Raw genomic sequence first — 56,216 nt, 5'->3', positions numbered from 1 at the left:
CAGTACGCCTGGATCTTGTCGTCGCCGCTGCCCTGCGGGGCGAGCGGAGTGGCGGAGATGCCCGGCAGCAGCCCGCTGGTGGGCGAACCGGCAGTCACGTACGGGTCGACGGGGTAGGCGAACTGGTGGGTGTTGCGCGACTGCACCCCGTTGATCGTTTCGCCGTAGGTGTCGTTGGACTCCCGCCCGACGGTGAAGCCGACCCCGGCCATGGCCAGCAGATCGCCCTCGTAGGTGGCGTCGACGAACACCCCGCCCCGGTAGATCGACCCGTCCTCGGTGCGCAGCTCGGTGATCCGGTTGCCGCTGCGGCCGAGGCTGCCCAGCCGGGCGTTGACGACCACCGGGACGCCCGTCTCGGCCAGCATCTCGGCGAAGACGGCGGTGGCGACGCGCGGTTCGAAGGTCATCCGCAGCGGCGACGTCGGCGTGAGGGTTCCGCCGTGGTACTTCACGTACACCCGGCGGTAGAACTCGGCGGCCAGCCCGCCGATGGACGCCTGGACGCCGGTGTCGGTGGCGCCCAGCCCGGCGGTGCTCAACCCACCGACGTGGCCGGTGGGCTCCACCACCACGGCGGTGCGGCCGAGGCGGCGCATGGTGATCGCGGCGGCCAGCCCGCCGGAGGTGGCGCCGTAGACGACCAGGTCGGCGGTGGTGACGGCGGCTCGGGCGGGGTCGGCCCGGAACGGGTCGCTGAGACCGGCCAGGACGAGGCCGGCACCGCCGGCGACCAGCAGCCGACGACGGGACAGGGGCAGGGGCAGGGGCAGGGGCACGGACACGGCGGGCTCCCGAGGGGTAACCGGTGAAGGGGACGGTTACAGAAGCACGCCGCTGCCGCTGCGAAAGAAATTCTTCAATCTCTGCCGGCGGGTGTCAATGGTTCACGGCCGGTAGCGGTAACCCATCCCCGGCTCGGTGATGAGGTGACGCGGGCGGGCCGGGTCGTCCTCCAGCTTGCGCCGCAGCTGGGCCAGGTACTGCCGCAGGTAGTTGGTCTCGTTCTGGTATTCCGGCCCCCACACGTCCTGGAGGAGCTGACGTTGGCTGACCAGCTTGCCGGGGTGACGCAGCAGCTTCTCCAGCACGCTCCACTGGGTGGGGGTCAGCTTGACCTCGGTGCCGTCGTCCCGCAGCACGCTGTGGTCGGCCAGGTCGACGGTGTGCTGGCCGATCCGCAGGGCCGGCACCGCTTCGCTGGGCGCGCCGAGGCGGCGGGTCACCGCGCGAATGCGGGCCAGCAACTCCTCCACCCCGAACGGCTTGGTGACGTAGTCGTCCGCGCCCGCGTCCAGCGCCGCGACCTTGTCCTCGCTGCCGGCCCGGCCGGAGAGCACGATGATCGGCACTGTGGTCCACCCGCGTAGGCCCCGGATCACCTCCACGCCGTCGATGTCGGGCAGGCCGAGGTCCAGCACCACCAGGTCGGGCGGGTGAGTGGCGGCGGCCTTCAACGCGGCGGCGCCGGTGCCGGCGACGTCCACGTCGTACCGACGGGCACGCAGGTTGATGCGCAGGGCACGCAGGATCTGCGGTTCGTCGTCGACGACCAGGATGCGCGTCATTCCTGCGGCCCCTCCGAGGCGGTCTGCGCGGCCGGCAACCGCAGCACCATGGTGAGCCCACCGCCGGGGGTGGTCTCCGGGGTGATGCTGCCACCCATCGCCTCGGCCAACCCCCGGGACAGGGCAAGACCGAGACCGACGCCGGTCTGGTTGTCCCGGTCACCGAGGCGTTGGAACGGCAGGAAGACGTGCTCCCACTGGTCCTCCGGGATGCCCGGCCCCCGGTCGATCACCCGCAGCTCCACCTGGCCGGCGTGGGCGCTGGCGGTGATCGTTGGCGGTTGGTCCGGCGGGCTGTAGCGCAGCGCGTTGGCGACGATGTTGACCAGCACCCGTTCCAGCAGGCCCGGGTCGGCGGTGGCGGCCGGCAGGTCGGCCGGGATGTCAGTGCCGACCGTCGCGGCCACCGGGCCAAGTTCGTCAAGCGCCAGGGGTACGGCGTCCTCCAGGCCGATCGCTGTCGCCGAGATGCCCAGCACGCCCGCCTGGAGCCGGCTCATGTCCAGCAGGTTGCCGACCAGCCGGGCGAGGCGGTCCAACGACTCCTCGGCGGTCTCCAAAAGCTCCTCGCGGTCGGACTCGTCGAACTCGATGTCGTGGCTGCGCAGGCTGGTCACTGCCGCCTTCGCGGACGCCAGTGGCGTACGCAGGTCGTGGCTGACCGCCGCGAGCAGCGCGGTGCGCATCCGGTCGGCGGCGGCGAGGGGCCGGGCGGTGGCGGCCTCCTCGGCGAGCCGTTCCTGACGCAGCGCGACGGCGGCCTGGGCGGCGAACGCCTCGACGATCCGCCGGTCGGCGGCCTCCAGCCGCCGGCCGCTGAGCACGACGGTGATCCGGTCGTCGACCGGCACCGCCGTCTCGCCGCCGTCGGGCGTGCAGGCCGGCTGCTCGCCGACACTGGCCACCACACACCAGGCGTGCTCCTCGCGGGCCCGCTCCGGTCGCCCGCTGGCCTCCTCGGCCAACTCCAGCACGCTCACCGCGCGCAGCCCGAAGGTCTCCCGGAGCTGATCCAGCAGGGCGGGCAGCGGACGTTCGCCGCGCAGCACCCCACCGGCCACGGCGGCGAGGGTCTGCGCGTCGGCGGCGGCCCGCGCGGCTTCCCGGGTACGCCGGGCGGCCACGTCCACGATCCAGCTCACCGCCAGAGCCACCCCGACGAAGACGGCCAGGGCGAGCAGATTGTCCGCCTCGGCGATGGTCAGCGTGCGGAAGGGCGGGGTGAAGAACCAGTTGAGCAGCAGCGAGCCGCCGAGCGCGGCGACCAGGGCCGGCCACACCCCGCCGACCAGCGCGACCCCGACCACCCCGGCGAGGAACAGCAGGATGTCGTTTGTCAACGTCAGGTCGGGCAGGGTTTTCAGCAGCACTGTGAGCAGCGGCATGCCCAGCACCGCCAGCCCGAAGCCGAGCAGCCGGCGCCGGCGGGACAGCGCCGCCGGCACGGCCGCCGCCCGGCGACCCTTGCCAGCCTGCTTGTGGGTGACCAGGTGCACGTCGATCGAGCCGGACAGCGCTGTGGTGGTCACCCCGACACCCCGGGCGAAGATCTGCGCCAGGCGACCCCGCCGGCTGGCCCCGAGCACCAACTGGGTGGCGTTCACGCCCTGGGCGAAGTCCAGCAGCGCTGCCGGCACGTCGGTGCCGAGCACCTGGTGGTACGTGCCGCCGAGGCTCTCCACCAGCACTCGTTGCCGGGCCAGCTGGGCCGGGTCGGCGCCGGCCAGGCCGTCGCTGCGGGCCACGTGCACGGCGAGCAGGTCGGCGCCCTTGCTGCGGGCGGCGACCCGGGCCGCCCGACGGATCAGCGTCTCGCCCTCCGGGCCACCGGTCAGCGCGACCACCACCCGTTCCCGGGCCTCCCAGGTGGCCGCGATCCCCTGCTGGCTGCGGTAGCGGTCGAGCTGCTCGTCGACCTTGTCGGCCAACCAGAGCAGCGCCAGCTCTCGCAGCGCGGTGAGGTTGCCGACCCGGAAGTAGTTGCCCAGCGCGGCGTCGATCTTGTCGGGTCGGTAGATGTTGCCGTGCGCCATCCGCCGGCGCAGCGCCTCGGGGGTCATGTCGACCAGCTCGACCTGCTCGGCGGCGCGGACGATCTCGTCCGGCACCGTCTCCCGCTGGGTGGTGCCGGTGATCTGCGCGACCACGTCGTTGACCGACTCCAGGTGCTGCACGTTGACAGTGGACAGCACGTCGATCCCCGCGTCGAGCAGCTCCTGGATGTCCTGCCAACGCTTGTCGTGCCGGGAGCCGGGCACGTTGCTGTGCGCCAACTCGTCGACCACCGCGATCTGTGGTCGGCGGGCCAGCACCGCGTCGAGGTCCATCTCGGTGAACGCCGCGCCCCGGTAGTCCATGCTCCGGCGGGGCACCTGCTCCAGGTCACCGAGCATCGCCGCGGTGTGTTGGCGGCCGTGGGTCTCCACGAAACCGATCACCACGTCGGTGCCGCGCGCGGCCCGCCGCTGGGCCTCCTCCAACATGGCGTACGTCTTGCCGACGCCGGGGGCGGCCCCCAGATAGATGCGCAGTTCTCCGCGTGGCACGGGGACCATCCTCCCTGGTCAGATCGGCGGGCGGGGCCGCGCCCGGTCGGCACGGCCCCGCCCACGAAGGTGCTCAGCGTGCGGCGAACTGCTTGTCGAGCGCGAGGTTGAGCTCCAGCACGTTCACGCCGGGCTCACCCATGAAGCCCAGCCCACGCCGGCCGGTGTGTTCCTCGACCAGCTTGCGGACCGCCGCCGGGTCCGCGCCGCGCTCTCGCGCGACCCGGTTCACCTGCAACTCGGCGTACGCCGGGCTGATCTGCGGGTCGAGACCGCTGGCGCTGGCGGTGACCGCGTCGGCGGGCACCGCCGGGTCGGCGGGCGCGTCGCCCCGGATCGGGGTGACCACCCCGCCGGCCGCCACGTAGTCCTCGCCGGGCTGGGCCGGCTCCACCGCGACACCCTGGTACTCGGTGACGAACGGCGTGGCCGGGGCGGCCTGGTTGACGCTGACCACCCGGGTGACCGGGCCGGTCAGACCGTCGGCGCGGAAGACCGCGAGCACGGCACCCACCCCGTCGTCGGTGCAGTACGGGCGCCGGCCGTCGACGCCGTCGAGCTCGCCGACAGACTTGCTGCGCCCGCACACCTGGGTGAGCAGGCTCTCGCTGGATTCCTCCGGGTCGGTGGCGATGGTGTCGACAACGCTCTCCGGGCCCAGGTTGCTGGCCGAGGTGGAGGTCGGGTCGTAGCCGTCGCCGGCGGCGGAGGGGCGGGACTGGAAGTAGCGGGCGACGGGGTTGCCGTCCGCGTCGGTGAAGGACTGGCCGATCAGCGCGCTGCCGACAGTGGTCCCGCCCGAGGAGATCAGCGAGCCGTCGGTCTTGTGGTTGAGGCCGGGCAGCTGACCGAGCGCTACCAGGGCCAGCGGGTAGACCAGGCCGAGCAGCACCGTGAAGACGAGCACGGCGCGCAGCGCGGCGAGGTGTTGGGCGATCCAGGTGGGTAGACGCATCACGAAATCCCCGGGATGAACTGGATGAGCAGGTCGATGAGCTTGATCCCGATGAACGGCACGATGATGCCGCCCAGCCCGTACACCAGGAGGTTGCGGCTGAGCAGCTTCGACGCGGCGGCCGGCCGGTACCGCACGCCCCGCAGGGCGAGCGGGATCAGCGCGATGATCACCAGGGCGTTGAAGATGACAGCGGACAGGATCGCCGACTCCGGGCTGGACAACCGCATGATGTTCAGCGCGTCCAGGCTCGGGTAGAGGCCGGCGAACATGGCCGGGATGATCGCGAAGTACTTCGCGATGTCGTTGGCGATGCTGAAGGTGGTCAGCGCGCCACGGGTGATCAGCAACTGTTTGCCGATCTCCACGATCTCGATCAGCTTGGTCGGGTCGGAGTCGAGGTCGACCATGTTGCCGGCCTCCTTGGCGGCCGACGTGCCGGTGTTCATGGCCACCCCAACGTCGGCCTGCGCGAGCGCCGGCGCGTCGTTGGTGCCGTCACCGGTCATGGCGACCAGCCGGCCACCCTCCTGCTCCCGCTTGATCAGCGCGAGCTTGTCCTCCGGCGTCGCCTCGGCCAGGAAGTCGTCCACCCCGGCCTCGTCGGCGATCGCCTTCGCGGTCCGCGGGTTGTCACCGGTGATCATCACGGTCCGGATGCCCATCCGGCGCATCTCGTCGAACCGCTCCCGCATGCCGGACTTGACCACGTCCTTGAGGTGGATGACGCCCAGCGCGCGGGCGGGCTCACCGTCGACGTGCTCGGCGACGACCAGCGGGGTGCCGCCGGTGCCGCTGATCGCGTCCACGATCTCGCCGACCTGCTCGGTCGGGTGGCCGCCGTTCTCCCGTACCCACTTCATCACCGCGGCGGCGGCGCCCTTGCGGACCCGGCGAGCCGTGCCCACCGCGCCGGCGTCCACGCTGGCGTCCGGGCTGAGGTCGACGCCGCTCATCCGGGTCTGTGCGGTGAACGGTACGAAGGTGGCGTGCGGCATCACGCCGGGCTCGCGCTCGCGCAGCCCGAACTCGTTCTTCGCGAGGACGACCACCGAGCGCCCCTCCGGGGTCTCGTCGGCCAGGCTGGACAGCTGCGCGGCGTCGGCCAGCGCCGCCGGGTCGACCCCCTCGACCGGCACGAACTCGGCGGCCTGCCGGTTGCCCAGCGTGATGGTGCCGGTCTTGTCCAGCAGCAGGGTGTTGACGTCGCCGGCCGCCTCGACTGCCCGGCCGCTCATGGCCAGGACGTTGCGCTGGACCAGCCGGTCCATGCCGGCGATGCCGATGGCGGAGAGCAGCGCGCCGATGGTGGTCGGGATCAGGCAGACCAGCAGCGAGATCAGCACCACGCCGGTGACACCGGAGTCGGTGATCGCACCGCTGTCCGGTGCCGCCGCCTGGTACGCCTTGGAGAAGATGGCCAGCGGTTGGAGGGTGACAACGGCCAGCAGGAAGATGACGGTGAGCGCGGAGAGCAGGATGTTCAGCGCGATCTCGTTCGGCGTCTTCTGCCGGTTGGCCCCCTCGACCAGGGCGATCATCCGGTCGATGAAGCTCTCCCCCGGCTTCTGGGTGATCTTCACGACGATCCGGTCGGAGAGCACCTTGGTGCCGCCGGTGACAGCGCTGCGGTCGCCGCCGGACTCCCGGATGACCGGGGCCGACTCGCCGGTGATGGCCGACTCGTCGACGCTGGCGATGCCCTCGACGATGTCGCCGTCGCCGGGGATGATGCCGCCCGCCTCGACGAGCACGACGTCGCCCTGACGCAGGTCCGGCGCCGGCACCGCTTCATCGCGGTAGGTGTTGGCCCGCGCACCCGGCTTCCAGTCGATCAGCCGGGTGGCGATGGTGTCCTTCTTCGCCTGCCGCAGGGTCGCCGCCTGGGCCTTGCCCCGACCCTCGGCGACCGCCTCGGCCAGGTTGGCGAAGACCACTGTCAGCCAGAGCCAGATGGTGATCGCCCAGGCGAACACCGACGGGTCGATCACCGCCAGGACCGTGGTGAAGGCCGCGCCGACCTCCACGATGAGCATCACCGGGTTGCGCCACAGCGTGCGGGGGTCGAGCTTGCGCACCGCGTCCGGCAGGGACCGGATCAACTGCTTGGGGTCGAGCAGGCCCCCGCCGATCCGGTTGCCCTGGGTGGCGGGTGTGCCGGGGAGTTGCTCTGTCGGGGCGGACGTGACGGACATGTCCTCGTTCCTCATGATGGTCAGAGCCCCTCTGCCAGCGGACCGAGCGCGAGCGCGGGCAGGAAGGTCAGTGCGACGAGGACCACTGTGACGCCGACGACCATGCCGATGAACAGCGGTCGGTGGGTCGGCAGGGTGCCCTCGGACGCGGGGGTGGGTGCCTGGCGGGCCAGCGAGCCGGCCAACGCGAGCACGAAGATGAGCGGCAGGAACCGGCCCAGCAGCATGCACAGCCCGAGCGCGGTGTCCCACCAGGTGGTGTTGACGGTGATGCCGCCGAACGCCGAGCCGTTGTTGTTGCTGGCCGAGGTGAACGCGTACAGCACCTCGGAGAGGCCGTGCGGGCCGACGTTGAGCGCCGTGGAGTTGTTGCCGGTGCCGAACGCCGCCGCCGTACCGACGAGCACCAGGATCGGCGTGATCAGGAAGTAGAGCGAGGCGAATTTGATCTCGCGCGACCCGATCTTCTTGCCCAGGTACTCGGGAGTGCGGCCCACCATCAGCCCGGCCACGAAGACCGTGATCACCGCGAGGATGAGCAGGCCGTACAGCCCCGAACCGGTGCCGCCCGGCGCGACCTCGCCGAGCATCATGTTGACCATCGTCATCATGCCGCCGAGCGAGGTGAACGAATCGTGGAACGAGTTCACCGCGCCGGTCGAGGTGAGCGTGGTGGCGGCGGCGAAGGTGGCCGAGTTCGACACGTCGAACCGCACCTCCTTGCCCTCCATCGCCGCGCCGACCGCCTGCGGCACAGTGCCGTGGCCGGCCAGCTCGAAGATGTTGGTGATGGCGACGCTGAGGAACGCGAGGATGCCCATCACCGCGGCGATGGCGTAGCCCTGCCGGTTCTGCCCGACCATCCGACCGAAGACCCGGGGCAGGCTGAACGGGATCAGGAAGATCAGGAAGATCTCCAGCCAGTTCGTCCAGGTGGTGGGGTTCTCGAACGGGTGTGCGCTGTTGACGTTGTAGAAGCCGCCACCGTTGGTGCCCAGCTCCTTGATCACTTCCTGGCTGGCGACCGGACCACCGGTGATGGTCTGGGTGCCGCCGGTCAGCGTGCTCACGTCGGTGCCGGCGGACAGGTTCTGCACCGCACCGCCGATCATCAACGCGATGGCGCCGAGCACCGCGATCGGCAGCAGGATCCGCAACGTGATCCGGGTCAGGTCGACCCAGAAGTTGCCGAGCTGCCCGGTGCGGCTGCGGGCGAAGCCGCGTACCAACGCGACAGCCACCGCGATGCCGACCGCCGCCGAGACGAAGTTCTGCACGGCCAGGCCGGCCATCTGCACCAGGTGGCCCATCGTCGACTCACCCGAGTACGACTGCCAGTTCGTATTGGTCACGAACGACACGGCCGTGTTCCACGCGCCGTGCGGCACCACCGGGTCGAAGCCCAGCGACAGCCACAGATGGTTCTGCACCCGCTGGAACAGGTACAGGAACAGGAGCGAGACCGCGGAGAACGCCAGCACGCTGCGGGCGTACACGCCCCAGGTCTGCTCGGCCGCCGGGTTGACCCCGACCAGTCGGAAGATGCCCCGCTCGACCCGCGACTGCTTCGTGCCGGAGACCGCCCGGAACATGTAGTCGCCGAACGGCTTGTAGACGGCGACCAGGGCCGCCACCAGCGTCAACACGAAGATGACGCCCGCTGTTGTCATGGTCATCAGAAGCGCTCCGGAAACAACAGGGCGAACACCAGGAACGCGCCCAGGACGACCGCGAGCACCAGACCGACGGCGTTGACAGCGTTCACAGCTTCTCCACCGCCCGGACCACCAGGGCGAGCACTGCGAACAGCGCCACCGTCAGGACCACGAACACCACGTCAGACACGCTGACTCCTCAGCCGGAAAGGTTCGTCACGACCGCCTTCCGGTCGCGCCGGGCAATCAAAGCCCCCCCACCCGCCGAACGGCAGGGGTCATAACGCGACCATGACGGAGGCGAACCTTTTCTTGACGTGGTTTTCACACCTGCCCACTGAACAGGTGAAATGCGGCACAGAGCGGGGTCGGTACGAGGTGAGGGTGTGGCGGTGTGGCGGGCCGTTCAGGCCGGGCGGCGGGCCACCAGCACGTCCCGCATGATCGACTGGTCCACCCGGTGCCGCAGCGCGCGGTAGGGCTCGGAGTCGACCACGGTCAGGCCGGCGTCGGCCAACGCCGCCGCCGCGTCGTCGCGGCTGGCGACGTGGGTGTTCCAGGAGATCCCGAGCGCACCGCCGGGGCGCAACAACCGGGCCCAGACCGGCGCGGCGTCCGCGAGCAGCGCCAGCGGGTCGCGGGTCAACCCCTGCCCAGCGGTACGACTGCCGTGCTGCACGCCGTACGGCGCGTCGGCGACGACCAGGTCCACGGTCTCCGGGCGGAAGAACTCCGCCGAGCGGGCGGTGTCGGCGTTGACCACGTCCAGCAGCTGCGTCTGGCCGGCCTTGTGCTCCTCGCGGGTCGGTGCCAGCTCGATCCGCACCCGTCGGCCGACCACCTTGCGCTCCCGCCGCACCGGCCCCGACTCCAGCACCCGGTGCTTCACCCGCTTCTGCTTCAGCCAGGTGGTGATGAACGCCCGGTACGCCTCGACGTCCTTCTGGTCACGCTCGATGCCGGCGGCGTCGAAGCCGTACATCAGCGCCTGGTTGAGGGTGGTGCCCCGACCACAGAGCGGGTCGAGCACCCGAAACCGGCGGCTGGTCATCTCGGCGGCCCAGTCCGAGGCGAGCACTGTGACGTTGAGCAGCAGCTTGGTGAACTGCTCGTTGGTCTTGCCCGGGTACTTCTGGATGGTGAGCAGATCGTCGTCGTAGCGGTCCAGACGGCTCCACTCGACCGGCCGCAACAGCTCGCCGACGATCTCGAACAACGCGTACCCGGCGGAGAGGTTGCCGAGGACGGCCAGGTCACGCTCGGTCAGCCCGTCGCCGGTGAACGTGATGTAGGACGCCCCCCCGACAACCTCGGTGTCCAGCTCGCCGATCCGGCCGTCCAGCGCCGAGCGGCCGAAGATCTCCAGCTCGGCTCGGGTGAGGTCGACGGCGGCTCGGGCGTACACCCGGTTGGTGGCGGGCAGGATCAGCAGGCCGTAACGCGTCATGATCCGGCGAGTATTCCACAACCAGTCACTGTCGCCGGGAACCGGAGCGGCTGCCGGAGCGACTACCGATACATGGGGTGTGAGCAGTGGCGGGAGATCCTGTCCGCGCAGCTGGACGGGGAGGAGACCGCCGCCGAACTGACGGCGGTGCAGGGGCACCTGGACGGGTGTGCCGAGTGCCGGACCTGGTTCACGGCGGCGGCCGCGGTGACCCGTCGGGTTCGTACCCGACTGGTGGTTGAGGTGCCCGACCGGACGGCGGCGATCCTTGCCGCCACCAGCGCGGTCCCGGCCCGCCGGTCGCGGTGGCGGCGTTCGGACGGGCGTGGCCCGCTGGTCGCCGGCCTGCGGAAAGTGCCCGGACGGAGCCAACTCGCGGCCGGACTACGCGGGGCGTTCGGACGTGGCTCGCTCGTCGCCGGCCTGCGGTCGGCGCTCGGGCTGCTCGGCGCGGTGCAACTGGTGCTCGGCCTGGCCCAGGTGGGCCGGGGCGCGGCCGCCGACCACCTGCACCCCACCGGCCAGCACCTGTGGCACGAGTCGGCGGCGTGGAACGTGGCAGTCGGCGCGGGCTTCCTCTTCGTGGCGCTACGCCGCAGCCCACCCGCCGGGCTGCTGCCGATGCTCAGCGCGTTCGTCGGCACGTTGCTGCTGCTGTCGGTCAACGACCTGGCCACCGGTTCGGTGGGCGGGGAACGGCTGGTCAGCCACGGCTTCCTGGTGGTCGGCTACCTGATCACCGTGCTGCTGTCCCGGCCCGGGCTGCGCCCGGGTGGCCCCGCACCACAGCGGCAGCCGACACCGTCCCGCTGGCGGTTCGGGGCCGACGAGGTGGATCGGCCGCTGCGGGTGGTAGGCCCCGAGTCCTATCCGGCCCAGGCCGCCGACCGGTACGCCGCTCCGGCGGCTCGTACCGGCCACGCCGCTCCGGCGGCTCGTACCGGGCAGGCCGCTCCGGCGGCTCGTACCGGCCAGGCCGGCGACCGGCGCGCCGCCTGAGCGGCCCCGGCGTTCAGCGCTCTGGTCGCGTCGGTTCGCGGTCGGCGAGGACCTGCGGGATGACCTGTTCGACGATGGTCAGCAGGGTCGTGGTGAGCAGCAGGTGCACCTGGTCGCGGGTCAGCGCGCCACGCTGGAGCCATTCGCGGGCAGTCGAGGTGGCCAGCCCGCCGTACGCGCGGACCATCCCGCGCAACTCCTCGCGGTGCTCCGCCTCGCCGGCCAGCCCAACGGCGACCAGCATGCGGTCCGCGGCGACCTCCTCGGCCTCGGCGAGCACCCGTTCCACGTCGGCGTCGCCGCCCATCCCCCGGGCGGTGACCGCCGCCAGCCACGAGGTGCTGTGCCGGGACACCACGTCGAGGAACCAGGTGACGCTGGCGTCGACCCGGGTCCGGAGATCACCCTTGGGCAGTCGCTCCAGGGCTACCTCGGGGATGGTCACCATGACCCGGACGACTTCCAGGTAGAGGTCCTTCTTCGCCCCGAAGTAGTGGTTGACCAGGCCGCGAGCGACACCTGCCTCACGGGCGACGTCGGTGGTCGACACGTCCGCGTACGGGCGCTCGCCGAACAACCGGACCGCGCAGGCCAGGATCTGCCCACGCCGGGCGTCCGGCTCCAGACGGCGGCGGCGCGGAGCCGTCTCGACACTCATCTGCCCGACCCTATCGGCAGCTCACAGCGCCAGGCCTAGCGTCAACCACCGTCCCACCTTGATCAAGTGATGAGAAGCAGGCGCCGCAGCCGTTTCCGACCTACTTCTCATCACTTGATCACCGCAGGCTCCGACGGCGCCGGACCAGGTGCCGCAGGTTGGACGCCTCGGAGTAGAGCGCCGCATTGATTGCGCCAAGGGCGACACCGGGCGCTCGCTGCACCCGGTCGACGTCCTGAACCACCCGGCCGATCAACGTCAACCGGCAACGGAGATCAAACAACTCCTCCGTGCGCAGTGCAGCGCTGTCTCCAGGCCCCCGACCCGCTCCCGCAGCCACGCCAACTCCGTCGCCTGATCCATGCGCACCCCTCCCATCGCTCGCGATCGCCGCCCAGGCAGCCCGGCCCCTGGCTGGACCGTCGTTATCACCCTCACCCATTCGAGAGGACCGGGCAAGTAGGTAGACGCAATTAGGCATGCCCGATCGCCCTACCGTCAGGTGATGGGTGAAGTCCCGGGTCCGTTGGTCGGTCCGCACGAACTGCAAGATCTGCTCGGCGTGAGCCGGACCCGCATGCGCCAACTGATCCGCTACCCAACCTTCCCCGCACCGTTCCAGCGACTGCACGGCACGACGGTGTGGCTGCGGGCGGATGTGGAGGCGTGGATCACCGAGCACCGCCCACCGCGTCCGACCGATGACGACGAGGCCGAGTAGTTCACACCCCGCGCCCAGCACGCCGCACGACGGAGCCAGTTCTCGCAATCTTGGACACTTCCCGTTAGCTCGTAACGGGAACTGTCCAAGATCTCCGCGGGTCCGGTCGCGGCGGCAGCGCAGTTCCATGATCGACGACTTCTTGCTGCCCAGGGCCGCACGGTCTCGGGCTGGCGCATCCGGCCCAGGCCCGACGGTCCAGGGCTGCGGTTCCGGAACACCCCGACGACCCCCGTGCTGGCTGCCGATCACGACTTATTGACATGCCGCCAACAGCGCGCGAGGGTGGTGCACATGCCGACCCCCCCGCCCGACGGCTCCCCCTCACCCTGGCGCGAGCCGGAGCATGACGACCTGGCCGAGCTGGCCCGCACCTTCTTCACCAAGGAGGTGTTGCCGCACGCCGAGCGCCTGCTGACGCAGGGTCATCCGGACCGCGAGCACTACCGCCGCGCCGGCGAGCTGGGGCTGCTCGGCCTGTCGGTCCCGGAGGAGTACGGCGGTGGGGGCGGCGGGTTCACCCACGAGGCGGTGCTGCTGCACGAGCAGGCGTACACCGGGGAGAGCAGCCTCGGCCTGGCCGTGCACAGTGGCATCGTCACCGGTTACCTGGTGGCGTACGGCAGCGAGGAGCAGAAGCGGCGCTGGCTGCCCGGCCTGTGCAGCGGTGAGCTGGTCGGCGCCATCGCGATGACCGAGCCGGACGGCGGCTCCGATCTTCAGGCGATGCGGACCCGGGCGGTCCGTGACGGCGACGACTACCTGGTCACCGGTGCGAAGACGTTCATCACCAACGGCGGACTGGCCGACCTCGTCATCGTGGCCGTGAAGACCGACCCCGAGCAGCGGGCGTCCGGCGTCTCGCTGCTGGTCTGCGAGGTGGGTGGCGACCCGGCGGGGTTCCGGCGAGGCCGACTGCTGTCCAAGATCGGCCTGCACGCCAACGACACCGCCGAGCTGTTCTTCGACGAGTTCCGGGTGCCGGCGGCCAACCTGCTCGGCGGCGCCGAAGGGCTGGGCTTCATCCAGCTCATGCAGCAACTCCCGCAGGAACGGCTGGTGATCGGCGTCGGCGCGGTCGCCGCCATGGAACGGGCGGTCGCGCTGACCGTCGCGTACGCCAAGGAGCGCACCGCCTTCGGCAAGACCCTGATGGGTCACCAGAACACCCGGATGGTGCTCGCCGAGTGCGCCACCCGCGCGCGGGTCAGCCGGGTCTTCCTGGACGACTGCATCGTCCGACACACACGTGGCGACCTGGACGTGGCCACGGCGGCGATGGCGAAGTCATGGCTCACCGACGGGCAGTGCGAGATCGTCGACCGGTGCCTTCAGCTCTTCGGCGGCTACGGCTACACGACGGAGTACCCGATCGCCCGGATGTACGCCGACGCCCGCGTCCAGAAGATCTACGGCGGCACCAACGAGATCATGAAGGAGTTGATCGCCCGTGCCCTCTGAGGCGTACGTCTATGACGCGGTCCGCACCCCGCGCGGACGCGGCCGGGACACCGGGGCGCTGCACGGGGTCAAGCCGATCTCCCTGGTGGTCGGCCTGATCGACGCGTTGCGGGAGCGCAACCCCGGCCTGGACGTGGGTCGGCTGGAGGATCTGCTGCTCGGCATCGTGACTCCGGTCGGCGAGCAGGGCGGCGACCTGGCCCGGGCGGCCGCGCTGTTGGCCGGGCTGCCCGACCAGGTGGGCGGGGTGCAGCTCAACCGGTTCTGCGCCTCCGGGTTGGAGGCGGTCAACTCCGCCGCGGCGCGGATCCGCTCCGGCTGGGAGCATCTGCTGCTCGCCGGCGGGGTGGAGTCGATGTCCCGGGTGCCGATGGGCTCCGACGGCGCGGCCTGGGCCACCGATCCGCAGACCGCGCTGGCCACGTCGTTCGTGCCGCAGGGCGTCAGCGCCGACCTGATCGCCACCCTGGAGGGCTTCACCCGCGACGATGTGGACGGCTACGCGCTGCGGTCGCAGGAGCGGGCCGCCAAGGCGTGGGCCGGCGGGTACTTCGCTCGCTCCGTGGTGCCGGTCCGTGACGGCAACGGGCTGGACATCCTCACCGTCGACGAACACCCGCGCCCCGAGACCACCCGGGAGGCGCTGGCGAAGCTCACCCCGTCCTTCGCCACCATGGGCGAGGCGGCCGGCTTCGACGCGGTCGCGTTGCAGAAGTTCCACTGGTTGGAGGCGATCGAGCACGTCCACCACGCGGGCAACTCGTCCGGCATCGTGGACGGCGCCGCGCTGGTGCTGATCGGCTCGGGCGACGTCGGTCGCGACCTCGGCCTCACCCCGCGCGCCCGGATCGTCGGAGCGGCGGTCACCGGCGCGGATCCGACGCTGATGTTGACCGGCCCGATCCCGGCCACCCACAAGGCGCTCGCCGTCGCCGGGCTGACAGTCGACGACATCGACCTGTTCGAGATCAACGAGGCGTTCGCCGCGGTGGTGCTCAAGTACGTCCGTGACCTGGGCCTCGACCCCGACCGGGTGAACGTCAACGGCGGCGCAATCGCGCTCGGCCACCCGCTCGGCGCGACCGGAGCGATGCTGCTCGGTACGGCGTTGGACGAGTTGGAGCGCCGCGACCTGCGCCGCGCCGTGGTGACCCTCTGCATCGGCGGCGGCATGGGCGTCGCCACAGTTCTCGAGCGCTGCTGACCCGGAGGACGACAATGACCAACACCATCCGGTACGACCGCGGCGCCGACGGCATCGTCACGCTCACCCTTGACGACCCCACCCAGTCCGCCAACACCATGAACCGGGCGTACGCCGCCTCGATGAGCGCCACGCTGGACCGGCTGGAGGCCGAGCAGGATCTCGTCGGCGTCATCGTGACCAGCGCGAAGTCGACCTTCTTCGCCGGCGGCGACCTGCCCGAGATGATCCGGGCCACCCGCGCCGACGCCCCCGACCTGGCCGACCTGCTCGGCACCATCAAGCGGGACCTGCGCCGGCTGGAGACGCTGGGCCGGCCGGTGGTCGCCGCGGTCAACGGCTCGGCGCTCGGCGGTGGCCTGGAGATCGCGCTCGCCTGCCACCACCGGATCGCGCTGGACGCACCGGGCAGTCGGCTCGGGCTGCCCGAGGTGACCCTGGGCCTGCTGCCCGGGGCGGGCGGCGTCACCCGGACCGTACGGATGCTCGGCCTGGCCGGCGCGCTGACCACAGTGCTGCTCACCGGCCGGCGGATGCGCCCGGCCGACGCCCTTTCCGTCGGGCTGGTCGACGAGGTGGTCGCCACGACCACCGAACTGCTGGACCGGGCGCGGGCCTGGATCGCGGCGAACCCGCACCCGGCGCAGCCGTGGGACCGGCCGGACTATCGGATGCCCGGCGGCACCCCGGCCAGCCGCTCGCTGGCCGCCCAACTGCCCGCCTTCCCGGCGACACTGCGCAAGCAACTCAAGGGCGCCCGGCTACCCGCGCCCGAGGCGATCCTGGCCGCCGCCGTCGAGGGCGCACAGGTCGACCTGGAGACCGCCCTGACCGTGGAGACCCGGCACCTGATCGGCCTGCTCACCGGGCAGGTTGCCAAGAACATGATCGGTGCGTTCTTCTTCGACCTGAAGGCCGTCAACGGTGGCGCGGCCCGACCGGCCGAGGTGGACGCCGCACCGGTACGCCGGGTGGCGGTGCTCGGGGCCGGCATGATGGGCGCGGGCATCGCGTACGCCTGCGCGAGCGCCGGGCTGGACGTCGTGGTCAAGGACGTCACACCGGAGGCCGCCGGCCGGGCACGGGAGCACGCCGAGCGGTTACTGGCCCGCGCGGTACGCAAGGGCCGCACGACCGAGGCGGACGCCCGCGCCGTACTGGACCGGATCACCACCACCGACCAGGTGGACGCGCTGGCTGGCTGCGACGCGGTCATCGAGGCGGTCTTCGAGGACCCGGCGCTGAAACAGCAGGTCTTCGCCGAGGTGCTGCCCGTGCTCGCGCCCGACGCGCTGCTGGCCTCCAACACCTCCACCCTGCCGATCACCGGGCTGGCCTCCGGCGTGGGCCGGCCGACGGACTTCATCGGCATGCACTTCTTCTCCCCGGTGGACCGGATGCCGTTGCTGGAGGTCGTGGTGGGCGAACGGACCGGGGACGTGGCGCTGGCCCGGGCGTTCGACCTGGGCCGGCGGATCGGCAAGACCCCGATCGTGGTCAACGACGGCCGGGGTTTCTTCACCAGCCGGGTGATCGGCAAGTTCATCGACGAGGCGGTCGGCATGGTCGCCGAGGGTGTCCCCGCCGCATCGGTGGAGCAGGCCGCCCTTCAGGCCGGGTACCCGACCGGGCCACTGGCGCTGGCCGACGAGGTCAGTCTCACGCTGATCCAGCGGATCCGCCGCCAGTTCGAGGCGGCCAGCGAGGAATTCCGACCGCTGCCGGCGCACCGCCTGGTGGACGAGCTGGTCGACGCGTACGACCGGCCGGGGCGCGCCGCCGGACGCGGCTTCTACTCCTACGACGACGGCACCCGGGGCCGGCTGTGGCCCGGTCTCGCCGACCTGAGCACCGACGCGGGTCGGGCGGTGCCGTTCACCGACCTCCAGGAGCGGATGCTCTTCGCCGAGGGGCTGGACGCGCTGCGCTGCCTCGACGAGGGGGTGCTGCGCACCGAGACCGACGCCAACATCGGCTCGATCTTCGGCATCGGCTTCCCGGCGTGGACGGGAGGGGTGATCCGCTACCTCCGGCAGTACGCGGGCGGCCCGGCCGGCTTCGCGGCCCGTGCCACCGAGTTGGCCGGCCGCTACGGCGACCGGTTCACGCCCCCCGCCGACCTGGCCGACCGGCTCGACGCCCGTCGGGCCGAACCGGTGGACGTCGCGTGACGGCAGCACGCGGCGGGCCGCTGGCCGGGGTGCGGGTGGTCGAGCTGGCCAGCCTCGCCCCGGCGCCGTTCGGCTGCATGGTGCTCGCCGACCTCGGGGCGGACGTGGTGCGGGTGGACCGGCCGGGCGCCCCGGGAGCCGGCCGGCTGGCCGCACCAACCAGCGGGCCGTTGCAACGCGGGCGGCGGGTCACCGCGCTGGACCTGAAGTCCCCGGCCGGGGTGGCGGACCTGCTGCGCCTCGCCGAACGCGCGGACGTGCTGGTCGAGGCGTACCGGCCCGGGGTGGCCGAGCGGCTCGGCATCGGGCCGGAGGTGTGCCAGGCCCGCAACCCCCGACTGGTGTACGCGCGGATGACCGGCTGGGGTCAGGACGGCCCGCTGGCAGCCCGAGCCGGGCACGACATCGACTACATCGCGGTGGCCGGGGCGTTGGAGCCGCTGGGACGGGCCGGCGAACGCCCGTACGCGCCGATGAACCTGCTCGGCGACTTCGGCGGCGGCGGCATGCTGCTCGCCGTCGGGGTGCTGGCCGCGCTGCTGGAGCGGGAACGCTCCGGCTTCGGCCAGGTGGTCGACGCGGCGATGGTGGACGGCTCGGCGCTGCTCACCTCGTTCCTGCACGGGCTGCTCGGCACCGGCCTGTGGGCCGCCCCGCGTGGGCGCAACATGTTCGACGGCGGGGCGCCGTTCTACGACACGTACGCCACCGCCGACGGTGGCTACATGGCGGTCGGCGCGATGGAACCGGCCTTCTACGCCGTCCTGCTCACCGGCCTCGACCTCGCCGACGACCCGGACCTGCCCGCCCAGTACGACCCGAGCGGCTGGGACGAGCTGCGCCGCCGGTTCACCGAGCGGTTCGCCGAGCGCTCCCGGGACGAGTGGACGGGGGTCTTCGCCGACCTGGACGCCTGCGTCGCGCCGGTGCTCGCCCCCGGCGAGGCGCACGCACACCCGCACAACGCGGCCCGGGGCACGTTCGTCGAGGTGGGCGGCGAGATCCAGCCGGCCCCCGCACCCCGCTTCGACCGCACCCCGACCGACCGGCCAACCCCGGCACCGGACCCGGAGCAGGCCGTCCTACCCGTCGAGGACATCCTCAAAAACTGGCCGGATCAGCCAGGTGGCTAGTGACGCCTTCGGCTCGTAGGCAGGGGCGCGTCGAGCCGACACGGCGTGTAGCGAGGTCCTATCCTTTGTGGGTGCTGCTCACCTATCTGGACGAGTCGTACACCGACCGGTGGTACTGGATGGGCGCACTGATGGTCCCCGACACAGTGGCCATCCCATTGAGCACCGCCCTCGACGAGGTCGTGCTCAACGCGGCGAAGGCGTACGGCGTCAACGCGGAGTCCGAGCTGCACGGGTACGACCTGTTCCAGGGGCGGGCGCACTGGAGTGGGTTGCCACCCCGTGCCCGTGTGGCCGTCTACAACGCCGCGATGAAGGCCATCGGCGCGCACGACGTGACGATCATCTTGCGCGGGGTCGACCGCCACGGCCTCGCTCACCGTTATGCCTCCCCGAAGCCTGCACACGAGGTGGTGCTGTCGCATCTCCTGGAGCGTGTTGACGGCTATGCCGCAATGCGTGAGGAACTCGCTCTGGTCATCGCCGACGAGGTGGACAACCCGGCTACCCACCGCGCTGACCTGAGCCGCTACCGCGTCGACGGCACCGGAGGCTATCGATCACGACGGCTCACCCGGATCGTCGACACGTTGCACTTCGCCCCGTCGCACGCCTCGCGGCTGGTGCAGGCCGTGGATCTAGTGACCTTCCTCTATCGCCGGATGGCCAACGTCACGGGTCACGATCCACGCGAGGCGGCGGCCAACGAGAAGCTCTGGTCCTGGGTCGAGCAGCGGAGGTACCACTCATGGTGCTGGTCGCCTGCCGCCCGCCAGATGCACGAAGGGCCCGCGTGAGCGGGCCCTAAGGCGGCTGCGGGAACCCTCAAGAGAGGGCCTCCTGCATCACCCAGGTTAGCAGCGGTTTGCGGGCCACGCACAAACCGCCATGGTGTTTATCAGGAGGTTTGCGTCAAGGAACCGCCTTCAGGGCACGCAACTTTCTTGATCAACGGAGACGGAGACGGGCGGGGGCGGCGGGAGTGGTACCAGGTGGCGAAAAGGGCCACCGCCAGGAGCAGCTCGGCCAGGTCGCCGCCGTAGTACATGAGTTGGGCGGCCGAGCGGAACGCTTCCGGGTCCCGGTCGGTGAGGCCGGGCGGGAGGGTTTCGGCCTGGGCGTACAGGTACTTGGCCAGCACGGCGTGGCCGGCCGACGCGGCCAGTAACGCGCCGGTCCGTACCCCCAGTCCGGGGCGACGCGGCGCCGGGTCGGGCCCGGCCAACGACCAGGCGAAGAGGTACCCGGCGGCCAGGTAGTGCAGGTGTACGGCGTGGTGCAGGACGGGTTGCCGTTCGGCCGCCGCGTACAGCGGGGTGAGCAGCACCAACGCCAACCCGCCGGTGGTCAGCAGCGCGGCGGTGAACGGGTGGGCGAGCAGGTGCAGCGGGCGGGCGCGCAGCAGCCGGCCAACCGCTCGGCGTACCGGCGGCGGCGCGACGCGCAGCAGCAGCGTCACCGGGGCGGCGAGCACCAGCCCCAGCGGGGCCAGCATGCCGAGCAGCAGGTGCTGCGCCATGTGCCCGCGCGGGTTGTCGGGGAGTTGGGCCAGCGGCCCGACGGCGACCGCCAGCAGGGCGCAGCCGACCAGCCAGGAGGCGGCGCGCCGGTGGTCCCAGCCCCGCGAGTCTCGGACGGCGGCCAGCACGTAGCCGGCCGCCAACAACGCAACCGGGAACAGCGGGAGCCAGGTCGGCCCGGCCGCGCCGTGCCCAGCGTGCGCCAGCGGCCCGGCCACCGTCATCGCGGGCCGGCGCCGGACCGGCGGGACCGGGCCCGCCACAGGACAGCGACGCCGGCCAGCAGCAGCACCGCGCCGGCCACGTTCCAGACCACGTCGTACGGCACCAGGTGGACGCCGTAGCGGATCTGGTGCAGCCGGAGCACCTTGTGGTCGACGAGCCCGTCGAAGAGCTGGAATCCTCCGGCGCCGAGCAGGAAGCCACCCCAGGCCAGCCGGCTCGACAGGGCACGCCGTCGACGCAGGTCGGCGAACCAGAAGAACCCGCCGACCAGGGCGATCACCTCGGCGGCGTGCAGCAGCCCGTCCGAGAGCAGCGCCACCGAGGGGGTGGAACGGTCGTAGAAGTGGTGCCAGGCGAGGAGTTGGTGAAAGACGATCTCGTCCACCGCAGCCATGATCGCGATGCCGATCAGGACGCCGACGAGGGTGGAGGAACGAACGTCGGCGGTACGGGTCCTCGGCACTGTCGAATCGACCACCACACACCTCGCAGTCAGCTCGGATCAAGTCGCAAATACCCCGAACCGCATTAAACATGCCAGGTCGACGCGGCGGGAAGGCCCAATGGGCCGGTGGCACATCCCCGTTTCGTGACTCCCGGGCCACGGACGGCATGATCATGGAGCCTGGAGGGGCAGCGACAGCCAGATGCCGAGAAGGAGGTGCCCGTGCCGGACGCGGACGAACTCGTCGCCAACGCGCTCGCGGCGGTGCGCGACACTGACGTACGGCAGGCCGAACGGCAGCTGGACCAACTGATGGTCGGCACCGGCGCTGCGGACGGCACCACGGCGGTGGACGCCGCTCTGCTGCGTCGCCTGGTCCGCGGCCTGGGCCAACTCTGGCCGCGCGGTTGGCAGCCGGTCGACGTGGACCGGCTCACCAGTCGACGGCTCGACGCCCGCGCGGCCCGCCTGGTGCGTGCCGCGATGGCCGCCCAGCGGCGCGACCAGGCCGAGCCGGTCCCGGCCTGGTGGGACGACCAGCTACGCGAGCTGGCGGCCAGCGAGGGCGGTGCCGACGGCAGCGTGTTGACCGGCTGGGCCAGCCGGGAGGGTCTGGACCGGGCCGACGCGCTCCGCGCGGCCGTGGACACTCTCGCGCTGGTGGAGAGCCTGCCACCGATCGCGGTGCTGCGCCCACCGCCGGGCACGAGCGGCGCGGCACTGCCCCGCACGGCGGGCACGGGTCGCAGCGGGTCGCCGATGCTGGATCGGGTACGGGCGCTGCTGGCCAAGGCCGAGTCGACCACCTTTCCGGCGGAGGCCGAGGCCCTGACCGGGAAGGCCCAGGAGCTGATCGCCCGACACAGCATCGACGAGGCGCTGCTGGCGGCCGGCTCGGAGCGCGGGGACCTGCCCGGCGGCGTGCGCCTGAGCACCGACACCCCGTACGCGGGCGCGAAGGCGCTACTGGTGCAGGAGGTGGCGGCGGCGAACCGGTGCGAGGCGGTCTGGTCCGACGATCTCGGCTTCGCCACAGTGCTGGGCTGGCCGGCCGATCTGGTGGCGGTGGAGCTGCTCTACACGTCGCTGCTGGTCCAGGCCACGGCGGCGATGCTGCGGGGGCGTGCCGAGCGCCGGGCGGGGTCGGGGCGGCGGACGAAGGTCTGGGACGAGTCCTTCCTCAACGCGTTCGCGCTGCGGATCGGCGAGCGGCTGCGGACGGCCACCGAGGCGGCGACCGAAGCGGCGGACCGGGCGGCGGCCGAGACGGCCGGTGCGGAACGGCTGTTGCCGGTGCTCGCGGCGCGGGGCGAGGCGGTCCGGGAGCGGTTGGACACGCTCTTCCCCGGCGTCACCCGGCACCGGCTCAGCGTGCGCGACGCCGAGGGCTGGTCGTCGGGCACCTCGGCCGCCGACCGGGCTTCGCTGGACGTCGGCGGCGCCCGCAAGCCCCGACAGGTGCGCGGCCGACCCGATCCGCGCTGAACCATTCGGCGTGGGACCGCCCCCGGCGGACGTTTCTGCGATTTTCTTCGGTACGCGGTAGGGATCGGGGGAACGGCTCCGACCCTCCGGTGAGCCGCGCCCCGGTCGGGGTGCGACCAGAGCCTTGAGGAGCATCGCCGTGAAGTACATGCTGCTGATCTGGAACCGGCCCGGCTTCACCGAGGAGCTGAGCGAGCAGGAGCGCACCGCCCTGTTCGGTGAGGTCGACGAGATCATGAAGGAGCTGACCGAGACCGGCGAGCTGATCGGCGGCCAGGCGTTGGCCAATCCGTCGCAGTCGTTGACGGTCCGGCTCGTGGACGGCAGCCCCGAGGTCCTCGACGGCCCGTTCATGGAGAGCAAGGAGCAGTTCGCCGGTTACCTGGCCGTCGACTGCGACAGCCCGCAGCGGGCCGCCGAGATCGCCGCCCGCTGGCCGGACGTCCGGTACGGCGGCGCGATGGAGGTCCGCCCGATCATGGACGAGGCCGGGACGGAGATGTGACAGCGGACCGGACGGTCGAGGATCTGCTGCGCACGTTCGCGCCGCAGGTCCTCGGCCTGCTGGTCCGTCGGCACGGACAGTTCGACAGGTGCGAGGACGCGGTCCAGGAGGCCCTGCTCGCCGCCGCCACGCAGTGGCCCGGCCAGGGCGTACCGGACAATCCGCGCGCCTGGTTGTTCACAGTGGCCACCCGTCGGCTCACCGACGAGTGGCGTAGCGAGAGCGCGCGCCGGGACCGCGAGGTGGCGGTGGCGCGGCGCGAGCCGGCGTACGCCGGGGTGGCGCCGGCGGCGGACGCGGAGCCCGCCGTTGCGGCCGAGGACGACACCCTCACGCTGCTGTTCCTCTGCTGCCACCCGGCGCTGCCCGGTTCGGCGCAGGTGGCGCTCACCCTGCGAGCGGTCGGCGGTCTCAGCACCGCCCAGATCGCCCGGGCGCACCTGGTGCCCGAGGCGACCATGAGTCAACGGATCCGGCGGGCCAAGCAGCGGATCGAGGCCGCCGGGGCCCGGTTCACCATGCCCGGGCCGGCCGAGCGGGGCGAGCGGCTGGGCACTGTGCTGCGGGTGCTGTATCTGATCTTCAATGAGGGTTACACCGCGTCCAGTGGCCCGGACCTGCGCCGGGCCGAGCTGACCGGCGAGGCGATCCGGCTGGCTCGGATCCTGCGCGGGCTGCTGCCCGGCGACGGCGAGGTGGCCGGGCTGCTGGCGCTGATGCTGCTGACCGACGCGCACCGGGCGGCCCGGGTGGGGCCGGACGGGGATCTGGTGCCGCTGGCGGAGCAGGACCGTTCCCGGTGGGACGCCGCCGCCATCGCGGAGGGGGTCGCGCTGATCACCGAGGCGTTGACCTGGTCGCCGCCCGGCCCGTACCAGCTCCAGGCGGCGATCGCCGCTGTGCACTCCGAGGCGTCGACGGCGGCGGAGACGGACTGGCGGCAGATCGTCGCGCTCTACCGACTGCTGGCCCGGATCGCGCCGAACCCGATGGTCACCCTCAATCAGGCGGCGGCGGTGGCCATGGTTGACGGGCCCCGGGCCGGGCTCGCCCTGCTCACGCCGTTGGACGCCGACGAACGCACAGCCGGGCACCACCGGCTGGCAGCCGTCCGGGCTCACCTGTTGGAGCTGGCCGGGGAGTTCGCTGCGGCGCGGGAGGCGTACCTGGCGGCGGCGCGGGGCACCACGAGCCGGCCCGAGCAGCGCTACCTGGAGGTGCGGGCGGCCCGGCTGACCGGGCAGGGGTGAGCGACGCCGTCTTGCCATTTTGGCAACAATCTTTGCGCATCTCCCGGTCGCCGGTCACAGTCGTGGACGACCCGCGAAGGAGCACGACAGATGACCGAGCAGCACGAGTTCGACAAGGACTACTGGGAGCGGCACTGGCACCAGGCGCACCACGACCGCCCGGGTGCGATGAGCACGAGTCCCGCGCACCCGTACCTGGCCCGGGAGACCGACGCTCTGGTGCCGGGCTCGGCGTTGGACGCCGGCTGCGGCGCCGGCACGGAGGCGATCTGGCTCGCCTCCCACGGCTGGCAGGTCACCGCTGTCGACATCGCACCCGTCGCCCTCGCCCGGGCCGCCGAACGCGCGACGGAGAGCGGGGTCTCCGAGCGCGTGCGGTGGGTGGAGGCGGACCTGACGGCCTGGGCCCCCGAGATGCGGTTCGACCTGGTCACGACGCACTACGCGCACCCCGCGATGCCGCAGCTGGCCTTCTACGACCGCATCGCCGGGTGGGTGGCCCCCGGCGGCACCCTCCTGATCGTCGGGCATCTGCACACCTCGGACGCCACCGAGCCGGGGCACGGACACGTGCACGGACACGGACACCATCCGCCGGACGAGGCATCGGTCACCCTCGCGGACATCACCGCCGGCCTGGACAGCACCACCTGGGAGATCAGCACCGCCGAGGAGCACCGCCGCACGATGCCGGGCCGGGAGGCTCCGCTGCACGACGTGGTCGTACGCGCCACCCGACGCCAGTGAGCACACCGCTGCCGACCGCCGCGCGATCCGGCGGCCGGCAGCGGCCGTCACACCTCGGGTTCGACGGCCGGGCAGCTGGCACCGCGGGCGGGCACCACCTGGTCGATCAGGTACGAGTCGACGGCTCGTTGCATGCACGGGCTGCTGCTGTAGCTGCCGTGCCCCCACCCCTGGTAGGTGAGCACCGCGCCGCGCCGGCCCAACTGTCGCGCCACGTTGCGCGCCCAGTCGTAGCCCGTGGCCGGGTCGTGCACTGTGGCGGCGAGTAGCAACGGCACGTCGGTGTGGACCCGTAGCCGATGCTGCGGGTTGGCGACCGGCGTCGGGGTGCCCAGGCAGGTGACCAGCGCGAACAGTGCCGGCGGGTAGCGCAGGTCCGGCGCGAGCCGGGCCGCCCGGCGCAGATGTCCGGCGTACTCCCGGTAGTCGTGGACCGGCAGGCTCCAGTCCTGACAGAAAACCGCGAAGGGGTACGGAGCCACGGCGTCGCCGGTCGATGGGCCGGCGCTCCGCATGGCGGTGGGGGCATCCATCTTGCCCAGCCACTCGGCCAGCCCCGGCCACCGCCAGGTGTCGTAGAACTCCTTGTGGGTGAGCCGGCTCAATTCGAATGGGGTCAGCACCACCCCGGGCCGCTTCGGGTCGGTCAGCAGACCGCGCTCGGCCCGCGCGTGCAGCCCGGCCCAGATCGCCCGGAAGTCCCGACCGTGCAGGGCACAGGCCGTGGACCGGTCACACCAGGCGACGAACTCGTCGAACGCGCCCTCTGCTGTGGCGGCCTGGCTGTCGAGGAAGGCGCGGGTGCCGACGCTGTGGTCCATCGTGGCCTCCAGCACCATGGCCCGGACCCGGTCGGGGTACAGCTCGGCGTACCGCTGCCCGAGCACTGTGCCGTACGAGCTGCCGTGGAAGGTCAGCTGCCGCTCGCCGAGCGCGGCGCGGACCGCGTCCAGGTCGCGGGCTGCGCTGGTGGTGTCGACGTGGTCGTAGAGCGCCCCGGTGCGGGCCCGGCAGTCGGCGCGCAGCAGCGCGTTGTTGGCCAGCGTGGCGTCGAACTGGGCCTGGTCGGCGATCAGCTGCGGTTGCCGGGCGAGCAGGTCCCGGGAACAGACCACCGGGTGGCTGCCGCCGGTGCCACGTGGGTCGAAGCTGACGATGTCGAACCGGGCCCGCAGGTCGGCGCTGAACCGGGAGCTGCCGTTCACCACCCGGTCGACACCGCTGTCGCCCGGCCCGCCGGGGCCGAAGACCAGCGCGCCTTCCCGGGTGGCCGGCTTGGCGACCCGGCGGGCCAGCGACAGGTCGAAGCGCTCACCCCCGGGTCGGTCCCAGTCCACCGGCAGCGACAGGGCGCCGCACTCGGCGCTGGTGTCAGTAAGGCAGGGCCGCCAGGCGATCGTCGGGGCGGGCTGTGGTCGGGCGGCGGCCGGGCTCGCCGGGGTCAGGCCGGCGGCTGTCAGGGCCAGGGCGACGGCCCAGCCGACTGCGGATTTGCGTACGCGCAGCATGAGGTGTTGTCCTCTCCTCGAAGGAGCGTTGCCGGTGAAACTCGCCCACTGGGCGAGGTGATGCTGCTTCCACCCGGGCCGTCGAGTAGCCGCTCGACGGCCCGGGGCCTCTTCCCTCCGCCGGGTCAGTCGACCTCGCGCAGGACGCGTTCGAGCGTTGTCATCCGGGTCTCCATCCCGCCCAGCCGGCCGTCCACCGCCGCGAGCAGTCGGGCGTTCTCCGCCTGGGCCTGAGCGGCCGTCTCGGCGAGCCGGCGGTAGTCGTCCGCCCGGGCCGCCTCGTACCGGGCCCGCCGGGTCTTGGCGAGCTGCACGACGGTCACCGTGACCACGCTGATCAGGAAGGCGAAGATGCCGATCGCGCCGACCACCTCGGTCCAGTCGTGCTCGCTCATCGTTGCGCTCCCGGCTGCTCGCCCGAGTCGGGCACTGTCAGCGTCTCGACCGCCGCCGCGATGACCGCGGGGGTGAGTGTGAGCACGAACGGCTCCACCTCGTAGTAGTTCATGGCCTTCCCGTCCTCCGACAACTCCAGGCGGGCGGTGACCAGCCCGGCCGCCGCCAGCTTCCGTAGGTGGACCTGCAACAGCGCCCGGCTGATGCCCAGTTGCCGGGCCAGCCCGCTGACGTACGCACGCTCGCGGGCCAGCGCGGCGACGACCCGCAGCCGGTGCGGGTTGGCCAGGGTGGCCAGCACCCGGACCAGGTCGTCGCCGGTCGGCGGCGAAGCGGTGCTCATAACCAGCCCTTGCACATGCCAAGGAAAGTTAGCAGGTGTCGTCGTGCTGCGGGGCGGACGGAAAGCGGAATCAGGGGGATCTCAGGGTCGGCGAGAGAGGCCGGACACACAGCACGCCGGGCCGGTGATGATCACCGGCCCGGCGTGCGGGTACGTCGTACGTCAGCTCTTGAAGGCGTCCTTGATCTTCTCGCCCGCCTGCTTGAGCTTGGAGGTGGACTGGTCAGCGCGACCCTCCGCCTCCAGCTGCTCGTTGTCGGTGACCCGACCGGCGCCTTCCTTCAGCTTGCCGGCCGCGTCCTCGGTGGCGTTGTTGATCTTGTCGTCGAATCCCATTGCCAACCTCCATTGCAAGCGTCGCTACAACCACAGAGGTACCCCCGTCGTCACCGGCCCAACCATTACCGTCGTCACAGATTGGCGGCGGCCGGACGAAAGCGACGCAGGCGCAGGCTGTTGGCCACCACGAAGACCGAGGACAGCGCCATCGTGGCGCCGGCGATCATCGGGTTGAGCAGCCCGGCGGCGGCCAACGGCAGGGCCGCCACGTTGTAGCCGAACGCCCAGAACAGGTTGCCCCGGATGATGCCGAGCGTGCGTCGGGACAGCCGGATGGCGTCCACCGCGGCGTCCAGGTCGCCCCGGACGAGGGTGAGGTCGGCCGCCTCGATCGCCACGTCGGTGCCGGTACCCATCGCCAACCCCAGGTCGGCCTGGGCCAGCGCCGGGGCGTCGTTGACCCCGTCACCGACCATCGCCACCGACCGCCCCTCGGCCTGGAGTCGCTTGATCACTTCGACCTTCCCGGCCGGCAGCACCTCGGCGATCACCTCGTCGACACCCACCTCGGCGGCGACCGCGCGGGCCACGGTGGTGTTGTCCCCGGTCAGCAGGACCGGGGTCAGCCCCAGCCCGCGAAGCCGGGCCACCGCCGCCCGGCTGGTCGGCCGGACCACGTCGGCGACAGTGAGCACGCCGCGGGCCCGTCCGTCCCAGCCGGCGACGATCGCCGTAGCGCCGGCGGCCTCCGCGTCGCGCACTGCCCACTCGACCTCCGGCGGTACGTCCATCTCGTGCTCGCGCAGCAGCCGGACCCGCCCGACCAGCACGGCATGCCCGTCGACAGTGCCGGTCACCCCGAGCCCTTCGAGGTTGTCGAAGGCGGTCACCGGCGGCAGCGCGCCCGCGTCGGTGGCAGCGGCGGCGACCGCACGGGCGATCGGGTGCTCGGAGGCGGCCTCCACCGCCCCGGCGAGCCGGAGCAGCTCGGCCCGGTCCATACCGCTCGCCGGCACCACGTCCACCAGCGTCATCCGGCCGGTCGTCACGGTGCCGGTCTTGTCGAGCACCACGGTGTCCACCCGACGGGTCGACTCCAGCACCTCCGGGCCCTTGATCAGCACGCCGAGCTGGGCACCCCGACCGGTGCCGACCAGCAGCGCGGTCGGGGTGGCCAGGCCGAGCGCACACGGACAGGCGATGATCAGCACGGCCACGGCGGCGGTGAACGCGGCGGTCGGGCCGGCCCCGGTGCCGAGCCACCAGCCGAGCGTGCCGACGGCGAGGGTGATGACGATCGGCACGAAGACCCCGGAGATCCGGTCCGCCAGCCGCTGTACGGCCGCCTTGCCGCTCTGCGCCTGCTCCACCAGGTCGGCCATCCGGGCGAGCTGGGTGTCCGCGCCGACCCGGGTGGCCGTAACGATCAGCCGACCACCCGCGTTGATCGTGGCGCCGACCACGCCGTCACCCGGGGCGACCTCGACCGGCACCGACTCACCGGTGAGCATGCTGGCATCGACAGCGGAGGTGCCCTCGTCGACCACCCCGTCGGTGGCGATCTTCTCCCCGGGGCGGACCACGAACCGGTCACCGACGGCGAGCCGGTCCACGGGGATCAGGGTCTCCACGCCGTCGCGCAGCACCGCCACGTCCTTGGCGCCGAGGTCGAGCAGGGCGCGCAGGGCGGCGCCGGCGGTCCGCTTGGACCGGGCCTCGAAGTAGCGGCCGGCCAGGATGAACACGGTGACCCCGGCGGCCGCCTCCAGGTAGATGTTGCCGGCGCCGTCGGTCCGGGTGATGTCGAAGCGGAACGGGTGCGTCATCCCGGGCATCCCCGCGTCACCGAGGAAGAGCGCCCAGAGCGACCAGCCGAACGCGGCCAGGGTGCCGAGCGACACCAGCGTGTCCATGGTGGCCGCGCCGTGCCGCAGGTTGGTCCATGCGGCGAGGTGGAACGGCAGCCCGCCCCAGACCACCACAGGGGCGGCAAGGGTCAGCGACAGCCACTGCCAGTAGTCGAACTGCCAGGCCGGGACCATGGCCAGCAGGACCACCGGCACGCTCAGGGCCACCGACACCCAGAGCCGGGTACGCGGCCCCCGCAACGGGTCCACCGGAGGTTCCGCGCTGGGCGGGGCCGGCAACGCTGCTGTGTAGCCGGTCTTCTGCACCGTTCCGATCAAATCGTCCGGCGTCACGCCGTCGGCGTACCGGACGGTCGCCTTCTCGGTGGCGTAGTTGACGGTGGCGCTCACCCCGTCCATCCGGTTGAGCTTCTTCTCGATCCGGGCGGCGCACGCGGCGCAGGTCATCCCGCCGATCGCCAGTTCGATCCGGTTCGGCGCCTCGGGCAGCGGTCTGCTGGTGGTGGTCATCGTCTGGTCCCGTCAGTTGTGTCCGTGCCCGGGGGTGCCGTGGTCGGCCCCGCCGGTCGGTGCGGGTCCGCTCGGGGTGGGGGCGTCTCCGGTCGGGGCAGCGCCCGCGACCACTGTGAACTCGGCGGTGTGCACCCGCCCGCCGTGTTGGAAGTCGAGGTAGAGGCGGTAGCTGCCGGCCGAGGGCACCTCGGCGAGGAAGGTGACGGCCGGACCGGGCCGGGTGCGCCCATCGCCAGGCGTCCCGTCCGGGTGCACGTGCAGGTAGGCCAGGTCGCCCCGGCGCAGTGCCACCAGGTGCCCGTAGGCGCCCAGGTAGGGCTCCAGGTCGGTGACCGGCTGACCGTCCCGGCTGACGGTCAGGGTCAGCGACGACGTGCGGCCGGGCTGCGGCACACCGGTCAGGGTGACCGTGTAGCCGTCGACGGTGGTGCTGGTCGCCGGCGCGGGCAACGGCCGTTCGGTCAGCTCGCCGGGGACTGTCACGTCCACGCCGAGGGTCAGCGGCTCGCCCCCGGTCGGGGCGAAGTCGGCGAACGCCCGCCACTGCCCGGGACCGGTCAGCGGGGTGTCGACCCGCCAGGTGCCGTCCGGGGCGAGCTCGGGGTGAACGTGGCGGAAGCCGGAGAGGTCCCGTCGGGCGACGATCAGGTGCATCTGCTTGTCGTGCGCCACGTCGTACCGGGTGACCGGTTGGCCGTCCGGTCCGGCGATCCGGAAGGCGAACTCGCCGGCAGGGGCGTCGAGCGGTTCGAGGGTGTAGCCCCGGTCGGAGACGAGCAGGCCGCCGGGGAGCCGGGCGGCCGTCTCGTCGTGCTCGCCCGTCGCACGGGCGGCGTCGCCGTCGTGCCGGCTCTCGACCACCGGGGTGCGGTCGACGACCCGGCCGATCCCGTACGTCGTGCCGAACACCGCCGCGAGGCCCACGGCGAACCCGGCCAGTCTCGTCACGGTACGCACGCCGACCCCCCCCGATCACGCGTCGACGAGGTCGTAGCCGGCCTCGTCGACGGCGGCCCGGACAACAGCGGTGTCCAGCGGCTGATCGCTGCTGACCGTGACCCGGCCGGCCGCGAGGTCGACCTGGACGTCGCGCACCCCCGCGATGGCGCCGACCTCGGCGCTCACCGCGCTGACGCAGTGCCCGCAGGTCATGCCCTGCACCTGGTACGTCGTGTCGACCATTGGATCGTCTCCTTTGCGGTACCGGTACCCGGTGGGGGTATCTCGACAGAACACGACCGTACCATACCCCCAGGGGGTAGGCTATCCTGGTCGACATGACCGCACCCACCCCGATCCGCGGATACACCGCCAGCAAGGACCAGCTGCTCGCGCGGCTCCGCCGCGTCGAGGGGCAGGTTCGGGGCATCGAGAAGATGGTCGACGACGACCGCTACTGCATCGACGTGCTCACCCAGATCTCCGCCATCCAGGCCGCCCTCGACAAGGTGGCCCTCGGGCTGCTCGACGGGCACGCCCGGCACTGCATGCACGAGGGCGCCGCCGAGGGCCGGGCCGACGAGATGGCCACCGAGATGATGGCGGCGGTCGGCCGGCTCATGAAGCGCGGCTGACCGCACTCAGTCCGGCGCGGCGTCGGGCGGTGACGCAGCGGGCATGGCTCCAACATGCCGCCCCGGGGCCCGCCGCGCGGGCGGTTCGGCCGCCCGACACTCCGCCACGACCTGCAACCCCCAGGAGGGCTGGCTAACATCTCCCACGATGGCTCTCCACATGCTGCTGCACAGTCGGGCACCGGCGCCGCCACCTCGTGGCGTCGCCCCCGGCCGACCGGGCCGAGCACTGACCGTCCGTGATCAGGCGGTCGTCAGGCAGCGATCCGCGCCCGCCGTCCGCGGCGTTTCCACCGCAACGGTGAACCGCCCGGCCCGCTGACCCGTATCCCGCACCGGATCGTTGGGAGTCCCGCCTTGGCCGCCGACCACAGTCACCCCGCTCCGTCCGCCCCACCACGGGTGCGACGGATCCTCGTCGTGACTGTGGTACCCCTCTTCGTCGCCACAGTGCTGGCCGCGGTGCTGCTCTGGCCGCGCGGCGGGTCACCGCAGACCGATGGTGGTGCGGACGTGCCGCGCTACCCGGGGACGGTCACCCGGGTGGTGAGCGAGCCGTGCCCGCCGGTGCCGTCGGCCCCCGAGGGCACACCGAGAGTCGGCGACGGGCGGTGCGGCACTGTCGACGTCCTGGTGGACGACGGGCCGACCGCCGGCCAGCAGGTACGGACGCCGGTGCCCGACGGGCCCGGCGCACCCCGGGTCGAGGTCGGCGACGAGGTCATCCTGGTCGAACTGGCCGACCCGACCGATCCCACCACCAGCAACTGGAACATCGCCGAGCACCAACGCGGCACCCCGATGGTGTGGCTGGCGGTGATCTTCGCGGCCGCGATCGTCGCGTTCGGTCGGTGGCGAGGTCTGGCCGCGCTCGCCGGGCTGGCCGCCAGCTTCGCCATCCTGCTCACCTTCGTGCTTCCGGGCATCAGCGCCGGCGGGTCACCGCTGCTGGTGGCGGTGGTCGGCGCGGCCCTGATCATGTTCGTGGTGCTCTATCTGACCCACGGGGTCACCGCACAGACCTCGGTCGCGGTGCTCGGCACCCTGGGCAGCCTGGTGCTGACCGGCGTGCTCGCCACCATCGCCACGGCCGCGACCCACCTCACCGGCTTCGGCAGCGAGGACGCCACCACCCTGTCGATGTTCCAGGGCGACGTGGACCTGCACGGTCTGCTGCTCGCCGGGATCATCATCGGCTCGCTCGGGGTGCTCGACGACGTGACGGTCACCCAGGCGGCAACCGTCACCGAACTGGCGAACGCCAACCCCGGGCTGACCCGGTTGCAGCTGTACCGGGCGGCCACCCGGGTCGGCCGCGCGCACATCGCGTCCACTGTCAACACCATCGTGCTGGCGTACGCGGGCGCGTCACTGCCCCTGCTGCTCCTGCTCACCGCCGACGCGCGGCCGATCGGGCAGATCCTCACCAGTGAGTTCCTCGCGCAGGAGATCGTCCGCAGCGCGGTCGCCACCCTCGGCCTGATCGCCGCAGTGCCGCTGACCACCGGGCTGGCCGCGGTGGTGACCGCCGCCGGGCGTAGCGCTGCCACGGCGTCCACCGACGCTCCGGCGTCCCGGCCCCAGCCGGACCGCAGCGAGGCACTGGCCGCACTCATCTCACCGCGAACGGCCGGCACCGACGAGCCGGGCCAGAAGCGGGCCACACCCCCATCCGAGGCCACCGACCGGTGGCCGGAGTCGAACAGGAGCACGGATACGGCATGGTGACACTCCTCAGCGTGACCAGATCGGGCATCCACCCTGAGAACCGCGTCACTGGTCACTCAACGCTATGGCGAAATGACGCTTTTGGTCGGCATCCAGCCGTAGCTCACCTGGTCGACTCTCGGGTAACCTCGCTGCCGGTGACCGATGAAGGCGCGAAGCGGCGCCTGCGGTGCCACCGCCCAATCGCCAACCGGCGAGCCGGGGACCCAGGTACCTGGGGTGAATCCGCGTCAGCGGTAGGGGCCACTTCCGCCCCGAACCCGTCAGCTAACCCGGTCGGCGGTCGACGGAAGGGAACATTGTGACGGCACCCCTACGCCGCTGGTTGACACCCGTGGTGGCCGTGATCGCCGCACTGACAGTGCTCGCCGGGCCGCTCCCAGCGCACGCCGCCCCGACGACCCCCACACCCTCGGGGCACGAGGAGGACGGCGAGCCCAAGCTGCTCAACGACGTCATCGAGCAGGCCAACCGCGACTACTCCGCCGCAAAGTCCAAGCTGGACAAGTCCAAGAAGCGGCAGGGCGAGTTGGCCGCGGAGGTCAACCGGGCCAAGGCCGACCTGGACGCGTTGGCCCCGCAGGTCGGGCAGATCGCCGCCCAGGCGTACCGGACCGGCCGGATCGGCGCGGTCGCGATGCTGCTGGAGAGCGAAGCGCCCGACTCGTTCGTCCAGCGCGCCGGGATGCTCGACGAGATGAACATGGTCAACGAGAAGAAGCTCTCCGAGGTCAACGAGGTGAAGGCCCGCGCCGAGCAGGCCAAGCTGGCCCTCGACACCGAGGTCCGCGAGCAGCAGAAGCAGACCGCCCTGATGGCGAAGCGCAAGAGCGAGGCAGACAAGGCGCTCTCCCTCGTCGGCGGCAAGGGCTTCACCGGCGGCCTGGTGGATGCCACCTCCAAGGTCGCGAAGATCGGCCCGGGTCGCACGGCCGACGGTGACTGGAAGGCCCAGTCGTGCAGCGAGAACGACCCCACCACGTCCGGCTGCATCACACCGCGCACGCTGCACGCGTACAAGGAGGTCAAGGCGGCCGGCTTCAACCGGTTCGTCGGCTGCTACCGCCCCGGCGGGCCGTGGGAGCACCCGAAGGGCCGCGCCTGCGACTGGTCGCTACAGAAGAGCGGGTTCGCCCCGTGGCACAACAACGACACCCGGACGTACGGCAACAACGTCGCCGCGTTCCTCATCCGTAACGCAGACCGGCTCGGCATCTACTACGTGATCTGGAACCGGCAGATCTGGTTCCCGGCCACCGGCTGGAGTTCGTACAGCGGGCCGTCGAACCACACCGACCACGTTCACATGTCGCTGCTCTGACCTGCACGATCCCGTCGAGGGCCGTTCCGCGTGGCGCGGAGCGGCCCTCGTCGCGTCAGACGGTGGCAGCAGCGGCCGGGTCGGTCGACTCGGTGGATCCGGCCGGGGTCCCCAACGTCGCGAAGCCAGCGGGCACGGCGGCCACCGGGCGCACCGCTCCGGCAGCGAGTCGGTAGGACACCCCGACCACCGCGCACCGCCCCCGCGCCACCTCGTCGGCCAGCACCGGGGACTGCCCGAGCAACGTCTCGACGGTCTGGGCGATGTGGATGTCGACAATGCCGTCGATGTCGTCCACGCCCTCGGCCTCGGCCCGATGCAGGCTGGGCAGCACGGCGTCGACCACGGCGCGCAGATGGCCACTCGGTGCGGTACCGGTCGCGGCGGACTCCCGGGCGGCCTGCACCGCACCGCACGAGTCGTGGCCGAGCACCACCACCAGCGGGGTGCCGAGAACTGTCACCGCGTACTCGACGCTGCCGAGCACCTCAGGACCGGCGGTGTGCCCGGCGGTGCGAACCACGAACAGGTCGCCCAGACCCCGGTCGAAGATGATCTCGGCGGCCAGCCGTGAGTCGGAGCAGCCGACGATCACCGCGAACGGATGTTGCCCGTCGGCCACGGCGGCCCGGTGCCCGGCGTCCTGGTTGGGGTGGCGTGGTGCGCCGTCGACGAAGCGCCGGTTGCCGGCGACCAGCTCGGCGTACGCCCGGGTCGGCTCGTTGAGGGCGGTGGCCCGGTCGGTGGTCCGCTGCGGACCCGGCTGACCGCCAGAGCTCCCGGTATGACTCATCCCGCACCTCGTCTCGACGCATCTGACCTGGTCAAGCCGGCTCTTCGCCGGCCGTGCAGGCAGGCGCTGGCTCGTGCTCCACCGTCACACGCACCGTAAGATGCGTCAAGGTATGCGTGATTTAGATTTCATACGTTGACTCCGGCCACCCCCTGGAAAGGCGGTCGCACGATGGCGAGCACGGTGACGGACGACACCGGTGGCGGGCGGAACTGGACGTTCCTCACCAATCACGGGCACGTCCTGCTGGCCATCGCCCGCGATCCGACCGCCCGACTGCGCGACGTCGCGGCCGAGGTCGGGGTGACCGAACGGGCCGCGCAGGCGATCGTCGCCGACCTGGAGGCGGGCGGTTACCTGCACCGCACCCGGGTCGGGCGGCGCAACGAGTACACCCTCAACCCGGCCGGCCGGTTCCGGCATCCCGCCGAGGCCGACCGGCAGGTCGGCGATCTGCTCGCGTTGTTCGCCGACGATCCCGCCGCGAAGGCACGGCTCCAGGCCTGACCCTGGTCACCGGGGGCCGCTGACCGACGGTCACGGCGGTAACCTTTGCGGGTGCGCGAATGCCCTCCGTTGAGCGCGACCCCGTCCCGCCGTGCCCTTCGCGGCGTCCTCAGTGGAACGCTGGCGGTCCTGCTCGGCGCCGGCCTGGTGGCGCCCTCCCCCGCGACCGCCGCCCCGCCCCTCTGCGGTCCCACCGGCACCGACAGCCTGACCCAGATGCCGTGGGCGCTCCGCCGGTTGGAGCCGTCCTCGGCCTGGCCGCTGTCCCGGGGCGCCGGGATCACGGTGGCCGTGATCGACTCCGGAGTCTCCGCCGCCCACCCACTCCTCAAGGGGCAGGTGCTCGAGGGTCGCGACTTCAACGGCCTGCCAGCCCGGCAGGGCCAGTGCGACGAGGCCGGGCACGGCACGCTGATCGCCGGCATCATCGCGGGCCGGGAGGGCACTGTCGTCCCCTTCAGCGGCATCGCCCCGGCCGCCCGCATCCTGCCGATCCGGGTTCTGCCGCAGCTCGGGGCGGTCAACAACCCGCAGCTCCCCGCGCAGATCGCGGCAGCCATCGACTGGGCGGTCGCGCAGGGCGCCGACGTGATCAACCTGTCCCTGACCACAATTCCCCGCCCCGAACTGACGGCGGCCGTCGAGCGCGCGCTGGCCAGAGGGGTGGTGCTGGTCGCCGCCGCGGGCAACCGGTCGGAAGATTCGCAGAACCTGCCGGGTTACCCGGCCGCGTACCCCGGGGTGATCGCAGTCGGCGGGGTGGACGAGCAGGGCGGCCACGTCGGCACCTCGATCAGTGGCGACTATGTCGACATCGCCGCACCAGGGATGAACATCGTCGGGCCGGCGCCCGGAAACACCGGCTACCGCACCGTGCCGGAGGGCGGCACCAGCTACGCGGCCGCGTACGTGTCGGGAGTGGCCGCGCTGGTCCGGGCGGCCTACCCGAGTCTCGACCCGCAGCAGGTCGCGGATCGGCTGAAACGCACCGCGGACAACCCACCCGAGGGTCAGAATGCCGACATCGGGTACGGGATGATCAACCCGTACCGAGCGGTGTCGAGCCTGCTCGGCACCCGGGCGAACCCGCCCGCCGGCGCGCTCCCGGCACCCGCCGTGCGGGACGACCCGCTGAGCTGGCAGCGCCCCACCGCGATCTGGGCGGCGGTCATCGGCGGGCTACTCGCCGCGCTGCTGCTGGTCGCGCGACCGATCATGGCCCTGGGCCGCCGACGCGACTGGCGCCCCGGCCGACGCACCGACGCACCAACTGCTGGCTGAGCGTTGCACCGCAGCCCGACGCCTACGCCACACACAGAGCGGCTCCGGGCCGGCGAACCGGACCGGAGCCGCTCGTGCGAATCCCTCAGCTCCACACCTTGGAGTTGCTCATCTCCGTGGTGAGGTAGTTTTCGCGGGCGATGCCCACGGCACCGCCGATCTCGTTCAGGATCCGGTTGATGTCCCGAACCGCCGCGTCCCACTTCGCCTGGTGCTGCTCGTAGGCAACCCGGTCCTCGCCGTCCCAGTGCAGCTTGGTCAGCATCGACCGCAGCGTGTCAAGCTTTTCCTCGAGGGTCTTCGAGATGGCCTGCATCTGCTGGTTGCTGCTCTCGAGGACCGCATAGTCAACTTTGATCGTCACGATTTCCTCCTCTGCCGGCTACGGATCACGGGTTGAGAGCAGAGTGGAACTTGTCCAGCATCTGCTGCTGCTCTTCGTCGTTGACCTGGTGCGTCGTACCCGACTTGTCGAGCAGGTCAGCGATGCTGTCCATCGCCGTCAGCAGTTTGACGGTGTCCTCGTTCCAGCGCGTCATCAGCGACTGGAAGCCCGTGGACGCCTGGCCCTTCCACGCGATGGCCAGATCGTCGACCACGTTCCACAGCTTCTTCAGCTCGCCGTCGACCTCGCTGCGCGTGGACCGCACGTCACTCGCGGCGGTATGCAGAGTCGCAGCTTCGACCTCGAACGCCATGCTTCACACCCTTCCGTCTGTTGTGGTGGCGGCTTCGCCGCACCCTCCCCCGCGGCAAGGCAGCAACACCCCACCGACGGACACTCCTGTGAAGACCGTAGCGGAACGTGTCCAGCCCTCGCAGCCCTGACCGGTGACGTTCAATGGATGGTGGTGAATCGGACCGGAACGGCCCACCACCCCCTACCGAACGACCGACAGTGCTCAGGTCGGCTCGGACCAGGCGGTCTGAATCAGCTGCTGGCCATCGCGACGGCGCACCAGGGTGCCCCGGCCGGGCGGTTGCGGGCTCGGCCGCAACGTGCCGAAGACCGCGCCCTCCTCCCGGTTGCCGGACATCAGCAGGCCCGGCGAGTCCAATTCGCGCAGCCGTTGCAGCACCGGCTCGTAGAGCGCCCTGGACACACCACCGACCCGGCGCGTGACGATCAGGTGCAGACCGATGTCGCGGGCCTGCGGCAACAACTCCTGGAGAGCGCTCAGCGGATTGCTGCCGCCGGAGGCCACCAGGTCGTAGTCGTCCACCAGGATGTACAGATCCGGACCCTTCCACCAGCTCCGATCACGCAGCTGGGCCGTGGTCACGTCCGGGCCGGGCAGCCGGTTGGAGAGCGCGCTGCGGATCGACCCGAGCCCCTGGGCGAACGCCTGGTTCGACGGGGCGTAGTCGAGCAGGTGGTCACCCTCCACCGCCCCCAGCAGGCCACGCCGGTAGTCAGCGATCACCAGCCGGGCCTGCGCCGGCGTGTACCGCTCGGTGATCCCCCGGGCGAGCAGGCGCAGCAGGTTGGTCTTGCCGCACTCCGCATCGCCGAAGACCGTCAGGTGCGGCTCGTTGGCCAGGTCCAGGTAGACCGGCGCGAGTGCCGACTCGTTGACACCGATCGGAAGCCCGGGTGCCGAGCGGTCGATGATCCGGGCCAGCTCCGCCACCGGCAGCCGGCGCGGCAGCAGGCGCACCTTCGGCGCCGGGCGACCCGGCCAGTTCGCCGCCACGTGCCCGGCCAGGGACAGCGAGGCCTCGCTCAGGTCGTCGATGTCGCGCCGACCGTCGATCCGCGAGATGGCCGTGAGGAAGTGCAGCTTGTCCCTGGTCAGGCCGCGACCGGGCGACTTCTCCGGCACGTTGTTCGCCGCGCGGCGGTCGATCTCGGACTCCGACGCGTCGCCGAGGCGCAGCTCCAACTTGGTGCCGAGCAGATCCCGCATGTTGATCCGGATCTCCGCCCACCGTACGGCGGTGAGCACCACGTGCACCCCGAAGCCCAGGCCCCGGTTGGCCAACGTGGTGATGGTCTGCTCCAGCTCCTCGTACTCCTGGCGCAGGGTGTTCCACCCGTCCACCACCAGGAACACGTCGCCGAACGGGTCGTCCGCGAACTCACCAGCGGCACGGCGACGGCGGTAGCTCGCCACCGAGTCGATGCCGTGCTGGGCGAAACGAGCCTCCCGCTCGTCCAGGATGGCGACCACCTCGGCCACCGTCCGGCGGACCGCCTCGACGTCGCGCCGACCGGCCACCCCGGCCAGGTGCGGCAACCGCTCCATGCTGCGCAGCGCGCCCCCGCCGAAGTCCAGGCAGAAGAACTGCACCTCCCGCGGCGTGTGCGTGAGCGCCAGCGAGGCGAGCAGCGTACGCAGCATCGTGCTCTTGCCACTCATCGACCGACCGACGATGACCACGTTGCCGCCGGCCCCGGCCAGCTCGACCATCATCGGGTCCCGGCGCTGCTCGTAGGGGCGGTCCACCACGCCGACCGGCACTGTCAGTCGCCCGCGCCCGGGCCATGACGCGGTGCACAGCCCGTAGGTCGGGTCGACCGCCAGCGGGCCGAGCAGCTCACCCAGGCCCGGCGGGTCGGCAAGCGGCGGCAGCCACACCTGGTGCGCCGGCCGGCCTCGACCCTTGAGCTGGTCGATCAGCACGTCGAGCATCGCCACGGCCTTGCCGTCGGCCGGCTGCTCAGGCTCCGGGGCGGTGGCCACCGGCACCTGCGGGACCTGCACCGGGACGAAGTCGAGACCGTAGGGCACGATCCGCCGCTGCACCAACGCCTGCGAGGCGGAGGCCTGCTGCCCCGGCGCCCGGTACGCCCCCGACACGTACGCGGCCCGGAACCGCAGCATGGTGCTGGTGTCCGTCTTCAGGTAGCCGTGGCCCGGCGCGTTCGGCAGCTCGTACGCGTCCGGAACGCCGAGCACGATCCGGCTCTCCACGGCGGAGAACGTCCGCAGACCGATCCGGTACGACAGGTGCGTGTCGAGGCCCCGCAGCTTGCCCTCCTCGAGGCGCTGACTGGCCAGCAGCAGGTGCACGCCGAGGGACCGACCCAACCGGCCGATCATCACGAACAGGTCGATGAAGTCCGGTTTGGCGGCGAGCAGCTCGCTGAACTCGTCGCAGATGATCAACAAGCTGGGCATCGGCGCCAGCGGCTCACCGGCCGAGCGCGCCTTCTCGTACTCGAAGCGGGAGACGTAGTTGCCGGCCGCCCGCAGCAGCTCCTGCCGGCGCACCATCTCGCCGGCGAGCGCGTCGCGCATCCGGTCGACCAACGGCAGCTCGTCGGCCAGGTTGGTGATCACCGCGCTGGTGTGCGGAAGCGCCTCGAGCGAGGCGAAGGTGGCGCCGCCCTTGAAGTCGACCAGGACGAAGTTCAGTTCCTCCGACGAGTGGGTCACCGCCAACGCGGCCACAACGGTACGCAGCAGCTCGCTCTTGCCGGAACCGGTCGCGCCGATCACCAGGCCGTGCGGGCCCATGCCCTCGTGCGCCGACTCCTTGAAGTCGAGCTCGACCACGTTGCCGTCCGGGCCGACACCGAGCGGGATGCGCAGCCGGTCCCGGTGCCCACGCGGGCGCCAGGTGTTCTGCACGTCCACCGACGCGGCGTCACCGACGCCGAGCAGGTCCGGAAGCTCCGTGCTGCGGGCCAGCGGCTCGTCGCCGCCGGTCTGCTGCTGGGAGAGCCGGAAGGGGGCGATCTGTCGGGCCAGCCCCTCGGCGGCCTCCGCGCTGAGCCGGTCGGGCCGACCCAGCGTCGACGACGAGCTGCCGCGGACCAGGTCGAGTGAGCTTCCGTCACCCACGTCGAGGCAGAGCAGCCAACGGCCGGCGTCACGCGGCACCGTGCCGGAGAGGTCGATCACTGTGGCCCCGAGCAGCCCCGGGCCGACCAGCTGGCAGGTCGGTGAGATCTCCCCGCCGTCGATCACCACTACCAGGTGCGGGGCGGTGGTCAGCGGCTTGGCCTCCGGCGCGAACCGCGGCCGCCCGCCCATCTCGGCGGCGAGCGACGCCTCGGCCTCGGCCAGGCTGGCGAAGACCAGCCGGCGCGCGCCGGCGGCGTCCGTACGACCGCTGTGGTGAGCGTGTGGCAGCCACTTCACCCAGCCCCAGGACGACTGCCGGTCGGGTGCGGCGACCACCGCGATCACCAGGTCATCCGGTGCGTGGAAGGTGGCCAGCTGCCCCAGCGCCGCCCGGGTCAGGTCGAGCACCGGCTCGCGGTCGCCGCGCAGCACCACCCGGCTGAACGCGCGCACCGACAACGCCGTCGGCAGGTCGGGCACCGTGGAGTGTGCCCGGACGAACCGGCGAAGCGCGATGGCGCTCATCGGCTCCAGGTCCTCCACCGGCTTCGTCTCCGGCGGAACGATCTCCACAGCTAGCCGCTGCGGGCCGAGGGCGATCCGGGTCTCTCCGAAGTCGTCCTCGGTGACCCGCCGCTCCCAGAGTCGCCGGGACGCGGCGAGCGACCAGAGCGCGTCGGGCTCCGGGTGCCGCCAGGCCATCGCGGCCCGCTGCTGCTCGGCGGCGCGCCGGGTGCGCTTGCGCATCTGCGCCAGGTAGCGCATGTAGTCGCGGCGATCGGCGTTCAGCTCTGCCTTGTCCTTGCCGCCGCTGTTGGCCAGCGAGCCGATCGCCATGCCGAGCATCGAGACACCGAACAGACCACCGGCGACGTAGGTCATCATGCCGCCGCCCTTGCCGGCGTAGAGGAACGCCATGGCGCCGACCCCGCAGAACATCGGCAGGATCATGAGCAGCTGCCCCATCCCGCGGGGCGTCGGCTCCGGCAACTCGGGAGGCGACTCCAGCAGCACCTCGCCGCGCGGTAGGGCCGGCCCCGGCTGACGCGGGAGCCGGCGGAACACCACAGTGCTCACGGCTGTCTCCTCCCCAGAAGCGGCAGTGATGACGTGCGGCCCGTGGAACACCGCCCGCGGGTGGGCATCGTACGTGCCGTCATCGTAGGTAATCTGCCGTGTGCGCGGTGGACCCGGACCGCAGCATCACAGCCAGCCGATCACAGACGCACACCTGGAGGCCACTGTGGCGACGAAGACGGCGACCGGTGGTCTGAGCCGGATCACCATCGTGGCTCCACGTACCCGGATGGATCTGGCGCTGCCATCGGACGTGCCGATGGCCGACCTGCTCCCCACCCTGCTGCGCTACGCCGGTGAGGACATGGCCGACGAGGGCGCGCGGCACGGCGGCTGGGCACTGTCCCGGTTGGGCGGTGCGCCGCTCGACGGTGGTCGTACCGCGGCGCAGCTCAGCGTCCGCGACGGCGAGGTGCTCTACTTCAACCCCCGGTCCGACGCCGCACCGGAGATCGTCTTCGACGACGTGGTGGACGCGGTCGCCACCGCTACCAACCAGCGCCCCGGCGCCTGGCAGGTCGGAGCGACCCGCTCCTTCGCTGTGGTCTTCGCGGCGGCGGCGTTCGGCGCCGGCGCGCTGGCCGCCCTCTTCGCCGGTCCGCCGCACCTGCCCGGCGCGCTGGCCGCGCTGCTGGTCGCTGTGGCGCTGCTGGTGGGCGCAGCGGTGCTGTCCAGGGCCGCCGGCGACAGCGGCATCGGCGCGGTGCTGGCCCTGGTCGGCCTGGTGCACGCGGCCACCGGCGGCCTGCTACTGCTCGCCGGCGATCGATCGCTGACCAACCTGGCCAGTCCGCATGTCCTGCTCGCGGCGACCGCCGCGGTGGTGGCCGGCGCGGTGGCAGTGCTGGCGGTCGGCGACCGGTACCCCCTCTTCTTCGCCGCGATCGGGGTCGCCGCCGCTACCGGCCTGGGCGCGGTGCTCTGCCTGGCCCTGGGCCTCGACGCGGCAGCCTCCGCAGCGGTGGTCGCGGCTGTCGCGTTCGGCGTGGTGCCGGCGCTGCCGATGATGGCCTACCGGCTGGCCCGGCTGCCGGTGCCGTCGATCCCGACCGGTCCGGAGGACCTGAAGACCGACAGCGAGTCGGTGGACGGCCGGCAGGTGCTCCAGCAGAGTGAGCGCGCCGACCAGTTCCTCACCGGTCTGCTGTGGACCGTCTCGCTGCTGGTGCTGGGCGCGCAACTCGTACTGGCCCTGGACGGGCGCCTGCCCGCGGTGCTGCTCTGCCTGGTGCTGGCCCTGCTGGCGCTGCTGCGGGCCCGCCCCCTCCTGGGCCGGGCCCAGCGCACCCCTGTGCTGCTGGCCGGCACCGTGGGTCTGGGCCTGGCGGCCGCTACCACCTTCGCCGGTGGGTCGCTGCCGGTCCGGCTCGGCCTGATCCTGGGCGGGCTGGTGCTCGCCGCGGTGATCAGCCTGATCTACGGTCTGACCGTCGCCGGCAAGCGCATCTCGCCGGTCTGGGGTCGCCTGCTCGACATCGCCGAGATCCTGCTCATCATCTCGCTGGTGCCGCTCGCCTTCTGGGTCTGCGGCCTCTACGGCTGGATCGTCAACCTCCGACCCTGACCGTGTGCCGCCGTCGCACCGGTCAGCGCGACCGCGGACCGGTCGAGACGCCCAGCGCCGACGCGACCGGAGCGGTGGCGTAGACGCCCGGAGCATGCTGACCGTCCATCGGCCGGGTGGACGCGCCCACCCGGTCGGCGACCTCGCGAACCACCTTGACCAGGGCCTCGACGTGGTTGTCCATCGCCGCGACCCGCAGCAGCGGTGCCGCCACCCGACCGTCCGACGAGACGGTCACGGCCACGGTGTGCGACGGCGCCGAGGTCGCGGTGATCGCGTCCACGAGCGGACCGAGCGGCGCGTCGAAGCGGCCCCGCAGAGCCATGCAGCGGTGCGTCCAGCCGCCGCCGCGCAACCCACGCCAACCCTCCGCCGGCGCCTCGGGCACCAGGTCCAGACCGGCGGCCGAGACGATGGCAGCGCGTAGTTCCTCCCGGCCCAGCGGACGATGGGCCAGCCCCGCCGAGGTCAGCGCCTTCCCGAGCCGGCCGATCCCGGCCGCCACTGTCCGGTGTACGCCGGTCAGCCCGCCGCCCCGGCTCACCGCCTCGACCCGGGCGTCCCGAACGGTGAGCCGCACCGCCACCCAGACGGTCCGGTGCGCCGCCGGCGGCGCACCGGGTGCCGGGTACCAGACCAACGTGTGCGCGACGACCTGGGCCCGGGAGACCGGGGCGCTGAAGTCCGTGAGCACCCGCAGCGCGCGGTCCACGGCGGCGGCGTCGACCGAGCCGACGGCCGCACCGGTCGCGGACTGCAACGCGACGGCGGCGAACCAGCCCTGGTCGTCACGCCCGATGCCGAGCCGGGTGCCTCGGTCGGTCAGCTCGATGACGCTCAGCTCAGGGGCGAGCGCAGCCAACCTCGGGTCGGTCGCCGTGCCGCTGGCCAGAGCCGCTGACGCCCGCTCACCGCGTCGCCGCAGCCGCCGACGCAGCAGCAGGTCCTCGAACCACCAGCGGCCACCTCGACGGGCGAAGGCCGCCAGGACGACCAGCAGCGCCGCCGCGCCCACCGCGGCGAGCACCCAGCTGGGTCCGGCCGTGGCGGCCCAGACACCGACCACGCACAACTCCAGCACGACGAGCTGCCCGACCAGCACGGGGCCGACCCGCCCACGGCCGGGCCGCTCGGCCGGGGGCGCCGGCCGGGTCCCAACGTCGACAGGGTCCGTGACCGCTCGGGCGGGTGGCGCCTGAACCTGCGTCATCGCTGACTGTCCCTCCTGCACGGTACGACTCTGCGCCGGGTCTCCTCCGGTGCCGGCCACGAGCGGTGGTCCCAAGGAACCACCGTCGGCCCCTTATCGTAGGGAAGCCCGCGACGGCACCCCGACCCTGATCGTCGCGGATCCACCCCGCCGGAGGTAAGTCATGCGGACCCGCCGCGATCAGGTGCAGGCGTACCGCTTCGTCACCCGCCGCATCGTCTCCGCCTTGCTGTCGGGCGATCCGGAGACCACCAACCTGCCGATGCGACGGCTCGGCATGGCCGTCTTCGGCAGTGTCCTCACCGCGGCCATCGTGCTCGGCGGGGTGGGTGCCTACGGCCAGTTGACCGGTGGCGCGGCGCCGCTGGACGACCAGACCCTGGTCATCGAACGGGAGACCGGCGCGACGTACGTGTTCATCCAGGGCAAGCTGCACCCGACTCTCAACTACACCTCGGCGCGGCTCATCGTGAACGATGCGAGTGCCCAGGTGCGGACGATGTCCCAGGCGTCACTGCGGGACCGGCCCCGCGGCGTCACCGTCGGCATCGTCGGGGCACCGGACGCCCTGCCGGACCGCAAGTCGCTGACCGGGCTGCCCTGGTCGGTCTGCGACGTGCCCGACCCGGTCGACCGGCAGCGGTCCAGCACCCGGCTGGTGATCGACCGGGCCCTGCCCGGCGGCACGCCGCTGGGTGACCGGGCGGTGCTGGTCTCCGTGAACGACCAGCGGTACCTGGTCACCAACAACACGCGACTCCAACTGCTCGACCCGTCCCGCACGATCACGGCGCTGCGGATGGCCGGCACCGAGCGACTCCAGGTCGGGCAGCAACTGCTCAACGCCGTGCCGGCCGGGCCACCGCTGCGCCGGCCGTCGCTGCCCGGTGAGGGCGAGCCCAGCGGCCGCAACGTGGCCGGGCAGATCCACAACGTCGGTTCGGTGTTCAAGGCCGCCGGGCGGCACTACGTGCTGACCCGGGACGCTCTCGTCCCGATCAGTGAGATCACCGCTCTGCTGCTCGTCAGCAACGGCGGTCGGATCACCGACATCACCCCGAATCAGGCCAGCGAGGCGTTCGAGGAGCGGCGGATCGAGGAGGAGGGGGTGCCCCCGACGATGCCCGCCCTCTACCCGGCCCAGCCCGGTCAGACCACGCTGTGCGCGACGTACCGCGAGGGCAGCGCGGGCGGCCCACCGACCACCACCCTGGAGGTCTTCGACCGGGTGCCGAGCGAGTTGACCGACAGCGACCCGGGCCTGGTGCCGGTGCGCCAGACCAGGCGCGACGCCGTACGCACCGCCGAGGCGGTGCTGCTGCCCGGCGGCAAGGGTGTCATCGCGCAGGCCTCGCCCGGTGCCGGGACCAGCGGGTCCGGTGCCGCCGGGTCGACGATCTACCTGATCAGCCCGCAGGGCATCCGGTATCCGCTCGGCTCGACGGCGACCCTGGAGGTGCTCGGCTACGGCGGGATCACCCCGCTGGCGGTGCCCGGCTCCCTGCTCGCACTGATCCCGACCGGGCCGACTCTGGACCGCGAGGACGCGTTCGCCGTCTTCGCTTCCGACGGGCCGGCACCTACCGCACCACCGTCTGCCGCACCGAGGTCGGGCTCACCCTCAGCGGCGCCGCCCTCGGGCACGCCGTCCGCGGCGCCACCGTCGGGGTCGTCGTCCGCCGCGCCGCCGTCGGGGTCGCCACCGTCGAGTCCGGCCAGTGGCGCCCCGTCGAGCGGCGGGACCGGCGGGGGCTCCAGCAAATCGACCGGCGCCGACGGCTGAGCAGCTTCGACGGGTCGCCCGGAGTCGCACTGGTGGACTAACCTGGATGTCGCTGACGGTTGTCAACCAGAACGACGGGGATGTTGCCATGGCCGGGCGTACGGAAGTCGACCTGTTGTCCCTTGAGGACTTCCACGAGCACCTGGCGTCGCGGTTGAGCCAGGCCGAGTCGGTGCTGCGCAAGCTCAACACCGAGATGCAGTGCCGTCCTCCGGCTCTGGGCTCGTTCTTCGACGCCACCGACAAGGCGCGTCGCTACAGCGAGGTGCACCAGTCCTATGTCGACCAGGCCGAACGGATCCGGCAGGCGGTGCTGGCGGCACAGCAGGCCACCAGCACGATCCTGAGCAACTACCGCACCGCCGAGGCGCGTAACGCGGCCAACGCCGACGATGTCACCGCCGCGCTGACCCCGGTCGACCGGGCGTTCCAGCCGAAGGAGGACGGGCGTGTCTGAATACACCCAGCGCTACCAGGGCAACAGCCACCAGCAGCTGTACGACGGCCTGATAGCGGGCAAGCCGGAGCAGATCGAGGGCGTGGCCACCCAGTGGGCCGAGCTCAAGGGCATCCTCGACGGCCTCGGCCGGGAGTTGAGCGGCGACCTCGACAAGCTCAGCAACACCTGGACGGGTTCGGCGGGTCGGGAGTTCCATCGACGGCTCAGCCTGATCGTCGCCCACACCGACGCGTTGGGCGAAGGGATGGCCGGCATCAAGCAGGGGTTGACCATGATGGCCGACCATCTGCGCGCCGCCCACAAGCAGGCCGAGAGCCCGGAGGAGACCGACGACAACGACAAGGCGATCGGCGGTGCGATCAAGGGTGGCGCCGTCTTCGGTCTGACCGGCTTGATCGTCGGGGGCATCGCGGGTCACCAACAGGACAAGGCAGAGCAGGAGAAGGCCCACCAGCGGATGGTGAACCTGGTGGCCGGCCTGGCCAACAGTTATGAGATGTCCGCCTACGACCGGGTGGTCGAGCCACCCCCGCCCGACCCGGACACTCCGACCACCGCCCGCAAGGATCCGACGACGCCACAGAGTGTCTCGGCCATCGCCAGGGTGTCCGGCGGTCCCAACACCGGCACGGACACCGGGCACACCGGCGACGCGACCATCTCGTCGCCCGACCGGGTTGCCCAACTGCCGGGCGACGGCTCGACGTCGGGCGAGGTCGGCTCGGGCACCGGTGGCAGCCCGGCTGTCGGCGCCGCTCCGATCGGCGCTGGCAGCGGCCTCGCTGGCAGCGGCACCTCCCTCGCCGGAGCGGACCCACTGGTCGGCGGCGCGCTGCTCGGCGGGGGTGCCGCCGGGCTGGCCGGGCTGTCCGGGCCGGCCGGCGCGCCCGCTGCGGCGAGCACCGGTCCCGGCCTGCTCTACGGAGCACAGGGCGGGTCACCGGCCGGTGGGGTGTTGCGCAGCGGCGCGCTCGCGGGCTCGGGCAACGCACCCCCCACCTCGGCTCGACCGACCGGTGGTGGTGCGCCCCCGGCCGAGAATCGCGCCGCCAACGGGGTCGGGCGCAGCATCGACGGCCAGCGCGGTGGGAGCGGCGGACGCCCGGCCATGACCGGTGGCAACGCCCGGCCGGGGTCCGGCGGCGGCCGTCCCGGTGTGCTCGGCGGGCGCAGTGCAACCCAGGACGACGACACCGACGAGCGGCTGACCTGGTTGACCGAGGACGAGATGGTGTGGCAGGGCGACGAGAAGCCCGCGCCCCCGGTGCTCGGCAGCGGCGGCTGACCACGGCACGCGCGCACCACCGGCGGTGCCACCCAGACAGCGAGCGGTGCCCCCGATCGGACCCGATCCGGTCGGGGGCACCGCCGTTCCCGGGTCCCGATCGACGGCGTCCACAGTGCGCATGGTGGTAGCGGTCACGCCCGCGTGGTCCTTCGCCGTGCTGCGCTGGGCCAGGGCGGGCGTTAGGTTGGTCGGGTGTCGTCCGCAGCGTCTGTCCGCCCCGCCAGGTGGGCTGCGCTGCGGTCACTGCGGGACCTGACCCGCCTGGCGGTCACCGCGCTGGTGCTCGCGGTCGGCCTCGGTGCCGCTCTCGCCGCGACCCCGCCGCCAGCCTCCTCGCAGCTGCGGCCCAGCGCCGTGAGCAGCCGGGTGGCAAGTGTCCGCGCCGACGCCGGCCCGGCCAACGAGCGGGCCGGCCAGCCCGCTGAGGCCCCACCGACTGGCACGCTCGATACCGCCACGGCGACCGGTCCGGTCGCGGCGGGCCCGGTGCACATCTCGGCCATCGATCCCGGCCGTGGCACTCCTGCACGACGCGGCCCGCCCGCCCGCTGAGCCAGGCCCGGCGATCCCCGGGGCCCCATCCAGGCTGATCCTTCCGCATGGCACCTGAGTTCGCCGTCGACGGGACGACCCCGCCACCGGGCCGACCGGTGCTGCCGCGCCTTCCTGCCGCCCGTCGATACCCGCTACCGCGAGGTGCTGATCATGCAAACCATCCTCTCCGCCGTCCTGCCGGACCTCTCCCGGGCCGCCGTCATCTGGCTGAGCCTGCTCGGGGTGGTCGCCGTCGCCGTCTCCGCTCTGCTGCTGCGGCCCGGCCGGCTCCGCTTCGACCCGGGCGCCCGCATCCGCCGCGCCGCCATGCCGAGCCAGCTCGAGCAGGCGCAGGAGGAGCGGGAGCAGAGCCGCTACGCGCAGGAGGTAGCGGTGGCCGCGGAGCGGGCGACCACCACCGTGCGGCGCCGCCGGGCGGAGTGGGAGGCCGCGCAGGAGGTGGTCGAGGCGGCCTGGCAGGCGTACGAGGCGGCCGAGGCTGGCGTACGGAGGCTCGACGCGGCGGCCGCGATGCCGCTGCCGCACACCGCACGGACCCCCGCCGAGTACGCGGACCGCGAGCGCTACCTGCACCGGGCGGCGCTGGACGCGTACTGGCGGCGGGAGCTGTCGGTGGAGCAGCTCAGCGACGTCTTCGGACACCGCGACGGCTGGGACCCGCGACTGCACCCGGTCGAGCAGGAGCTGGTGCTCCAGCGGGCGATCCGGGACAACCTGGCGGCCCGGCACGCCGCAGCCCACGAGCGGGAGCACGTCGCGTGGCGGGCGGCGGAGTTGGCGGTGGCCGCGGCACGCAGTCTGCGCGAGGAGGCGTACGCCGCGACCGGACGACGGGTCGCCGAGTCGGCGTCGGTGCTGCCGCTGAGCGAGGTTGCCCGACCGGTGGGCGCGCAGCCCCGGGAGAACGTCGAGCAGACCCGGGAGAACAAGGTGACCGCACGCGGCCGTGCGACGGTGCCCGCGTTCTGAGCCGCGCGGGCTCGGGTGGGTTAGCGTGACACCCATGTCCCGACAGGCGTGGGTCCTCGTGGTGATCGCCAGCATCCTGGCGCTCGCCACACTGGTCGGTGCCGTGGTGCTGGCGGTGCGGGTGGTGCGTACCCGGCGGATGCTGACCGGGCTCGGCGCGGGCGGCAAGGTCGCCTTCTACGGGGCGCTGGTCTACACGATCTTCCCGGTCGACGTGCTGCCGGACCCGATCTACCTGGATGACATGGGTGTCCTGGCCGCTGCCCTGATCTACCTGACCCGGCTGGTGCACCAACGTCGGGCGGCGGGTCGCCAGCTGCCCGGTCAGCCGGACGCCCCGCCGGATCGGGGCCAGGTGCGCCGCCGCGTGCCATGATCGAGGTCGGTTCTGCGGACAGGGGACGGGCATGGCGGGCGATCATCGGTTGGACGTGCACGATGAGCGCGTTGTCGCCTTCTGCGCCGAACGACACCTGGCGACGCTGACCACAGTGCGGGCGGACGGCACCCCGCACGTCGTACCGGTCGGTGTGACTCTCGACCCGGCGGCCGGTCTGGCTCGGGTCATCACCTCCGGCGCCTCCCGCAAGGCCCGTCAGGTGGCGGCGGCCGGCGCGGCGGGCGCGGCGGTGGCGGTGTGCCACGTGGATGGCCGCCGCTGGTTGACCATCGAGGGTCGCGCGGTGCTGCGGTCGGATCCGGCCGCCGTGGCGGAGGCGGAGCGGCGGTACGCCGAGCGGTATCGGACACCGCGCCCGAATCCGGAGCGGGTGGTCCTCGAGATCACAGTGACCAGGCTGTTGGGCAGCCTCTGAGCTGACCGTTCGTCCCCGATGACCGGTTCGGGTCGGGATGCCGCGCGGCTCCGGTGCCCGCAGCCGGCGGAATTCTCCGTGGAGCAGAGCGGTTACGCCCTCGGTACGCCCAGGGCCGAGACCACCGATGGTGGGCCCCCGTGTTGCGCCGAGCGCCATTCCCGGTGCTGCCGCCCTCCGCTGGCCGGAGGCGCCAACCCCCGAACGGAGACTCGACCATGAACCCGATCGTCCAGAAGAGCGGTCTTTCCGTCGTCGGCCTGCTCGTCGCCGGCGGCTGCGCCCTCGGCCCGGCGGTTGCCGCGCAGGCCGCCCCGACGCAGGCCGCCCCGGCCTCGTCGAGCCAGAACGACCGGCACGCCGAACGGATCCTCGGCGTCGACTACCAGGCCCAGCCGAACTTCTACTACTGCGGCCCGGCCGCGACCCGGATCGCGTTGTCCGCTCAGGGCAAGGCGCTCTCCCAGGACGAGGTGGCCCGGCTGCTCGGCACCACCGAGGCGGGTACCCCCTCGGCCCTGGACACCACGCGGGTGCTGAACGAGCTGACCGGCGGCAAGTACCGGACCACCGAGATCCGTGATTCGGTGGCCCGCCCCGACCAGGTCGAGCAGCTGCGCCGCGACGTGCTCGCCGCGGTGGACGCCGGCCGTCCGGTGGTGGCCAACATCAAGGGCACGACTGTGGACACCGACGGCAACCCGCACTCGTACGAGGGCGGCCACTACCTGACCCTCGTCGGCTACCGCGACGGTGGTGACACGATCCGGGTCGCCGACCCGGCCGACCCGACGTTGGGCGAGTACTGGATGAGCCTGCCGAAGGTCGCCAACTGGATCGCCGAGCGCGGCTACTCCTCCTGATCCGAACGGTTCACCGGGCCGGCCTCTCCCGTGCGGGGAGGCCGGCCCGACCGTCGTTACGGGCCCGGACGGCGAGGTGGGCACGTCGCCGGGCTCGGGCGGCTCGCGTCGGTCGGGCCCGGTGCAGTTGTCGGCGGACCGGCGGGTTGATCTCCCGCTCGCCGGCGCCGGCCGCCCGGCGCACGATCCGGTTCGCGTCGTCTGGTTCGGAACCGGCGGCCCGGAGCAGGTCGCTGGCCGCGGTACGCAGTCCGGTGACGAGTGACTCGCCGAACGACTTGACCCCGGTCGCCGCGGCCCGCCCGGCCAACTCGGCGCACTGCTCGACCAACCGGCGGGTGCGCCGGGGGTCGTCACCGACCTTGCACTCCACCCGCATCTCCGCCACCGCCTGACCCAACCGGCCCATCGCGTCCGGCAGCTCCGGCGGGATCGGCTCGTCGTACTGCAACGCGGTGCTCGACCAACGGGCCATGGCGCGAGTGTCCAGCAGCAACCGTTCCAGGTGACCCGCGCTGCGGGCGTACCGGTGGTACTGCTGCCGGCGGTGCCAGCGCGCCGGGGCGATAGTCACCACCTCCTCCGCGCCGCTGAGCGCGTCGTGCAACCGGCCCAGGTCGTCCTCGGTGCTGCGGAGCCGCTCCAGAACTGCCAAGGTCCCGGCGCCGTCGCGCTCGCGCAGCGCCCGCGCCAGCTCGGCGAGTTGCTCGCAGAGGATCGCGAAGATCGGTGTCGCGGCCCGGTCCAGCACCCGCATCGGGTTGATCGGCAACAACAGCGCGACCACCACCAGGCCGACCGCCCCACCGACGAGCGCGTCGAAGATCCGGGGCAACTCCAGACCACGTTCCATCGGGGCCAGCGTGGCGATCAGCACGGCGGTACCGCCGGCCTGACCGACCAGCGGACCGCCCTTGCCGGCCACCAGCAACGCCGCGGCGATGGCCAGCGCGACCACCACGCCGGTCTGCCACGGGCCCGAGCCGAGCAGGAACCGCAGCGTGTCGCCGATGATGATGCCCAGAGCCACACCGGCCAACAGCTCGAAGGTGCGCCGAGCCCGCTGCCCGATGGCGGTGGCGATCGTACCGACGGCCGCTGCGGGAGCGAAGACGTGCGCTCCGGGGCCGAGCAGGTTCTTGGCGAGCAGGGCGGCGATCGCCGCGGCAAGCCCGGCCTGAATGGAGATCACCAGGGTGACCTCCCACTGCCGGGCCCGGATCCGGCCGGCCTCCCCGCCACGGTGCCGCACCCGCCGGACCGCCCGCTCGGCGGTCTCGTCGAACCGCGACTGGTCGCGGTCGGCGGGTGGGCGGTCGTCGGCCATGGCGGCGGTTACCCCGGCGGCGGCAGGGCAATCGTGGCGGCGGGGCACCACCGCCACCATTGGCACCACCGACACCGTCGAACGCATCGTCGACAGTAGGTTTGTGCAGCCCCTTGGGGGTACCAGAGCCACACACCTCCCACCGATCCGCAACCGGTAAGGGGCCGTGACATGACCAGTCCACCGACCGCCGACGACCATGATGTCGTCGACATCCTGCTCTCCGATCATCGGGAGATCGAGGCAGTCCTCGTCGAGTTGGCGACCCGGCAGGGCACCCCCGAGCACCGCCGAGGCCTTGCCGACGTGGTGATCGCTGAACTCGTCCGTCACTCGGTGGCCGAGGAGGCGTACGTGTATCCGATCGCCCGCAAGGTGCTGCCCGACGGCGACGAGATCGCCGACCGGGAGATCGCGGAGCATTCCGACGCCGAGCGGACCATGAAGGAGTTGGAGTCGACCGACCCGGCCGACCCCCGCTTCGACGAGCTGCTCGCCCAACTGACCAGCACCGTCCGACACCACGTGGCGGAAGAGGAGAAGGAACTCTTTCCCCGGCTGCGCGCCGCGACGGCCCGGGAGGAACTGGTCGAGATTGCCGCCCGGGTTACCGCGATCAAGAAGATCGGGCCGACTCGGCCACATCCGGGGAGCCCGGAGCACCCGCCGGCCAACAAGCTGCTCGCCCCCGGCATCGGTCTGGTCGACCGGTTGCGCGACGCGTTGAGCGGCCGGCCCACCTCGATGGACGAGCTACGCGACAAGGGCTGACCCACACACATCCGGACCGTGCACTCCCGGGTCGCCGACGGTTCGACGGCCCGGGAGGAGCGCGGGTGTGTCAGCGGACCTGGTCGCCCTCACCGGTGCGCGCCTGGGCCTGGTCCACGCCCTTGTCGATCTGATCGCCGTACTTGCCGCCGGTGCGCTTGTCGGCCATGTCGCCGGCCTTCTCCGCGCCCTGGTCGACCTGCTTGTCGTGCTTGTCCGCGAAGTCCTTGGCCTTGTCCATGAAGTCGCCCACTGTGTTCCTCCTCAGTCCGGTCCGTCCCCTTCGCGTTCCCTCGGCTGGACCACGCAAACGCCGCCGCTCCGGAAGTGATTCGCGAACACCCACCCATGTCGCACCGGCCGACGTACGATCCGCGCGGGCGCCGGCCGGCAATTCGGGTGTCGGGGGACGACCGACCGGGTACCGACCTCGTCGACATCGAGGAGGACCGACATGGCCGTAGAGGAACCCGGACCGACAGGTGGCCCCGGGCCGCGCCAGACCTGGGCGGCGCTGCCGTGGCTGGTCCGGACCGCGGTGTTGTGGAGCGCCTGCCTGGTGGTGATCGCCGCGGGGCTCTACCTGCTCGGCCGGATCGCGGTGCTGTTGGCACCGCTGGCCATCGCGCTGGCCGCCACCATCTTCCTCACCGCGCTGCTCGATCCGGTCCTGCTGCTGCTGCGCCGGTTGCGCCTGCCGGCGGCGCTGGCCGCGCTCTGCACCGTACTGCTGCTGCTCGGCATCCTGGTCGGCGTGGGCGCGGTGGTGTGGAACCTGACCGCCAGCCAGTTCGATCAGCTCAGCCAGGAGTTGACGCAGGGGGTCGAACGCAGCCGGGATTTCGTGACGTCCACCCTTCCGGTCAGCGAGGCGCAGCTGGACCGTCTGGTCGACCAGGCCCGGGAGGGGCTCGGTGGCAGCTCTCCGGACCCGGTGGCCGGCGCCCGGACCGCCACCGAGGTGGTCGGCTCCGCGCTGCTGGCTCTGGTGCTGCTCTTCTTCCTGCTCAAGGATGGCCGGTCGATGTGGCACTGGGTGCTGTCCCGGGTGTCCGGCCCGACCCAGCCGGTGATGGCTGAGGCCGGCAGGAACGGTTGGCAGACGTTGGGGGCGTACAGCCGGGGCACCATGTTCATCGCCGCCATCGACGCGCTGGGCATCGGGCTGGCTCTCGTGGTGCTGCGGGTGCCACTCGCCCTGCCGCTGGCGTTGATCACGTTCCTCGGCGGGTTCGTGCCGATCATCGGGGCGACGGTGGCCGGCGCGGTGGCGGTGCTGGTGGCGCTGGCCGCGAACGGCCCCACCACCGCTCTGCTCACTCTCGCCGCGGTGATCGCGGTGCAGCAGATCGAGGGCAACCTGCTGGAGCCTCTGGTCATGAAACGGCAGGTCCGGCTGCACCCGGCGGTGATCCTGGTGGCGGTCACCGCGGGCACGCTGATCGCGGGCATCGCTGGCGCCTTCGTCAGCGTCCCGATCACCGCCGTCCTCTGGCGCGTCATCGACACCGTCCAACAGCGCCGCTCGGCCTCGGCTCTCCTGCCCGCGGACTGATCACCGGCTGAGATGTGTGGCGAACCAGGTGCCGGCCTGATCGGCGACCTGCTCAAGCGTGCCGGGCTCCTCGAAGAGATGGGTGGCGCCGGGGATCACCCGCAGCTCGCCGACCTTTCCCAACTCGGCCAGCGCCCGCTCGTTGAGCGTGATCACCTCTTCGTCCAGCCCGCCGACCAGGAGCAACGTCGGGGTACGCACCTGGGCCAGCGCGTTCCCGGCCAGGTCCGGCCGACCACCCCGGCTGACCACGGCGGCCACCCGATCGGCGCGGGACGACGCCGCGACCAGGGCGGCGGCAGCACCCGTGCTGGCCCCGAACAGCCCGATCGGCACGTCGCCGGCAGGACGCTCGACGGCCAGCCAGTCGACGATCCCGGCCAGTCGGCTGGCCAGCAACCCGATGTCGAAGCGCAGTTCGGCGGTTCGCGCGTCCACCTCGTCCTCGGCCGGGGTGAGCAGGTCCGCCAGCACGGTGCCGAGCCCGCTGTCGTTCAGCGTCCGGGCCACCGCCACGTTGCGCGGGCTGTGCCGGGAACTGCCGCTGCCATGCGCGAACAGCACCACGCCGACCGGCCGGGCGGGCAGCGTCAGATCGGCGGGGAGCTGGGCGTCCCCGATCGGAATGGTCACGCTGCGCTGCTCGTCCATGCCCCACCTCCGCGTGCTCGCCGGTGGTCCGGGTACCCCGCTCGCCGCCGGGCACGCACGCCGCGACGGCGTCAGCCCCGGGCCGTGGGCGCCCCGCCCGGGCCGCGTTTGCCCGCTGGGGGGTCGGGTACGCGACGAGCGACCGCAGACCGTGTCGGCGCAGCCGCGCCCCGACGGATCGCGAGGATCGCATGGCCAAGCAGCAGATCTCCCGGCAGCAGCAGCTGACCGAGCGGACCCAGCGTGAACAGGACGCCGCGCGCAACCAGGACGTCGGGGACCAGGATTTCGGGGACCAGGCCGCTTCGGCCCGGCTGCCCGACGACCCGAAGGCGGCGGCGCCCCGGGACGCGATCGGGCGACCATCAACCGGCGAGCCGGTCTGACCAACGGGACCAGCGGCGCGGGCGGGGGGGGGGGGGGGGGGCCCCCCCCCCCCCCCCCCGGTCGCGCTATGGCCACCCCCAACGAGGCGGACCCCCCCCGGGCGTGACGCGGGGGGGGCCCGGCGGGGAGCGGCGAGGGGCATGGGGCGG

General features: G+C 72.2%; 55 protein-coding genes and 1 riboswitch (1 of these 56 running past the window's edge). Of the genes, 28 read left to right on the top strand and 27 right to left on the bottom strand.

All coding sequences use genetic code 11. The features are described from left to right. The 8 genes from ABZS40_RS16020 to ABZS40_RS15985 form a co-directional block, all read right to left on the bottom strand. Positions 1–785: the beginning of an FAD-dependent oxidoreductase gene (locus tag ABZS40_RS16020; protein ID WP_354944005.1), read on the bottom strand. The gene continues 1,243 nt to the left of window position 1, outside the view; the window shows 785 of its 2,028 coding nt (coding positions 1–785); its start codon is at positions 783–785; its stop codon lies beyond the left edge, outside the window. A 102-nt stretch (positions 786–887) separates the two neighbouring features. Next, positions 888–1,568, bottom strand: coding sequence for a response regulator (locus ABZS40_RS16015; protein WP_354944004.1), 681 nt, complete (start codon positions 1,566–1,568; stop codon positions 888–890). Beyond that, complete coding sequence (locus ABZS40_RS16010; protein ID WP_354944003.1) at positions 1,565–4,114, bottom strand: DUF4118 domain-containing protein; 2,550 nt, start codon at positions 4,112–4,114, stop codon at positions 1,565–1,567. Before ABZS40_RS16010 ends, ABZS40_RS16015 begins: the two co-directional genes overlap by 4 nt. A gap of 73 nt (positions 4,115–4,187) precedes the next feature. Continuing rightward, positions 4,188–5,069: a potassium-transporting ATPase subunit C gene (locus ABZS40_RS16005; RefSeq protein WP_354944002.1), complete on the bottom strand. Its 882-nt coding sequence runs from the start codon at positions 5,067–5,069 to the stop codon at positions 4,188–4,190. Then, on the bottom strand, positions 5,069–7,264 hold the full coding sequence (gene kdpB, locus ABZS40_RS16000) for a potassium-transporting ATPase subunit KdpB (protein WP_354944001.1): 2,196 nt from the start codon (positions 7,262–7,264) through the stop codon (positions 5,069–5,071). Before kdpB ends, ABZS40_RS16005 begins: the two co-directional genes overlap by 1 nt. 20 nt (positions 7,265–7,284) lie before the next feature. After that, positions 7,285–8,940 (bottom strand): potassium-transporting ATPase subunit KdpA, encoded by a 1,656-nt coding sequence (gene kdpA, locus ABZS40_RS15995; RefSeq protein ID WP_354944000.1) that lies wholly within the window; start codon positions 8,938–8,940, stop codon positions 7,285–7,287. Further along, positions 8,940–9,029, bottom strand: coding sequence for a K(+)-transporting ATPase subunit F (kdpF, locus tag ABZS40_RS15990; protein ID WP_036410889.1), 90 nt, complete (start codon positions 9,027–9,029; stop codon positions 8,940–8,942). Before kdpF ends, kdpA begins: the two co-directional genes overlap by 1 nt. A gap of 296 nt (positions 9,030–9,325) precedes the next feature. Continuing rightward, a complete protein-coding gene (locus ABZS40_RS15985; protein WP_354943999.1) occupies positions 9,326–10,366 on the bottom strand; it encodes an SAM-dependent methyltransferase in 1,041 nt (346 codons plus the stop codon). Between the two features lie 72 nt (positions 10,367–10,438). Between ABZS40_RS15985 and ABZS40_RS15980 the strand changes: the two genes are divergently transcribed. Continuing rightward, positions 10,439–11,365: a zf-HC2 domain-containing protein gene (locus ABZS40_RS15980; RefSeq protein ID WP_354943998.1), complete on the top strand. Its 927-nt coding sequence runs from the start codon at positions 10,439–10,441 to the stop codon at positions 11,363–11,365. 13 nt (positions 11,366–11,378) lie between these two features. On the opposite strand, the gene ABZS40_RS15975 is transcribed toward ABZS40_RS15980, so the two are convergent. Both ABZS40_RS15975 and ABZS40_RS15970 read right to left on the bottom strand, forming a co-directional pair. Further along, entirely contained in the window at positions 11,379–12,023 is a 645-nt protein-coding gene (locus ABZS40_RS15975; RefSeq protein ID WP_354943997.1) for a helix-turn-helix domain-containing protein, read from the bottom strand. Between the two features lie 118 nt (positions 12,024–12,141). Next, positions 12,142–12,285: a hypothetical protein gene (locus ABZS40_RS15970; protein ID WP_354943996.1), complete on the bottom strand. Its 144-nt coding sequence runs from the start codon at positions 12,283–12,285 to the stop codon at positions 12,142–12,144. Between the two features lie 243 nt (positions 12,286–12,528). Between ABZS40_RS15970 and ABZS40_RS15965 the strand changes: the two genes are divergently transcribed. The 6 genes from ABZS40_RS15965 to ABZS40_RS15940 all read left to right on the top strand — a co-directional run bounded on the left by ABZS40_RS15965 (position 12,529) and on the right by ABZS40_RS15940 (position 19,510). After that, positions 12,529–12,744, top strand: a complete 216-nt coding sequence (locus ABZS40_RS15965; protein ID WP_354943995.1) for a hypothetical protein — start codon at positions 12,529–12,531, stop codon at positions 12,742–12,744. Between the two features lie 294 nt (positions 12,745–13,038). Continuing rightward, on the top strand, positions 13,039–14,205 hold the full coding sequence (locus ABZS40_RS15960) for an acyl-CoA dehydrogenase family protein (RefSeq protein WP_354943994.1): 1,167 nt from the start codon (positions 13,039–13,041) through the stop codon (positions 14,203–14,205). Continuing rightward, positions 14,195–15,409 (top strand): acetyl-CoA C-acetyltransferase, encoded by a 1,215-nt coding sequence (locus ABZS40_RS15955; RefSeq protein ID WP_354943993.1) that lies wholly within the window; start codon positions 14,195–14,197, stop codon positions 15,407–15,409. Before ABZS40_RS15960 ends, ABZS40_RS15955 begins: the two co-directional genes overlap by 11 nt. Positions 15,410–15,423: 14 nt before the next feature. Continuing rightward, positions 15,424–17,580, top strand: coding sequence for a 3-hydroxyacyl-CoA dehydrogenase NAD-binding domain-containing protein (locus ABZS40_RS15950; RefSeq protein WP_354943992.1), 2,157 nt, complete (start codon positions 15,424–15,426; stop codon positions 17,578–17,580). Next, positions 17,577–18,713: a CaiB/BaiF CoA-transferase family protein gene (locus tag ABZS40_RS15945; protein WP_354943991.1), complete on the top strand. Its 1,137-nt coding sequence runs from the start codon at positions 17,577–17,579 to the stop codon at positions 18,711–18,713. Before ABZS40_RS15950 ends, ABZS40_RS15945 begins: the two co-directional genes overlap by 4 nt. A gap of 71 nt (positions 18,714–18,784) precedes the next feature. Further along, positions 18,785–19,510 (top strand): DUF3800 domain-containing protein, encoded by a 726-nt coding sequence (locus ABZS40_RS15940; protein WP_354943990.1) that lies wholly within the window; start codon positions 18,785–18,787, stop codon positions 19,508–19,510. 101 nt (positions 19,511–19,611) lie between these two features. Here the strand turns inward: ABZS40_RS15940 and ABZS40_RS15935 are convergent, their stop codons facing one another. Further along, entirely contained in the window at positions 19,612–20,457 is an 846-nt protein-coding gene (locus ABZS40_RS15935; protein WP_354943989.1) for a cytochrome c oxidase assembly protein, read from the bottom strand. Beyond that, positions 20,454–20,936: a DUF2243 domain-containing protein gene (locus ABZS40_RS15930; RefSeq protein WP_354943988.1), complete on the bottom strand. Its 483-nt coding sequence runs from the start codon at positions 20,934–20,936 to the stop codon at positions 20,454–20,456. Before ABZS40_RS15930 ends, ABZS40_RS15935 begins: the two co-directional genes overlap by 4 nt. 189 nt (positions 20,937–21,125) lie before the next feature. Between ABZS40_RS15930 and ABZS40_RS15925 the strand changes: the two genes are divergently transcribed. From ABZS40_RS15925 to ABZS40_RS15910, 4 genes are all read left to right on the top strand, one after another. Beyond that, a complete protein-coding gene (locus ABZS40_RS15925) occupies positions 21,126–22,388 on the top strand; it encodes a DUF2786 domain-containing protein (protein WP_354943987.1) in 1,263 nt (420 codons plus the stop codon). A 148-nt stretch (positions 22,389–22,536) separates the two neighbouring features. After that, positions 22,537–22,893, top strand: coding sequence for a YciI family protein (locus tag ABZS40_RS15920; RefSeq protein WP_238682127.1), 357 nt, complete (start codon positions 22,537–22,539; stop codon positions 22,891–22,893). After that, on the top strand, positions 22,890–24,143 hold the full coding sequence (locus ABZS40_RS15915; protein ID WP_354943986.1) for a sigma-70 family RNA polymerase sigma factor: 1,254 nt from the start codon (positions 22,890–22,892) through the stop codon (positions 24,141–24,143). The genes ABZS40_RS15920 and ABZS40_RS15915 overlap by 4 nt, the downstream gene beginning before the upstream one ends. Positions 24,144–24,233: 90 nt before the next feature. Further along, positions 24,234–24,890 carry a class I SAM-dependent methyltransferase gene (locus ABZS40_RS15910; RefSeq protein WP_354943985.1) on the top strand — a complete coding sequence of 219 codons (657 nt, stop codon included), beginning with the start codon at positions 24,234–24,236 and terminating at the stop codon, positions 24,888–24,890. 47 nt (positions 24,891–24,937) lie between these two features. Here the strand turns inward: ABZS40_RS15910 and ABZS40_RS15905 are convergent, their stop codons facing one another. The 7 genes from ABZS40_RS15905 to ABZS40_RS15875 form a co-directional block, all read right to left on the bottom strand. After that, positions 24,938–26,398, bottom strand: coding sequence for an alpha/beta hydrolase (locus tag ABZS40_RS15905; RefSeq protein WP_354943984.1), 1,461 nt, complete (start codon positions 26,396–26,398; stop codon positions 24,938–24,940). A gap of 125 nt (positions 26,399–26,523) precedes the next feature. Then, positions 26,524–26,793, bottom strand: a complete 270-nt coding sequence (locus tag ABZS40_RS15900; RefSeq protein ID WP_354943983.1) for a hypothetical protein — start codon at positions 26,791–26,793, stop codon at positions 26,524–26,526. Then, a complete protein-coding gene (locus tag ABZS40_RS15895; RefSeq protein WP_285792822.1) occupies positions 26,790–27,137 on the bottom strand; it encodes a helix-turn-helix domain-containing protein in 348 nt (115 codons plus the stop codon). Before ABZS40_RS15895 ends, ABZS40_RS15900 begins: the two co-directional genes overlap by 4 nt. A 162-nt stretch (positions 27,138–27,299) precedes the next feature. After that, a complete protein-coding gene (locus ABZS40_RS15890) occupies positions 27,300–27,473 on the bottom strand; it encodes a CsbD family protein (RefSeq protein WP_354943982.1) in 174 nt (57 codons plus the stop codon). 74 nt (positions 27,474–27,547) lie between these two features. Continuing rightward, positions 27,548–29,794 (bottom strand): heavy metal translocating P-type ATPase, encoded by a 2,247-nt coding sequence (locus ABZS40_RS15885; RefSeq protein WP_354943981.1) that lies wholly within the window; start codon positions 29,792–29,794, stop codon positions 27,548–27,550. Positions 29,795–29,806: 12 nt separating this feature from the next. Beyond that, a complete protein-coding gene (locus ABZS40_RS15880; protein WP_354943980.1) occupies positions 29,807–30,754 on the bottom strand; it encodes a hypothetical protein in 948 nt (315 codons plus the stop codon). A 15-nt stretch (positions 30,755–30,769) separates the two neighbouring features. Further along, complete coding sequence (locus tag ABZS40_RS15875; protein WP_238681977.1) at positions 30,770–30,979, bottom strand: copper ion binding protein; 210 nt, start codon at positions 30,977–30,979, stop codon at positions 30,770–30,772. Between the two features lie 95 nt (positions 30,980–31,074). Here ABZS40_RS15875 and ABZS40_RS15870 point away from each other — a divergent pair, with 95 nt between their 5' ends. The 3 genes from ABZS40_RS15870 (at position 31,075) to ABZS40_RS15860 (ending at position 34,420) form a co-directional block, all read left to right on the top strand. Beyond that, a complete protein-coding gene (locus ABZS40_RS15870; RefSeq protein WP_030329541.1) occupies positions 31,075–31,371 on the top strand; it encodes a metal-sensitive transcriptional regulator in 297 nt (98 codons plus the stop codon). A 357-nt stretch (positions 31,372–31,728) separates the two neighbouring features. Then, on the top strand, positions 31,729–33,099 hold the full coding sequence (locus ABZS40_RS15865; protein ID WP_354943979.1) for a YibE/F family protein: 1,371 nt from the start codon (positions 31,729–31,731) through the stop codon (positions 33,097–33,099). Between the two features lie 166 nt (positions 33,100–33,265). Then, a riboswitch (cyclic di-AMP (ydaO/yuaA leader) is annotated at positions 33,266–33,396 on the top strand. 4 nt (positions 33,397–33,400) lie between these two features. Continuing rightward, positions 33,401–34,420 (top strand): hypothetical protein, encoded by a 1,020-nt coding sequence (locus ABZS40_RS15860; RefSeq protein WP_354943978.1) that lies wholly within the window; start codon positions 33,401–33,403, stop codon positions 34,418–34,420. A 55-nt stretch (positions 34,421–34,475) separates the two neighbouring features. Here the strand turns inward: ABZS40_RS15860 and ABZS40_RS15855 are convergent, their stop codons facing one another. Beyond that, entirely contained in the window at positions 34,476–35,213 is a 738-nt protein-coding gene (locus tag ABZS40_RS15855; RefSeq protein WP_354943977.1) for a carbonic anhydrase, read from the bottom strand. Positions 35,214–35,384: 171 nt separating this feature from the next. Between ABZS40_RS15855 and ABZS40_RS15850 the strand changes: the two genes are divergently transcribed. Then, complete coding sequence (locus tag ABZS40_RS15850; protein WP_354943976.1) at positions 35,385–35,720, top strand: MarR family winged helix-turn-helix transcriptional regulator; 336 nt, start codon at positions 35,385–35,387, stop codon at positions 35,718–35,720. A 51-nt stretch (positions 35,721–35,771) separates the two neighbouring features. Further along, the gene (gene mycP / locus ABZS40_RS15845) at positions 35,772–37,001 is read left to right on the top strand and encodes a type VII secretion-associated serine protease mycosin (RefSeq protein ID WP_354943975.1); all 1,230 of its coding nucleotides are present in this window, start codon (positions 35,772–35,774) and stop codon (positions 36,999–37,001) included. Between the two features lie 85 nt (positions 37,002–37,086). Here the strand turns inward: mycP and ABZS40_RS15840 are convergent, their stop codons facing one another. The 3 genes from ABZS40_RS15840 to eccCa form a co-directional block, all read right to left on the bottom strand. Beyond that, positions 37,087–37,365 (bottom strand): WXG100 family type VII secretion target, encoded by a 279-nt coding sequence (locus ABZS40_RS15840; RefSeq protein ID WP_030329555.1) that lies wholly within the window; start codon positions 37,363–37,365, stop codon positions 37,087–37,089. Positions 37,366–37,390: 25 nt separating this feature from the next. Next, positions 37,391–37,699 (bottom strand): WXG100 family type VII secretion target, encoded by a 309-nt coding sequence (locus tag ABZS40_RS15835; RefSeq protein ID WP_030329557.1) that lies wholly within the window; start codon positions 37,697–37,699, stop codon positions 37,391–37,393. 204 nt (positions 37,700–37,903) lie between these two features. Further along, a complete protein-coding gene (gene eccCa, locus ABZS40_RS15830) occupies positions 37,904–41,869 on the bottom strand; it encodes a type VII secretion protein EccCa (protein WP_354943974.1) in 3,966 nt (1,321 codons plus the stop codon). Between the two features lie 166 nt (positions 41,870–42,035). Between eccCa and eccD the strand changes: the two genes are divergently transcribed. Next, a complete protein-coding gene (gene eccD, locus ABZS40_RS15825; protein WP_354943973.1) occupies positions 42,036–43,433 on the top strand; it encodes a type VII secretion integral membrane protein EccD in 1,398 nt (465 codons plus the stop codon). Positions 43,434–43,455: 22 nt separating this feature from the next. Here eccD and ABZS40_RS15820 read toward each other — a convergent pair whose 3' ends face one another. After that, positions 43,456–44,643 (bottom strand): type VII secretion protein EccE, encoded by a 1,188-nt coding sequence (locus ABZS40_RS15820; RefSeq protein WP_354943972.1) that lies wholly within the window; start codon positions 44,641–44,643, stop codon positions 43,456–43,458. A 163-nt stretch (positions 44,644–44,806) separates the two neighbouring features. Between ABZS40_RS15820 and eccB the strand changes: the two genes are divergently transcribed. The 8 genes from eccB (at position 44,807) to ABZS40_RS15780 (ending at position 51,376) form a co-directional block, all read left to right on the top strand. After that, complete coding sequence (gene eccB, locus ABZS40_RS15815) at positions 44,807–46,426, top strand: type VII secretion protein EccB (protein WP_354943971.1); 1,620 nt, start codon at positions 44,807–44,809, stop codon at positions 46,424–46,426. Between the two features lie 46 nt (positions 46,427–46,472). Further along, positions 46,473–46,883: a hypothetical protein gene (locus ABZS40_RS15810; RefSeq protein WP_354943970.1), complete on the top strand. Its 411-nt coding sequence runs from the start codon at positions 46,473–46,475 to the stop codon at positions 46,881–46,883. Further along, positions 46,876–48,171: a hypothetical protein gene (locus ABZS40_RS15805; RefSeq protein ID WP_354943969.1), complete on the top strand. Its 1,296-nt coding sequence runs from the start codon at positions 46,876–46,878 to the stop codon at positions 48,169–48,171. The genes ABZS40_RS15810 and ABZS40_RS15805 overlap by 8 nt, the downstream gene beginning before the upstream one ends. 195 nt (positions 48,172–48,366) lie before the next feature. Further along, positions 48,367–48,726, top strand: coding sequence for a hypothetical protein (locus tag ABZS40_RS15800; protein ID WP_354943968.1), 360 nt, complete (start codon positions 48,367–48,369; stop codon positions 48,724–48,726). Positions 48,727–48,879: 153 nt separating this feature from the next. Continuing rightward, positions 48,880–49,698 carry a hypothetical protein gene (locus tag ABZS40_RS15795; protein ID WP_354943967.1) on the top strand — a complete coding sequence of 273 codons (819 nt, stop codon included), beginning with the start codon at positions 48,880–48,882 and terminating at the stop codon, positions 49,696–49,698. Positions 49,699–49,732: 34 nt separating this feature from the next. After that, positions 49,733–50,074, top strand: coding sequence for a YkvA family protein (locus tag ABZS40_RS15790; RefSeq protein WP_354943966.1), 342 nt, complete (start codon positions 49,733–49,735; stop codon positions 50,072–50,074). A 31-nt stretch (positions 50,075–50,105) separates the two neighbouring features. Continuing rightward, positions 50,106–50,513: a TIGR03618 family F420-dependent PPOX class oxidoreductase gene (locus ABZS40_RS15785; protein WP_354943965.1), complete on the top strand. Its 408-nt coding sequence runs from the start codon at positions 50,106–50,108 to the stop codon at positions 50,511–50,513. 218 nt (positions 50,514–50,731) lie between these two features. Next, the gene (locus tag ABZS40_RS15780; RefSeq protein ID WP_354943964.1) at positions 50,732–51,376 is read left to right on the top strand and encodes a C39 family peptidase; all 645 of its coding nucleotides are present in this window, start codon (positions 50,732–50,734) and stop codon (positions 51,374–51,376) included. 10 nt (positions 51,377–51,386) lie between these two features. Here ABZS40_RS15780 and ABZS40_RS15775 read toward each other — a convergent pair whose 3' ends face one another. After that, complete coding sequence (locus ABZS40_RS15775; RefSeq protein WP_354943963.1) at positions 51,387–52,790, bottom strand: FUSC family protein; 1,404 nt, start codon at positions 52,788–52,790, stop codon at positions 51,387–51,389. 84 nt (positions 52,791–52,874) lie between these two features. On the opposite strand from ABZS40_RS15775, the gene ABZS40_RS15770 reads away from it, so the two are divergent. After that, positions 52,875–53,474 carry a hemerythrin domain-containing protein gene (locus ABZS40_RS15770; RefSeq protein WP_354943962.1) on the top strand — a complete coding sequence of 200 codons (600 nt, stop codon included), beginning with the start codon at positions 52,875–52,877 and terminating at the stop codon, positions 53,472–53,474. Between the two features lie 70 nt (positions 53,475–53,544). Here the strand turns inward: ABZS40_RS15770 and ABZS40_RS15765 are convergent, their stop codons facing one another. Next, a complete protein-coding gene (locus ABZS40_RS15765) occupies positions 53,545–53,727 on the bottom strand; it encodes an antitoxin (RefSeq protein WP_091395189.1) in 183 nt (60 codons plus the stop codon). A 201-nt stretch (positions 53,728–53,928) separates the two neighbouring features. On the opposite strand from ABZS40_RS15765, the gene ABZS40_RS15760 reads away from it, so the two are divergent. Beyond that, complete coding sequence (locus tag ABZS40_RS15760) at positions 53,929–55,029, top strand: AI-2E family transporter (protein WP_354943961.1); 1,101 nt, start codon at positions 53,929–53,931, stop codon at positions 55,027–55,029. On the opposite strand, the gene ABZS40_RS15755 is transcribed toward ABZS40_RS15760, so the two are convergent. Further along, positions 55,030–55,680, bottom strand: a complete 651-nt coding sequence (locus ABZS40_RS15755) for an alpha/beta fold hydrolase (protein ID WP_354943960.1) — start codon at positions 55,678–55,680, stop codon at positions 55,030–55,032. It abuts the gene before it with no gap. Positions 55,681–55,871: 191 nt separating this feature from the next. On the opposite strand from ABZS40_RS15755, the gene ABZS40_RS15750 reads away from it, so the two are divergent. Further along, the gene (locus ABZS40_RS15750) at positions 55,872–56,066 is read left to right on the top strand and encodes a hypothetical protein (protein ID WP_354943959.1); all 195 of its coding nucleotides are present in this window, start codon (positions 55,872–55,874) and stop codon (positions 56,064–56,066) included. The last annotated feature ends 150 nt before the right edge of the window (positions 56,067–56,216 follow it).

The organism is Micromonospora sp. NPDC005324 (genome assembly GCF_040607155.1).
Classification (GTDB): Bacteria; Actinomycetota; Actinomycetes; order Mycobacteriales; family Micromonosporaceae; genus Micromonospora; species Micromonospora trifolii.
This window is presented reverse-complemented; position numbering and strand designations above follow the sequence as displayed.

What these genes read in the sequence shown, in the direction of transcription:
- ABZS40_RS15775 (WP_354943963.1), bottom strand. Translation starts at nt 52,790, where the DNA reads ATGCGTTCGACGGTGTCGGTGGTGCCAATGGTGGCGGTGGTGCCCCGC.
- ABZS40_RS16015 (WP_354944004.1), bottom strand. Translation starts at nt 1,568, where the DNA reads ATGACGCGCATCCTGGTCGTCGACGACGAACCGCAGATCCTGCGTGCC.
- kdpA (WP_354944000.1), bottom strand. Translation starts at nt 8,940, where the DNA reads ATGACCATGACAACAGCGGGCGTCATCTTCGTGTTGACGCTGGTGGCG.
- ABZS40_RS15750 (WP_354943959.1), top strand. Translation starts at nt 55,872, where the DNA reads ATGGCCAAGCAGCAGATCTCCCGGCAGCAGCAGCTGACCGAGCGGACC.
- ABZS40_RS15905 (WP_354943984.1), bottom strand. Translation starts at nt 26,398, where the DNA reads ATGCTGCGCGTACGCAAATCCGCAGTCGGCTGGGCCGTCGCCCTGGCC.
- ABZS40_RS15935 (WP_354943989.1), bottom strand. Translation starts at nt 20,457, where the DNA reads ATGACGGTGGCCGGGCCGCTGGCGCACGCTGGGCACGGCGCGGCCGGG.
- ABZS40_RS15965 (WP_354943995.1), top strand. Translation starts at nt 12,529, where the DNA reads ATGGGTGAAGTCCCGGGTCCGTTGGTCGGTCCGCACGAACTGCAAGAT.
- ABZS40_RS15985 (WP_354943999.1), bottom strand. Translation starts at nt 10,366, where the DNA reads ATGACGCGTTACGGCCTGCTGATCCTGCCCGCCACCAACCGGGTGTAC.
- ABZS40_RS15890 (WP_354943982.1), bottom strand. Translation starts at nt 27,473, where the DNA reads ATGGGATTCGACGACAAGATCAACAACGCCACCGAGGACGCGGCCGGC.
- ABZS40_RS15810 (WP_354943970.1), top strand. Translation starts at nt 46,473, where the DNA reads ATGTCGCTGACGGTTGTCAACCAGAACGACGGGGATGTTGCCATGGCC.
- ABZS40_RS15885 (WP_354943981.1), bottom strand. Translation starts at nt 29,794, where the DNA reads ATGACCACCACCAGCAGACCGCTGCCCGAGGCGCCGAACCGGATCGAA.
- ABZS40_RS15820 (WP_354943972.1), bottom strand. Translation starts at nt 44,643, where the DNA reads ATGACGCAGGTTCAGGCGCCACCCGCCCGAGCGGTCACGGACCCTGTC.
- ABZS40_RS15870 (WP_030329541.1), top strand. Translation starts at nt 31,075, where the DNA reads ATGACCGCACCCACCCCGATCCGCGGATACACCGCCAGCAAGGACCAG.
- ABZS40_RS15950 (WP_354943992.1), top strand. Translation starts at nt 15,424, where the DNA reads ATGACCAACACCATCCGGTACGACCGCGGCGCCGACGGCATCGTCACG.
- ABZS40_RS15980 (WP_354943998.1), top strand. Translation starts at nt 10,439, where the DNA reads ATGGGGTGTGAGCAGTGGCGGGAGATCCTGTCCGCGCAGCTGGACGGG.
- ABZS40_RS15835 (WP_030329557.1), bottom strand. Translation starts at nt 37,699, where the DNA reads ATGGCGTTCGAGGTCGAAGCTGCGACTCTGCATACCGCCGCGAGTGAC.
- ABZS40_RS15895 (WP_285792822.1), bottom strand. Translation starts at nt 27,137, where the DNA reads ATGAGCACCGCTTCGCCGCCGACCGGCGACGACCTGGTCCGGGTGCTG.
- ABZS40_RS15920 (WP_238682127.1), top strand. Translation starts at nt 22,537, where the DNA reads ATGCTGCTGATCTGGAACCGGCCCGGCTTCACCGAGGAGCTGAGCGAG.
- ABZS40_RS15760 (WP_354943961.1), top strand. Translation starts at nt 53,929, where the DNA reads ATGGCCGTAGAGGAACCCGGACCGACAGGTGGCCCCGGGCCGCGCCAG.
- ABZS40_RS15850 (WP_354943976.1), top strand. Translation starts at nt 35,385, where the DNA reads ATGGCGAGCACGGTGACGGACGACACCGGTGGCGGGCGGAACTGGACG.
- ABZS40_RS16005 (WP_354944002.1), bottom strand. Translation starts at nt 5,069, where the DNA reads ATGCGTCTACCCACCTGGATCGCCCAACACCTCGCCGCGCTGCGCGCC.
- kdpB (WP_354944001.1), bottom strand. Translation starts at nt 7,264, where the DNA reads ATGTCCGTCACGTCCGCCCCGACAGAGCAACTCCCCGGCACACCCGCC.
- ABZS40_RS15910 (WP_354943985.1), top strand. Translation starts at nt 24,234, where the DNA reads ATGACCGAGCAGCACGAGTTCGACAAGGACTACTGGGAGCGGCACTGG.
- ABZS40_RS15770 (WP_354943962.1), top strand. Translation starts at nt 52,875, where the DNA reads ATGACCAGTCCACCGACCGCCGACGACCATGATGTCGTCGACATCCTG.
- ABZS40_RS15795 (WP_354943967.1), top strand. Translation starts at nt 48,880, where the DNA reads ATGCAAACCATCCTCTCCGCCGTCCTGCCGGACCTCTCCCGGGCCGCC.
- ABZS40_RS15785 (WP_354943965.1), top strand. Translation starts at nt 50,106, where the DNA reads ATGGCGGGCGATCATCGGTTGGACGTGCACGATGAGCGCGTTGTCGCC.
- ABZS40_RS15975 (WP_354943997.1), bottom strand. Translation starts at nt 12,023, where the DNA reads ATGAGTGTCGAGACGGCTCCGCGCCGCCGCCGTCTGGAGCCGGACGCC.
- ABZS40_RS15855 (WP_354943977.1), bottom strand. Translation starts at nt 35,213, where the DNA reads ATGAGTCATACCGGGAGCTCTGGCGGTCAGCCGGGTCCGCAGCGGACC.
- ABZS40_RS15780 (WP_354943964.1), top strand. Translation starts at nt 50,732, where the DNA reads ATGAACCCGATCGTCCAGAAGAGCGGTCTTTCCGTCGTCGGCCTGCTC.
- ABZS40_RS15875 (WP_238681977.1), bottom strand. Translation starts at nt 30,979, where the DNA reads ATGGTCGACACGACGTACCAGGTGCAGGGCATGACCTGCGGGCACTGC.
- ABZS40_RS15900 (WP_354943983.1), bottom strand. Translation starts at nt 26,793, where the DNA reads ATGAGCGAGCACGACTGGACCGAGGTGGTCGGCGCGATCGGCATCTTC.
- ABZS40_RS15755 (WP_354943960.1), bottom strand. Translation starts at nt 55,680, where the DNA reads ATGGACGAGCAGCGCAGCGTGACCATTCCGATCGGGGACGCCCAGCTC.
- ABZS40_RS15790 (WP_354943966.1), top strand. Translation starts at nt 49,733, where the DNA reads ATGTCCCGACAGGCGTGGGTCCTCGTGGTGATCGCCAGCATCCTGGCG.
- eccB (WP_354943971.1), top strand. Translation starts at nt 44,807, where the DNA reads ATGCGGACCCGCCGCGATCAGGTGCAGGCGTACCGCTTCGTCACCCGC.
- ABZS40_RS15960 (WP_354943994.1), top strand. Translation starts at nt 13,039, where the DNA reads ATGCCGACCCCCCCGCCCGACGGCTCCCCCTCACCCTGGCGCGAGCCG.